Source organism: Segniliparus sp., from assembly GCF_051660745.1.
GTDB lineage: Bacteria > Actinomycetota > Actinomycetes > Mycobacteriales > Mycobacteriaceae > Segniliparus.
The window spans coordinates 168690-224355 of record NZ_JBOFQF010000042.1; the positions used below are offsets into that span (position 1 = coordinate 168690).

The following is a 55666-nucleotide window of genomic DNA, read 5'->3' on the forward strand; positions in this document are numbered from 1 at the left end:
CAGAAGTCATAGCTGACGACTTTAGCGGTCGAGCACGGCGATGCCCGGCAGGGTCTTGCCTTCGAGGAATTCGAGGGACGCGCCGCCGCCGGTGGAGATGTGCGAGAAGTCGTCCTCGCCCAGCTTCAAGGTCCGCACGGCGGCCGCGGAGTCCCCGCCGCCGACCACGCTGAACGCGCCCTCGGCGGTCGCCTCGACGATCGCGCCCGCGATGGTGCGCGTGCCCCAGGCGAACGCCGGGAACTCGAACACCCCGAGCGGGCCGTTCCAGAAGATCGTCTTCGCAGGCCCCGCCCCGCCGGACTCCAGCAGCGCCGCCGCGAAGAGCTTGTGCGTCGCAGTGCCGACGTCCAGGCCCAGCCAGCCGTCCGGGATCGCGTCCGCGGCGACGTTCTGCGTCTGCGCGTCCGCCGCGAACTTGTCCGCGACCACCACGTCGACGGGGAGCTTGATCACCGAGCCGTAGCGCTCCAGGAGGCTCTTGGCGTTCTCGATCTGGTCCTCCTGCAAGAGAGAGGCCCCGACCGAGTGGCCCTGGGCCGCGAGGAATGTGAACGCCATGCCGCCGCCGATCACCAACGTGTCCACCCTTGGGGCGAGGTTCTCGATCACGGCGAGCTTGTCGGAGACCTTGGAGCCGCCCAGCACGACCGCGTACGGGCGCTCCGGGGCCTCGGTGAGCCGCTTGAGCACGTCCACCTCGACGGCGACCAAGTCGCCCGCGTACGCGGGGAGCAGCTTCGCCACGTCGTAGACCGAGGCCTGCTTGCGGTGCACCACGCCGAAGCCGTCGGAGACGAACGCGCCGTCCTCGCCGACCAGCTCGACGAGGTCGCGGGCCAGCGACTCGCGCTGCGCGTCGTCCTTGCTGGTCTCGCGCGGGTCGAAGCGCACGTTCTCGAGGAGCAGCACGTCGCCGTCGGTCAGGCCCTCCGAACGCGCGAGCGCGTCCTGCCCGACCACGTCGCCCGCCAGCTGGACGTGCCGTCCGAGCCGCTCGGCGAGCTCGACGGCCACCGGGGCGAGCGAGTACTTCGGGTCGGGAGAGCCGTCCGGCCTGCCGAGGTGCGCGGCGACCACGACCTTCGCGCCCGCCTCGGCGAGCTTCTTGATGGTCGGGACCGACGCGACGATCCGGCCGGGGTCGGTGATCGCGGAGCCGTCCAGCGGGACGTTCAGGTCGGAGCGCACGAGCACGCCCCGTCCGGCGACGCCTGCGGCGAGCAGGTCTTCAAGCGTGGAGATCGCCATGAGCAACGTCCTTTCTCAGGAGAGGGACTTGCCGACCAGGCCGATCAGGTCCACAAGCCGCGAGGAGTAGCCCCACTCGTTGTCGTACCAGGCCGCGACCTTGATCTGGCCCGCGACGACCTTGGTCAGCGGCGCGTCGAAGATGCTGGAGTGCGGGTCGCCGATGATGTCGCCGGAGACGATCGGGTCGGTCGAGTACTTCAAGATGCCCTTGAGCGGGCCCTCGGCGGCGGCCTGCACGGCGGCGTTCACCGACTCCACCGTCGCTTCCTTCTCGACGTCGAGCGTGAGGTCGGAGATCGAGCCGGTCGGGGTCGGCACGCGCAGCGCGTAGCCGTCGAGCTTGCCGACCAGCTGCGGGAGGACGAGGCCGATGGCCTTCGCGGCCCCGGTCGAGGTCGGGACGATGTTCAGCGCGGCGGCGCGGGCGCGGCGCAGGTCCTTGTGCGGGCCGTCCTGCAGGTTCTGGTCCTGGGTGTAGGCGTGGACCGTGGTGAGGCCGCCGCGCACGATGCCAAAGGCCTCGTCGATCACCTTGAGCACCGGGGCGATGGAGTTCGTGGTGCAGGAGGCGTTCGAGATGATCTTCTGGCTGCCGTCGTACTTGTCCTCGTTCGCGCCGAGCACCACGGTCAGGTCCTCGCCGGTGGCGGGGGCGGAGATGATGACCTTCTTCGCGCCGGCTTCGAGGTGGCCCTTGGCCTTGGCGGCGTCGGTGAAGATGCCGGTGGACTCGACCACGACGTCGACGCCGAGCTCGCCCCACGGCAGGGCCGCCGGGCCCTCTTTGATCGCGAGCGCGCGGATCTTCTGGCCGCCGACGACGATGTCCTGGCCGTCGACCGAGACCTCCTCGGGGAAGCGGCGCAGGATCGAGTCGTACTTGAGGAGGTGGGCCAGGTGCGCCGGGTCGGTGAGGTCGTTCACGGCCACAATTTCGAAGTCCGCGCGACCGGCCGCTTTCGCCGCGTGCGCCGCCCGGAAGAAGTTCCGACCGATCCGTCCGAAACCGTTGACGCCTACTCGAATGGCCACGTGCGAACTCCTTCGTAAGTCAGTTGTGCGGTTGCACGGCCCAGCCTAGTGGTTTTCTCGGAGCGCCACGCAGACGCCCCTATCCCCCCGGCGGGACGGGACGGGTCATGAGGTCCACGTACCAGCTGTAGTAGCGGTCGTTGTCGAAACGAGTGAGCACGGTCACCGGACGGCGGCCGGGAACGGGGGCCGCGCTGTACGAGACGGCGCCGTCGGACGCGCCGGGCTTCGCGACCACGGCAGGCCACACCACGCGCCGCGTGGTGGCGAAACTCGGGTCGACCGCGTACGCCAGCGCCGATTGGTCCCACAGCGGCTGGGTGTAGCCGGGATCGTCTTCGAACCCGCCCTTGCCGTCGAGGCCCGCGCCGACGATCTCGCGGTAGAGGTCGGTGATCGCCGTCGGGCGCGCCGGGCGCGCGATCCGCCGGTAGACCTCGCCGGTCAGCGGCGTGGTGGCCGAGAGGTCGAGCGGGGCGACGACCACCGGCACCGGCAGCTTCAACACCTCGTCCGCCGCGACCGGGTCGAACCACCAGTTCAGCTCGGCCTTCGCCGTCGTGTTCCCCGGCACGTCGAACGCGCCGCCCATGACGACGACCTGCTTGATGAGCCCCACCACGTCGGGGTGCTCGCGGGCGACGAGCGCGAGGTCGGTCAGCGGTCCAATCGCGACGATCGTAATTTCGTGCGGATGCGCGCGCGCCGACTGGACGATGAAGTCCGCCGCGCGCTGCCTGCGGGGCTCGGTGCGCTCGGCGAAGCCGTCCGGCGGGGGGACCAGGTCGGCCTTCGAGCGTGGCTTCTTCGTCCCCCAGGCCCCGATGAAGCCGTCGCCGCCCGCGCCCGCCGCGAAATCGGCGGCCACTGCGGCGCGGTCGTGCGCGAGCGGCAGGTCGGCTCCGGGGTACACGCCGACGGACTCCCCGATCCCGAGCCGCTCGGTCATGCGCACGGCCTCGGCGATCTCTTGGTCCCGCCACTCGTCGCCGCTCACCACGGCGACCCCGAGGAGGTCGATCTTCCCCTCGGCGCGCAATTGCGCCGCCATGGCGACGACCTGCCCGTCGTCCAGCATGGTCGCGAAGTCGGTGTCGATGATGATCTTCGCCGGGCCCGCCTCGTCAGCGCGGGCAGGCGCGAAACACATGGCCAGGACGAGGAACGGACACGCGAGGAGCCGGACCCCGAGCGCCATCAGTCCTCGTCCTCCAACAGGTCCGGAGAAACTGCGGACTCGGTGTCGGGCACGCCGCGGAGCGCGGCGACCTTGTCCGCCATGGACAAGAGCCTGCGGATCCGGCCCGCGATGGCGTCCTTCGTCATCGGCGGCTCGGACAGGGAGCCCAGCTGCTCCAGCGAGACCTCTTTGTGGGCCATGCGCAGCTTGCCCGCGACGAACAAATGGTCGGGCACCTCGGAGCCGAGGATCTCGATGGCGCGCTCGACCCTGGCGGCCGAGGCGAGCGCGGCGCGGGCCGAGCGGCGCAGATTCGCGTCGTCGAAATTGGCGAGGCGCTGCGGGGCCGTGCGGACCTGGCGCTGCTGCCGGTGCTCCTCCCACACTTTCCAGCTGCTCTTCGCGCCCATCCGGGTGAGCAGCTCGCCGATCGCCTCCGCGTCGCGCACCACGACCCGGTCCTGGCCGCGCAGCTCGCGGGACTTCGCCTGGACTCCGAGCCTGCGGGCCGCCCCGACCAGCGCCAGCGCCGCGAGCGGGCTGGGAGCCGCGATCTCCAGCGCCGCCGTGCGGCTGGGCGCCGCGAGCATGCCGCTCGCGAGGAACGCGCCGCGCCAGGCCCCTTCCACGTCCTCGAGGCTTCCGTTCACCACTGCGGCGGGCAGTCCCACCACCGGGCGGCCCTGCCCGTCGATCATCCCGGTCTGACGGGCCAGCATCTCCCCGCCCCTGGTCACCCGCACCACGTAGCGGTGGTACTTGTGGGACCCGCCGGGAGGCAGGATGTGGACCTCGCTCGCCGCCCCGTGGAGCTCGTGCAGGCCGAGCCGAAGCCGTTTCGCGGATCCGGCGTGGTCGAGCTCCGCGCCCACCACGATCCGCCCGGACAGGATCTGCAGGCCGCCGCCGAACCGCAGCACGGCGGCCACCTCGGCCTTACGCGCCGAAAGCGCCCCCGGCGGCACCATGCACAGCTCGTCCTTGATATCTATCGTCATTCCGTTGGTCATAGACCGCCATCCTCTTGCCCTATCAACTCCGCGAGCCCTGTCAATTCCATAAGCACAGCAGCCAGCGCCTTCGGGTCGTGCTGATGCGTCCCCGGGATCGCCACCTGGGCGAACGTCGGGGTCGCGCCGACCCGGGCGGCCGCCCGGGCGAGCTGTTCTCGCTCCACGCCGTCCGGCACCGAGGCCGCATCGACCACAATATGGTCCACTCGCAACCCCGGCGCGTGCTGGGAGAGCACGTGCAGGTGCCGCTCAGTGGAGAAGCCCGCCGTCTCGCCCGGTTCCGGAGCGAGATTCAACACGAGCACTTTTCGCGCAGCGGTCGCGGTCAAAGCGTGCAGCTGATCCGGCACGAGCACGTGCGGAATGACGCTGGAGAACCACGACCCCGGCCCGATCACGACCAAGTCGGCGCGCGTGATCGCGTCGACGGCTTCTGCGCAGGCTGGTGGCTCCATCGGCAGCAGCCTTACCCGCCGAACCTTACCCGGTGTCGTCGCAACTGCAACTTGGCCTCGGATTCTGCGGATGAGCCGAGGGTCCTCCTCGATGCCCGAGACCTCCGCCTCGATGTGCAGCGGCACCGTCGACATCGGCAGCACGCGGCCTTGGACCCCGAAGGTCCGGACCATCACGTCCAGCGCCTGGACCGGGTCGCCGAGCACTTCGGCGAGCCCTGCGAGCAGGAGGTTCCCCACGGGATGGCCCGCGAGCGCCCCGACCCCGCCGAACCGGTGCTGGAGCACCTCCGCCCAGATTCCCGACTCGCCGTCGTCCGGGGCGAGCGCCACGAGCGCCATCCGCAAATCCCCCGGCGGAATCACATCGAGCTCGTGGCGCAGCCTGCCTGAGGAGCCGCCGTCGTCCGCGACGGTCACCACCGCCGTCACGTCCTTGGTGAGGCGCCGAACCGCCGAAAGGGTCGCGTAGAGGCCGTGCCCCCCGCCCAACGCCACCACCGAGAGCTCCTCGGAGCCTTTCTGCGCATGCCGGGCCATCGTCACTCCAGCCCCAGGTCGCGGTGGATCACCCGGACGGTCAGCCGTTCGTCTTGCCCGATGAGCGCCCCCAACGCCACCGCCATGGCCACGCTGCGGTGCTTGCCGCCGGTGCAGCCGACCGCGATCGTCATATAGCGCTTCGCCTCCTTGCGGTAGCTGGTGAGCACGAGGCGCAGCAGCTCGTGGTAGGTCCGCAGGTACTCCTTGGCCCCGGGCGCGCCCAACACGTACTCCGAGACCTCGGCCTCCAGCCCGGTGTGGTCGCGCAGCTGGCGCACCCAATGCGGGTTCGGCAGGAACCGCACGTCGGCGACCATGTTCGCGTCGAGCGGGAGCCCGTATTTGAACCCGAAGGACTGCACGGTCACACTGGTCTTCGCGCGGGCTGCCGAGCCGCCCCACTCCTGCTCCACCATGTCCCTCAGCTCTTTGACCGAGGAGACCGAGGTGTCGAGGATCGAGTCCGCCTCCGCGTAGAGCGGCTCCAAGAGGGCGCGCTCCCGCTCGATCCCCTCGGCCAGGGTGTCGTGGCCCTGCAGGGGATGGCGGCGGCGGACCGACTCGAAGCGGCGGATCAGGACCTCGTCGGAGGCCTGGAGGAACAGCACCTTCGGATCGAGGCCCTGGCCGCGCAGCTCCGCGAGGAGCGAGTGGATGTCGCCAGTGAAATCCCTGGTCCGAGAGTCCACCAGCACCGCGAGCCGGGGAATCCGGGTCTCCGGGTCGAGACCGATCTCCACCATGCGGGTGACCAGCTTCGGCGGAAGGTTGTCGGCCACGTACCACCCGACGTCTTCGAGGATCTTCGCCGCCGTGCCGAGGCCCGCCCCGGACAGGCCGGTGAGGAAGAGGACCTCGATCGCGGGGCTCTCTGGCTTCTTCTCGGGTTCCGTCATGATGCCACTTCCGCCGTGCCGTCCTTTTTGTCGAGCGCCGTCTTTTGCAACGCGGCGACGACCGCCCCGGCGAGCACCGGGCCGAAGCCGGGCAGCGCCGCGATCTCCTCCGCGCTCGCGTCCGCGAGCTTGCGCACCGAGCCGAAATGCTTGACCAGCTGCGCGCGCCGACGCTCGCCGAGGCCTTTCACCTCGTCCAACGCCGAGGCGGTCATCCGCTTCGAGCGCTTCTGCCGATGGTGGGCGATCGCGAAGCGGTGGGCCTCGTCCCGGATCCGCTGCAGCAAGAACAGGCCCGCGCTGCTGCGCGGCAGGATCACCGGGTCCTCCTCGTCCGGCAGCCACAGCTCTTCGAGCCGTTTCGCGAGCCCGACCACCGGGATGTCCGAGGCGCCCAATTCCGTGAGCGCCTCGAAGGCGGCCCGAACCTGCGGCTGCCCTCCGTCGATGACCAGGAGTCCGGGGTCCGGACGGTCGCCGCCCTTCTCGGACTGGCGGTGCGCGAACCGGCGACGGACGACCTCCGCGATATTCCCCGTGTCGTCGTTCCCGACGACGCCGTCCGTCCCCTTGACCGTGTAGTGCCGGTAGTCGGCCTTCTTCGGCAGCCCGTCGTCGAACACGACCAGCGACGCGACCACGTCCGTGCCCTGGACGTGCGAGATGTCGACGCATTCCATCCGGATCGGCGGCGCGGGCAGGTCGAGCGCCTCGTAGATCTCCTGCAACGCGGCCGAGCGCTCGGTGAAGTCGCCGCTGCGGCGCAGCTTGTGCTGCGCGAGGGCCTCGTGCGCGTTGCGCGCGACCGTCTCCATGAGCTTGCGTTTGTCGCCGCGCTGCGGCACGCGCAACGCCACCGGGCCGCCCCGCAGCGTCGAGAGCCACGTGGTGAACCCGTCGACGTCGCCCGGCAGCTCGGGGACCAGGATCTCGCGCGGGGCGGCGGCGAAACGCGCCGAGCGGCCGAACCGGTCCGTCGTCTCGGAATGCTCGACGAGGTCGCCGTAGAACTGCAGGAGGAACTCCTCCACCATGTCGCTCTGCGTCTCCGGCTGGGAGCTGTACACGTTGTCCACCACCCAGCCGCGCTGGCCGCGCACCCTGCCCTCGCGCACCTGGAAGACCTGCACCGCCACCTCAAGGTCGTCGGAGTCGAACGCCACCACGTCCACGTCCGAGCCGTCGGCGAGCACGACGGCCTGGTGCTCCAGCGCCTTGTCCAGCGCCGAGAGCTCGTCGCGCAGCCGCGCGGCCGTCTCGAAGTCGAGCTCCTCGGAGGCCGCCAGCATCCGCTTGCGGGTCTCGCGCACCAGCGTGTCGGCCCCGCCCGCCAGGAAGTCGCAGAAGGACTCCACGATCTCCCTGTGCTCGGCGGCGCTCACCCGGTCGACGCAGGGCGCGGAGCATTTGTCGATATAGCCGAGCAGGCACGGCCTGCCGATCTGGCCGTGCCGCTTGAACACGCCGTTCGAGCACGTCCGGGCGGGGAACACCTTGGTCAAGAGGTCCACCGTGTTGCGGATCGCCCACACGTGGGAGTACGGGCCGAAATACCGGACGCCCTTGCGGCGCGCGCCACGGTAGACGAACAGGCGCGGGTACTCCTCGTTCAGGCTCACCGCCAGCATCGGGTAGCTCTTGTCGTCGCGGTAGCGGACGTTGAACCGGGGGTCGAACTCCTTGATCCAGTTGAACTCCAGCTGCAACGCCTCGACCTCGGTGGCCACCACGGTCCACTCCACCGTGGCGGCCGTCGTCACCATCTGCCTGGTGCGCGGCGCGAGCGCGTAGAGGTCCTGGAAGTAATTGGACAGCCTGGCCCGGAGATTCTTGGCCTTGCCGACATAAATCACCTGGCCAGAAGGATCTCGGAACCGGTAGACGCCAGGCTCGGTCGGGATGGTCCCCGCCGCGGGGCGGGCCAGCCCGCCTGCAAGGCGAGGAACGGTCACCGGGTCTACCACGCCCTCAAGGCTAGCGCGCGGGCCGATCTCCCTCCCTGTGAGTCGATCCACAGGTCCCCGAGCCGGGGCGGTCATCGACGTTCGGCGGTGAAATAACCGCTCGAACGCCACAGCTCGGCGAACCGGTCCGGGAACGGCCTGCCTTGCGAGGCGGCCAGCTCCGCCCGGTTGACCGGGGCGACGTCCCAGCCCCGTTCGGCGAGCCACCGCTCCGGGAGCTCTCTCGGGTCGTCGTACCACAAGGAGGTCACGTCGAACGCGGAATCCTCGGCACCGAGGGACAAGCCCTTCGCGGCCGCTTCGCGGATCCGCCCGACGTCGCCGGGGCGGAACCCGTTCTCCGCGCCGATGTGGCTTCCCGGGGCGGACAGCGCGTTGATCTGCTCGAAGAGCGCGTCCTGCGCCGCGCCCGGCAGGTAGATCAGCAGGCCTTCGGCGAGCCAGGCCGTCGGCTTCGCGGGGTCGAACCCAGCGGCCTTGAGCGCGACGGGCCAGTCGTCCCGGAGGTCGGCCGCGACCTCGTGGCGCTCCACCAGCGGCTGCGCGCCGAGTTTGCCGATGACCTCCCCTTTGAACCGCAGCACCTCGGGCTGGTCCACCTCGAACAGCACGACTCCTTTGGCCCATGGGATCCGGTAGGCCCGCGCGTCAAGGCCCGAGGCGAGGATCACGACCTGCGGCGTGGCCGAGGCGGCGAAATACTCGTCGAAATAGCGCGTCCGGGAGCCGAAGAAGTCCGCCCAGAGCGCTGTCCGCTCGTCCCAATCGGCCTCGTCCCCCGCGTTCGCGAGCTGCGCGTCCGTCTCCGGGTGGCCCGCAGCCTTGACGAAAGCCTCCGCGAACGGGTCAAGCGCGAGCGGCTGGGCCCGACGGCTCTGCAACGCGCGGGCCGACGCGACGCCGAGCGCCGTGTACCCGACGCTCGACACGATGTCCCAGGAGTCGTTCTCGCTGCGCGCGGAGGGATGGTTGATTGCCATGGCACAACAGTAGCCCGGCTTGCCGACATATACTCGGCCTATGAGAATCCGGGCGGGAAAAGAAGCGGCGTTCCTCGAGCTGGCACGGGAGCACCTCGGCGACGGGCTCGCGGAGGAGCTGTGGGCGCTGCGCAAGCCTGCAGCGCAGTTGGCGGTCGGCGCGCCCTCGGGCGACGAGCATCGGGCCTCCCGTTTCGGCGGACTCCCGCTCCTCGATCCCGAGATGCCCTGGCCAGTGCGGAAGGACAGGCCGCTGAGCTTCCTCGCCCTGCTCGACCTCGAGCAGCTCGCCCCGTTCGCGGCCGCCACAGGCCTGCCAACGGAAGGGTTCCTCAACTTCTTCTCCATCCTGGACGATTTCAAGGCGGACGTTCTTCTGCCGTGGGGGGAAGTCGACCAATTCGGCGAGTGGCGGGTCCTCCTCTCGAGCCCCGAGGCCACGGCTCGGACTCCAGATCGCGCGGTCAAAGCGTTCCCGTCGAGATCGTTGGAGCCGAAACCGGTCTGCTCGCTGCCAGATATCGAAGAGCTGAGGACAGAGGCGCTGCTCCAAAAGCACGGCATCACCGACCAATGGGCGTTCTACGACTTCGTGGAGCCATGGGAAGAGTGGTCGTCCGCCCCTCTGTGCAGCACCGGAGACGGGCACTACCACCAGCTCGGCGGGTGGCCCGACCTCGTCCAGAGCTCCGTCTTCGACTACGCCACCGACTACACCATGGGCACCCCGTTCGCGGCCGGACCGGACGATTGGCGGCTCGTGCTCCAAATCGACTCGCACTGGGACATGGACCACGATTGGATGTGGGGCGACGTCGGCGTTCTGTATTTCTTGCTCACCGAGGCGAATCTGCGGGCAGGCGCGTTCGACCAGACTTGGCTTGTCATGCAATGCACCTAGACGCTCGGCTCAGCCCAGCGCCGCGATGACCGCCCTCGCCGCCTGGCCGGTCGTCGCGCCGCCGCCGAGGTCGGGGGTCACGTGCTCGCCTCGGGCCACGACCGTGCGAACGGCGCGGCGGAGCGCGTCCGCCTCGTCCCGCGAGCCGAGATGTTCGGCCAGGCCCGCGATGGACAGGATCGTCCCGAGCGGATTCGCGACACCCTGCCCCGCGATGTCGGGGGCGCTGCCGTGGACCGGCTCGAAGTAGCTCCACCGCTCGCCGACGTTCCCGCTCGGCGCAAGGCCCAGGCCGCCCGAGACGCCAGCCGCGACGTCCGAGAGGACGTCCCCGAGCAGATTCTCCGCGACGACCACTCCGAAGCCGCCCGGATCCGCCACCAGCCGCATCGCCACCGCGTCCGCGTTCTGGACCTCGGCCGCCACCTCCGGGTAGTCCGGCGCGACGAGCGCGAGCCGCTCGCGCAGATGCTGCCCGCTCGCGCGCAGGATGTTCGGCTTGTCGGCCACGACGAGGCTCGTCCGTCCCTCGCGGCGGGCCAGCTCGAAGGCGAAGCGCAGGATCCGGTCCGTCCCGACGTCGGTCTGCAGCCGCAGGGCGACGCGCACCCCCTCCGGACCGGAGCGCGCGGCGTTCGGATGCCGCCGCACCAGCTCCCACAACTCGCCATGGACGTCGGCGACGTCGAAGCCCGCGTAGAGCCCCTCGGTGTTCTCCCGCACGATGGCGTAGTCGAATCGCGGCGGGCTGCCGAGGAAGTCGGCGGCCGGGCGCAGATTCGCGTACAGGTCGAGACGCTGCCGTAGCTGGACCACCGGCGAGACGTATGCGAGCCCCCTGCCGCGCAGCTCGGGGTCGAGCTCGGCCTGCGCCTCGCGCTCCGGCTTGCTCGTCACCGCGCCGAGGAGGCCGCCGTCCGACTCCTCGACCAGCCGCCACGTCGCCTCCGGCACCGGGTCGCCCCCGCGCCGCCAGCACGACCAGCCGATCTCGCCGAACCGCAGCTCCCACGGCAGACCAAGCGCCTCGACGACGGGCAGCGCGGCCTCGACGACTTCGGGGCCGATCCCGTCGCCGGGCAGCACTGCGATCTTCATCGGTGTAGCGTATCCGCACCGTCCACCGGCTGCGGCGAGCGCCGGTTTCCTGGCGTACATTGGTTTTTGGCGATACGTGACGAACATCACTCGACCTGCTCGGGGTCTGAGCCGCCGTCGCTTTCGCCGTCAATCGCGCAAACGACTCCGCGCTGCGCATCATCACAACTGGAGGCGTCATGCAACTCCACCTTCTCCCTATCCTCGCCATCGCCGCCGCAGGCCCGCTGGCGGGGCTCGCCCCGGCGGGGGCCGAATCGGCAGGGGCCGCGTCCTCCTGCGCCGCATTGGAGGAATCGATGCCCGGCCTCGTCTCGTTGCAGGCCCAGTACCACGACCTTGCGGGCACCACGGGCGAAGTCGACGTCATGGCATGGCAAAACGACCCGATGGGCCTCTACGCCAAAGGCCAGACCCTCTCTGCGACATTGCACGAGACGGGCGGCGCGCTCCACGAGGCGGGGCCCGACATCACCGCGCCGAGGCTGAGCGGCGCGACCGCCCAACTCACCGACATGGTGGACGAGGGCACGGGCGTCATCGACAGCTACCTCGCCGATCCGTTCTCCGCGCTGCGCCCGGAGGCGAACGACCAGCTCACCGATCTCGCGCAACGCGGATTGGTCTCGTTCGTGCATTTCCAGGACGCGTACCAGGCTTCCTGCGGAGCGCTTCCCACCGACGGCATACCAGCGCATATGCCCCCGCGCTGACAGCCCGGTCTTTCACCGAGAGCGGCGGCGCGCGTCCGTGTAGCGTGTCGGCATGAAGCCGCTCGTCGTCGCGCTCCTGCTTTATGCCAGCTGCCTGGCCAGTTGCTCGTCCGAGCCTGGTCAGCAGCCGCAGGACTGCGCGGACGCGAGCCCCGGCAGGCCCGTGGCGAAGGTCTCGGACGCCGAGGGCGGCCAGGACTTCGCGAGCCGTCCCGAGCACGCCAGCGGCTACCGGACCGGCATGAAGGCCGTCGAAACCCGAAGCTCCATGGTGGTCACCGCGAACCCGTTGGCGAGCAAGGCCGCCTGCGGCGTCTTGCGCTCCGGCGGCACTGCGGCGGACGCGCTCGTCGCGGCGCAGGCGGTCCTCGGCCTCGCCGAGCCCCAGTCCTCGGGCGTCGGCGGAGGCGCGTTCCTGCTGTACTACGACGCGGCGAAGCGCGTGCTCGAAGCCTACGACGGGCGGGAGACCGCGCCCGCCGCCGCGACGGGCGACTACCTGCGCCAGGTCGACGAGGCCGACCGGACCGAGCCGAAGCCAAGCGCGCGGGCGAGCGGGCGCTCCATCGGGGTCCCCGGCGTGCTGCGGCTCCTTGAGCTCGCCCAGCGCGAGCACGGCGCGAAGCCATGGCGCGAGCTTTTCGACCCCGCGATCTCCCTCGCCGACCACGGCTTCGCGATCAGCCCCCGGATGGCCGGAGTGATCGCGCCCGAGGCCGCGAGCCTGCGCCGGGACCCGCAAGCCGGGGCCTATCTCTTGCATCCGGACGGAAGCCCCAGGGCAGCGGGCGAGATCTTGACGAACCCCGCGTACGCCAAAGTCCTCGGCGCGGTCGCCAGCGAGGGGGCGGACGCGTTCTACACCGGAGCGGTCGCGCGCGACATCGTGGACGCGGTCGGACGCTCCGACAACGGGCGCACCCCCGGCCAGATGGCACTGCGCGATCTCGCGGACTACCGCGTGAAGAAGCGCCAGCCGGTCTGCGTCGACTACCGGGGCCACCAGGTGTGCGAGATGCCGGGGCCCTCCTCGGGCGGGATCGCCGTGGCGCAGACGCTCGGGATCCTCTCGCATTTCGACCTCAAAAAATTCAGCGACCTCGGCAAACTCAGCGACCTCGGCGACGACGGCGGGCGGCCGGACCCGCAGGCCGTGCACCTCGTCGCAGAGGCCGAGCGGCTCGCATACGCCGACCGGGACAAGTACCTCGCGGACCCGGACTTCGTGCCGCCGCCGGGCGGCTCCCCCGCGCAACTGCTCGCCCCGGCGTACCTCGCGGAGCGGGCGAGGCTCGTCGACCCCGGCCACAGCATGGGCGTCGCGGCGGCGGGCGACTTCGGCCCGGTCGATTTCGCCGTCGCCCCCGGACACGAGCATGGCACGAGCCAGATCACCGTCGTGGACTCCCACGGCAACGCCGCGAGCATGACCACGACCGTGGAATCGGCGTTCGGGTCGTACCACCTGGTGGACGGGTTCTTCCTGAACAACCAGCTCACGGATTTCTCCGCGCAGCCTGTCGACGACGCGGGCCGCCCCGTCGCCAACTGCGTCCAGCCGGGCAAACGCCCGCGCAGCTCGATGTCGCCGACCTTGGTGTTCGGGGCGGGCGGACCGCAATCCGGCGACCTCGAATTCGCCCTCGGCTCCCCCGGCGGCAGCACCATCATCCAATACGTGGTGAAGACCCTGGTCGCCCTCTTGGACTGGGGGCTCGACCCGCAGCAGGCGGTCGGCATGGTCGACTTCGGCGCGAGCAATTCGCCGACGACGAACATCGGCGGCGAGCACCCGCTGGTCCAAGCCGCCGACAACGGGGCGGACGACCCCCTCGTCGCGGCGCTGCGAAAACTGGGGCATGTCGTGGACGTGCGCCCGCAGGATTCCGGGCTCTCCGCCATCCGTCGCACCGCGACCGGCTGGGAGGGCGGCGCAGACCCCCGCCGCGAGGGCGTGGTCATGGGCGACGCGGAGCGGGTGAAATAGCCCGACCGGGGGAACTGGTGTCCCAATTGACGCATTCGGGCTCGGGGCATTGCGGCCCCGGTCGCGCGGCGGCAAGGTTGAAGCGCAAGGAAACGAATGCCGAACAGTTCTGGAGGGCAGCTCGATGCCGGTGGACAAACGTCCCGAAAAAGGGTGGGAAAACATAGCCGACGACGACTGGGAGAGCATCTACCAGGGCCGGTCTGGCCTCGTTGCCGAAAAACCGCCGTGGAATATCGGCGAGCCCCAACCAGCAATGGTCGAGCTTGAGCGCCAGGGGAAATTCCGAAGCGAAGTTCTCGACGCAGGGTGCGGCGTCGGCGAGACAGTGCTCTATCTGATCGCCAAGGGATACCGGGCGATCGGCGTCGATTTCTCGGCCTCGGCGATCGCCGAGGCGCGGGGCGCGGCCGAACAACGCGGGCTGTCCGCCGAGTTCTGGGAAGCCGATATCAGCAAACTCTCTGGTTGCGACGGCAGGTTCCAGACCATCCTGGACAGCACGCTCTTCCACGCGCTCTCGCTGGACCTGCGCGAAGGATACATCCGGTCGATCGCCCGAGCGGCAGCGCCGGGCGCGTCCTATTTCCTGCTGACTTTCTCCCATGAGGCGGTCAAGCCCGGATTCGAGTTCTCCGAGCACTCGGTGAGCGAATCAGAACTCGAGCAGCTGGTCGGCGAGCACTTCCAGATAGACGACATCAAGCCTGCCGTCGTGCACACCGGAACACCGCAGACGCTCTCGCCCGTTTTCGAAACGCATCACTTCCCCGTCGACGAGCAGGGCAGAGCGCAATTGCCCGCATGGCTGCTCACCGCGCACGCGCCGAACTAGCCGCAACCACCGGGGAGCGACGGCGCGGGCGACCGCACACGCCTACCCAGTCGCTGCGGCGGCCCGCCTCCGCGCGAGGAACCAGAGCACCAGCCTGAGCCCCGCCAGCACGAGCCAGACCGCCGCCAAAAACAACGCGACTCGAAGCGCGGACCAGCCGAACCCCCGATCCGCGACACGGACGAGATCCGGATTCGACCGCGAGTACTCCACCATCACGCCTTCCCCCGGCTGCGGCACATCCGTCGTGATGAGGCCGAACAGGCCGCCGGGCGAGAGCAAGCTGTTCGTGCGCAGGCTCGGAGTCGCGGCAGCCGCGTACCGGACGACCACTCGGTTCGAGTTCGTGGAGACCACCTCCGCGCGCGCGATCGCCGGGTCCGCGTCGATCTTCCGGTCGTCCCGGCACGTTCCGGCGAGCAGCAGTCCGCACATGACGGTGACCAAGACCCCGACAGCCACGGCGCACCGCCACACCCACGTGGCGGTCCGTCCGCTCACCGGATCCCCTCGGCGTCGAGCTCTTTCATAGCGCGGTGCAGATCGCGGAGCGCGGCGCGGTCCGTCCGGACCTCGACCACCCGCAGGCCCTCCGCCCCGTCCGCGAGCACTGCGGGCAGCTCGTCGAGCCCGGCCCGGACATACGCCGCGCCGAGCCCGGCGCACAGCGCGGCGAAGTCCCTGCCGTGCGGGGTGCCGAAGATCCGCTCGTACGCGTCCCCGAACGCGCCCGTCCCGCCCGAAGACGCAGCCCGGTACTCCGGGGCGCCCTGCTCCAGCAACTCGAAGATGCCGCCGCCGTCGTCGTTCGCCACGACGATGGTGAGCGCGGCAGGCCTCGGCTCGTGCGGCCCGATCATGAGCCCCGAGATGTCGTGGAGGAAGGTGAGATCGCCGAGCAGCGCGAACGTTCGGCCCGCGTGGGAAAGCGCGGCGCCGACCGCCGTTGAGACCACGCCGTCGATGCCGGAAACCCCCCGGTTCGAACGCACCGCGACCCCAGACGGGATCTGGCCGACGATCGCCACGTCCCGGACCGGGTTGGAGGCTCCGAGCACGAGCTGGTCGCCCGGGCGCAAGGCGCCCAGCACCGCACGGGCCACATGCAGGCCGGTCGCGGAGCCGACGCCCGCGAGGGCCCGGCCGACCGATGCGGTGGCCGCCGCCTGCGCGCGGGCGCACCGCTCCAGCCATGCGGGCGAGGGCTCGCCGAGCACAACGGCGCGGGTGCCGGCGCCCGCGACATTGCCCGCGACGTCCGGCCAGCGCGGACCGGTGGTCAGCGCGTAGACCTGGACGCCTGGGTCCGAGAGGAGCGAGGCCACCTGCCGGTGCAGCGTTGGGCGCCCGCAGATGATCGCCTGCTTGGCCCCGACGTGCGGGATCGCGAACGGGTGCAGCGCGTTCTCCGGAACGGGCGCGGTCGGCTCGGCCACGGTCGGGAGCGCGGCGAGCTCGGGGTGCGGCCCCGCGCCATGGCCCGCGACGACCACGGTGTCCACCGACAAGTCGATCTCGGTCGGGATCTCGAAGCCGCCTGCGGGGACCTCTGTCCACGGACCGCCGCCCGGCCTGCCCGCGAACGCCCCGCCCCGGTAGGACTCAAGGTCCTCCTCCGCCGTCTCGGGGACGAGCGGCTCCCGGAACGGGACGTCGAACTGCACCGGCCCGGCGTCCCCGCTGCGCGCGCCCGTCGCCGCCGAAACCGCCCGGACCACCCGCGCCCGCCATTGGCTGCCGGAGCGCGCGGACGGCTCCGCGAGCCCCGCCGAGACCGACTCGCGCACCTGGGCGCCGAAGAGCCCGAGCTGTTCGATCACTTGGTTCACCCCGGAGCCGAGCACCTCGTAGGGCTGGTTGGCGCTGAGCACGATGAGCGGCACCCGCGCGTAGTTGGCCTCGCAGACGGCGGGCCCGAGGTTGGCCACCGCCGTCCCCGAGGTCATCACCACGATGACCGGGGCCCCGGAAGCCGCAGCGAGCCCGACGGCGAGGAAACCGGCGGAGCGCTCGTCGATCCGCACATGCAGCCGCACCCGCCCCGCCCGCTCGGCGGCGTGCAGGGCGAAGGACAGCGGGGCGTTGCGCGAGCCCGGGCAGAGCACCGCGTCGCGGACTCCCCCCCGGAGGAACTCGTCGACCAGCACCCGAGCTTGCAATGTGGACGGATTCATAGTCCATAGAGCCTGCCAGATCAGGCGCGGGCCCGCCGGGTCGGGTCTGGGTCCGGCTGATCAGGCCTGAAGGAAATGCAGTTGGGCCGCTCCGCGTCCGCACAGTAGGCTCTCATCCCATGCACGACCTCGACGTCCTCCTGACCCCGGAAGCCGCCGCGAAGCTGGCCCGACGCGGCTACCAGCTCGACATCGCGGGACTGGGCTCCCTCCGCGACCAGCGGAAAACCCTGCGCAGGCAGGCCGACGAGCTGCGCGCGGAAGTCCGCGCCCTCGGCAAGGCAGGCAAGGACGCGGTCGACAAGCAGGCCCACGCCGAGCATGCGCGGGCGGTGAAAGAGCAGGTCCGGCAGGCCGAGGCCGAGCTCGACGCGCTCGAGGCAACGCTGCGCGAGGAGCTGCTGGTCATCCCGAACCTGCCCTCGGAAGCCGCGCCCGAAGGACTGGACGAATCCGACTACCAGGTCGTGAGGGTGGTCGGCGAGCCCCCGGCGTTCGACCCCGCCGACTACCCGGATGGGCCGAAAGACCACGTCACGCTCGGCGAGAAACTCGGGATCCTCGACCTCGGCCGGGCGACGAAGCTGTCCGGGCCGCGATTCTCGGTGCTCAAAGGGCTCGGCGCGCGCCTCGAACGGGCGCTCGCCGCGTTCTTCCTCGACCTGCACACCAAGGAGCAGGGCTACGAGGAGTTCTCGGTGCCGCTCATCGTCTCCGCCGAGACGCTCACCGGCTCGGGCCAGCTGCCCAAGTTCGAAGGCGACCTGTTCCGCGTCTCCGGGGAAGCAGAGACAGAACACCGCCGGTACTTGATCCCCACGGCGGAAGTGCCGCTGGTGAACTACTACGCGGGCGAGTTCCTCGGAGCCGACCAGCTGCCCATCGCCGTGACCTCGCATTCGAACTGCTTCCGCTCGGAAGCGGGCTCCTACGGCAAGGACACCAAGGGCATCCTGCGCCAGCACCAGTTCAGCAAGGTCGAGCTGGTGCGGATCGTGCCGCCAGAGGAGGCCGCCGCGCAGCAGGAGCTCATGCTCGGCCACGCGGAGCGCTGCCTCAAGGAGCTGGGCCTGCACTACCGGGTGATCGACCTGCCCGCGGGAGACTTGGGCTTCACCGCCGAGCGGACCTTCGACATCGAGGCGTGGATCCCGAGCCAGCAGACGTACCGGGAGATCTCCAGCGTGTCGAGCTGCGCCGACTTCCAAAGCCGTCGGAACGGGCTGCGGGTGAAGGGCAAGGACGGCGAGCGGATCTGGCCCGCGACGCTCAACGGCTCGGCGCTGCCGATCGGGCGCACGGTGATCGCGATCCTCGAGCAGTTCCAGCAGCCGGACGGCAGCGTCCTCGTGCCAGAAGCGCTGCGCGGATTCTTGGGCGTGGACGTGCTCAAGCCCGCTTGAGCGGTCGCGCACAAGCCTGAGCGTTAGGCTGCACGTATGGAGATCTTGGCCAGCAGGTTCATCTTGTACCCCGCCGACTACGCCGCGTCCCTGCGGTTCTACCGGGACGTGCTCGGACTCGCGATCTTCCGGGAGTACCCCGGCGGCACCGTGTTCTTCGCGGGCGGCGGTTTGATCGAGATCGCGGGCCACGGCGCTGTGGACCGCGCCGACGGCGGCGTGGCCGGGCCGAACACGTCTGCGGCGGTCTTCCTCCAGGTCCGCGACGTGTACGCCGCCGAAAGAGACCTGCGCGCGGGCGGAGTCGCGATCGAGCGCGAGGCGAAGCAGGAGCCGTGGGGCCTGCACGAGTTGCGGATCCGGGACCCGCAGGGGACGCTCTTGATCCTGGCGCATGTGCCGGAGGACCATCCGCAACGCAGGGCCGGGCATACGCTGCCGCAGCCGTGATCGCGCACGAGAGACCGTGTTCTCGTCCGAAAGCACCGGGTTCCGCGCAAGAGCTTTCTGAACTTCTCGTGAACACCGTCTGTCTTGCCGGAAGCTTGGGCGCCAACCCTCGACCCCGGACTAGACATCCTTGGACCGGCCCAGCACAATGCAAGTGTGAACACTGAGCTGATCGTCTTAGCGCTGGTCATCGTCACCGCCCTTGGCTTCGATTTCACCAACGGATTCCATGACACCGGCAACGCGATGGCCACCTCCATCGCCACCGGAGCGCTCAAGCCGAAGGTCGCAGTCGCCCTCTCCGCCGTCCTGAACTTGGTCGGAGCCTTCCTCTCGGTCGAGGTCGCGCTGACGGTGGCCACGAAGGTGGTCGGCTTCCAGGACAAGAAGGGGCTGCCGCTTCCCGGCATCGACGGACAGACCGTGCTCATCGTGGTCTTCGCGGGATTGATCGGCGCCATCCTCTGGAACGTCCTCACCTGGCTCCTCGGCCTCCCCTCCAGCTCCTCGCACGCCCTGTTCGGCGGGCTCATCGGAGCCACCATCGCCGGGCTCGGCTTCGAGAAGGTGATCTGGAAGGGCGTGGTGACCTCGGTCGTCATCCCGGCGGTCTGCGCCCCGATCGTCGCCGCGATCGTCGCCGCAGCCGGAACCTGGCTCGTGTACGCCCTCACGTCCCGCGTCGCGGAAGCCGCGAAAGAGCGCGGCTTCCGGTACGGGCAGATCGGCTCCGCCTCCCTGGTCTCCCTCGCCCACGGCACCGGCGACGCGCAAAAGACCATGGGCATCATCACCCTCGCCCTGGTCGCAGCCCACGAGGTCGACGCCCATGGCGGGAAGCCGGAGGTCCCCTTCTGGGTGAAGCTCTCCTGCGCCCTCGCCATTGCCCTCGGCACCTACATCGGCGGGTGGCGGGTGATCCGCACCCTCGGCAAGGGCCTCGTCGAGATCTCGTCCCCGCAGGGCATGGCCGCCGAGTCCTCCTCCGCCGCCATCATCTTGAGCTCCAGCTACGCGGGCATGGCGCTGTCCACCACGCATGTCGCCACCGGGTCCATCCTCGGCACCGGGATCGGCAGGAAAGGAGCCGAGGTCCGCTGGGGCGTCGCCGGGCGGATGGTGCTCGCCTGGATCATCACCCTGCCCGCCGCAGCGGTTGTCGGCGCGGGATGCTTCCTCGTCGCCAGCCTCTTGCCGCCGCTTCCCGGCGCGCTGGCCATCTTCGCGATTCTGCTCGCCGCATGCGGCGCGATGTGGCTGCGCGCCCGCAAGCACAAGGTCGACTCGAACAACGTCAACGCCGACTGGGACGAGGCGACGGATGTCCTCGACACGCCAGAGACCGGCCATTCCGCCACCACGCACTCCCTTGAGGGAGCTGCGGCCGACGACGACAAGGCACCGGTCTCGGCCGGACTGAGAGGAACTGAGCACTGATGTCACTCGCAGAATGGTTGAAAACCGCCAAGGCGCTCGGCACCGTCCTCGTCGTCGGCTTGGTCCTCGGCGCAGGCCTTCCCGCGCTTTTCTCCTTCGGGGTCGCCAGCCTCTACAGCGACCAGCCCGAGAACGGCGGAGCGGTGGCCATCACCCGCAACCCGCTCCGGCAAGCCGCTGGCTGGGCTTCCTTCGCCCTGGTCGCGCTCGCCGTCCTCTTCGGCATCGCGGTGATCATGGAGAAGGTGCTCAAAGCGCACTTCGGCCTCGACGTGACGTTCTGGAACTGATTCTTCTCCTAGAATTAAGTCCCACAAGCCTGTAGGCTCGAAAACGTCCCGCACCAGCGACTGAAAGAGGATCCGTCCATGCCGCTTCCCCCGCCGTGGCAGGCGATTGTGAAGTGGCTGCGCGCCGGGTACCCCACCGGGCCCATCCCGGAGCAGGATTTCGTGCCGCTCTTCGCCCTGTTGCCCCGGAAGCTCTCCGAGGGGGAGATCCGCAAGCTCGCGGAGACACTGGGCGAGAACGGCAGCTTGCCGTCCAGCATCGACATCGGTGTGCTGATCACGAAAATCACCAATGAACTGCCCCGTCGGGAAGATGTGGAGCGGGTGCGCAGCCATCTCGGCGATCTCGCGTGGGAAGACGAGGACAGCGGCAACGCCGGTGCCTGAGCCCGCGTTGCGCGCGCTCGCCGTCCCCGACGGGCAGCGCGTGCTCGATCTCCTCCCGCTGGTCGACGAGGCCGTCTGCGGCACAGGCGCCGAGGCCTGGCTGCCAGTTCCGGAATCCGACCAACGCCAAGCCGCCGCGCTGTGCGCCTCGCTCGGGGAGGGCGAGCCTGTCGAGGCGGGCGCCGCGTTCGTGCTCGCCACGTCCGGCAGCACGTCGGAGCCGAAAGGCGCGCTCCTCTCCGCCGCCGCCCTCGCCGCCAGCGCAGCCGCGACCCATGCCCGCCTCGGCGGCCAGGGCTCCTGGCTCCTCGCCCTGCCCGCCTGGCATATCGCCGGGCTCATGGTGCTCGTCCGTTCCGTGCTCGGCGGCGGCGAGCCGACGGTGCTGGACGTGTCCAACGGCTTCGACCCGGCGCAGCTGCCCGACGCGGTCGCCGCGATGGGCCGTGCCCCCGGCGCGGGCAAGCGCTACACCTCGCTCGTGCCGAACCAACTCGTCAAAGCGCTCGCCGCGCCTTCGGCGCGGGAAGCGCTGGCCGAGCTGGACGCGGTGCTCGTCGGCGGCGGCAGACTGGCCCCCGAAGCCAGGGCCGAGGCGGAGGCGGCCGGGATCCGCGTGATCGCCACCTACGGCATGAGCGAGACCTGCGGCGGATGCGTCTACGACCGCAGGCCCCTCGACGGCGTGCGGGTCGAGACCGACGCGGAGCAGCGTGTCTCCCTCGCCGGGCCGATGCTCGCGAGCGGCTACCGGGGCATGCCGGAGCACCCTGCCTTCGCCCGGCGCGGCTGGTTCGCCACCTCAGACGCCGGCCGGTTCGAGAACGGAGAGCTGAGCGTGCTCGGACGGTTGGACGGCGGCATCTCCACCGGAGGCCTCACCATCGCCCCCGAAGTTGTCGTGGACGCGCTGCTCCAGCATCCTCGGGTTCTGGATTGCGCCGTCGTCGGGGCGCCCGACCGCGCCCTCGGGGAGCAAGTCGCCGCTGTCGTGGTCGCCAACGGCGAACCGCCGACACTGGCGGAGCTCCGCGACCATGTCACACGCCTCGTCGACGCGCACGCCGCGCCTCGGGCGCTGCGGATCGTGGCAGAGCTGCCCCGATCCGGGATCGGCAAGGTGGACCGCCGAGCGCTCCTGCGCCTCTTCCAGTGAGCCAGCTCAGCCAGTGAAGCAGCTCAGGCCTCGCGGGCGCCGAACCACTCCGAGCGGCCGAAGAACGCCTTGTCCAAGCTGAACCGGCCCGGCCCGGAAACCGCCAGCGCGAGCGCCGCGACACCGAAGACAAAGGCCGGGGAGCCGACCCACTTCTCGTCGAACAGGCTGACAATGCCCTGGTCGGAATGAGCGATGCCGCCCTTGAAGAAGTGGCCGGGAGCGGTGAGCACCGCTCCGAACATCGCGACCGCGGCGACCAGGCCCGCGAGCGGGGTCAGCAGGCCGAGGGCGAGCAGGATCGAGCCGCCGAACTCCCCCGCGATCGCCACGCCCGCAGAGACCTCGGGGAAAGGGATGCCGTTCGAGGCGAAATGGTCCGCCACGGCGGAGAAGCCGCTTCCGTGCAGTTTGGACCAGCCGTGCGGGAGCAGCGCGAAAGCGAAGCCGAGTCGCGCCAGCAGTAGTCCAATGTCTCGAATGCTTCGCGTCACTCGCGCCACCTCTCATGGTCGGAAGTTGTCCGGTCATGAGCATAACGGACGCGGACTGTCGCGACGAGCAGCTCGCAGAGCAACGCGAGAGCTCAGTTCTCGGCGGCCTCTTCCGCTTCGGCGCGCTTCGCGCCGGTGGAGCGCCATTGGCCGTAGTCCGCCTTCAAGACGACGCTCACATCGCACTGCACGTCGTCGATGACCCGCAGGTTTCCCTTGGAGTTCGGCAACTGGTGCAGATTCGCCGCCGCGTGCTCCGCGCCCGAGGGGTTCCCCCAGTCGTGCTGCCAGAAGTACTTGCCGAGCCCGGCGGCCACGCACCAGTCGATGGTCTTCGGGTTGCAGTACACGCCGAGGCGGTCGTTGCCGACCGAGTCCCGCCAGCCCGTCAGGTACGGGGTGATGAGCGAGTCGAAGGTGTCCCGGTCCGGGTCGTCGTCGATCGCCGCGTAGATCACGCCGTCCACCGGCCCGCTCGCCGCGAGGTGCAGTTCGACGCCGCGACGGGCCGCGTCGACACCGCCGTCGTAGCCGCCGCGCCAGTCCGCGCTCTGGCTCTTCCCCCACTGGTAGACGGAAGTCACGGTGAGACCGTGCTCCTTCATCCCCGACACTTCGTCGGCGGTCACCGGCTTGGCGAGCATCCACGACTCGGTGGGCCTGCGCTCGCTGACGTACCGGACCGCCCCGAGGTGCCCGGCCTCCTTGATCGCCACCGGGTCCGGCACTCGGGCCGAGAAGTCCACCAGCGTGCCGAGGCCCCAGTAGCCGTTCTCCCCGTTGTCCGACTCTTGGTCGGCGCGGGCAGGGGCCGCGAGCGCGCCAAGGCCCAGCACAGGCGCGGCGCTCATGCCGCGCAGGACGTCTCTTCGGGTGAGCGCCATCGTTGTTCCCCATTCGCCGCCGAGCGACTGTTATCAATTCGAGATCTGACAGAGACATTTCTAGCAGAATCGACCGAATTTGGCTAGAGAGCCAAAACACTCTCCAGCACTGGGGCAATCTTCGTCTCCGGCGCCGGAGACGTCACCAGTGGCCGAAATCCGGCTTCAGAATACTGCTCACGTCGCACTGCACGCCGTCGATGTACTGCACGAACCTCTTGTCGCCGGGGTATTGGTGCAGGTGGGCGGCAGGATGCACGGCCAACGAGTCGTTGCCCCAGTCGTGCTGCCAGAAATACGCGCCGAGCCCCGAGCCGAGACACCAGTCGATGACCGGCGGGCTGCAGAACACGCCGAGGCGCTCGTGGCCGATCACTTCCTCGAAGCCCGCCAGGTAGTCGGCGATGCAGTCGTCCCACACCTCGATCGGCGGGTTGTCGTCGATGCAGGTGTAGATGGCGGCGTGGTCCGGGCCGCCCGCCGCCTGGTGCAGCGCGATCGCGCGCCGGGCCGCTTTGACTCCCGCGTCGCGGCCGCGCCGCCAGTCGGCGGTCTTCTCGCCGCCCCATTGCCACACCGAGGCGATGAGCAGGCCCTGGGCGCGCATGGCGTCGGCGGCGGCCCGGCTCAGCGGCTTCGCTTTCATCCACTCCTCGCCGCGCGCCTGGTCCGAGACGTAGCACATCGCGCCCTTATGCCCAGCCGCGGTGATCGCGGCGGGCGAGGGGACTCCCGCAGAGTAGTCGAGCATGGTGCCAAGGCCGGGGTCGATCCGGCTCGGCGCCCGTTTCTTCGGCGCGGGCGCGTCGTCGTTGTCGTTGTCGTCGTCCGGGTCGGCCCACGCAGTGGCCGTCTGGGCGATCCCGGCCGCCAACGCCGCGCCGCCGATCCCCCGCAACACATTCCTTCTCGACAGGGTCATAGGCTATTCATATCAGACCCTCCTGGGAGTTCCCTAGAGCCCGATACAAGATGGTTATGGACGGAGATGGTGATGGACGGAGCCTGTCTTTCTGAGAAATTCCTCGCTTGGACCGCCCGCGCGGGCTGGGTGACGAGCCGGTTCGACGACGAGGGCGCGTTCGACGACGCGGGCAACTGCGCCATCTGGCAAGAGGACGCGGAGGGGCGGACCGTGACCAGCTACCTGCTCCACGCCAGGGACGACGACTGGTTCGACGTCGCGAGCGGCGACACGCGGCAGGCTATGTTCGAGGCCCGCGACCTCGAAGCCGTTGAGCGCTATTTCTGGGGTTTCCTCGCCGGGGCGATCAGGAAGAAGACGGGCCTTCCCGAGCTGGCCGCGCCCGCGCGGCCCGCAGCCGGGTACCGGATCGAGAACGGGCTCGTCGACCCGTCCGGCGCAGTCGTCGCCCGAGGCGACGAGCAGTGCCTCGTCGCCCTGTCCCACTATCTCGCCCCGACGCTCGAAACGCTCGAGGCGGCGCTGCTCCACCCCGAGGGCAAGCCCCTGTTCACCACGAAGGGGTAGGTCTCACCAGGAGCCGAAGGACGGCTTGATGATGTCGTTCACATCGCACTGGATCCCGTCGACCACGGGCTGCGGCTGCATCGACGCGGCGCGCTGGTGCAGATGCGCTGCCGGGTGCGTGCCGTAGCCGGGGTTGCCGTAGTCGTGCTGCCAGAACCACTTCCCGACCCCGGAGCGCATGCAGAAGTCAATGGTCCGGGGGTTGCAGTACACGCCGAGCGCGTTCGGCCCGACAACCTGCTGCCAGCCGCGCAGGTAGGCGAGGATCGGCCCTTGGAGCTCCGCGTCCGACGGGTTGTCGTCGATGGCCGCGTAGATCGGGGCCCCGGCGGGCCCGCCCGCAGCGAGGTGCAATGTCACCCCTCGTTGCGCGTGCTTGACCCCCGCCGATTGCCCGCCGCGCCAGTCGGCGGTCTCGGTCTTGCCGTACTGGTAGCAGGAGACGACCACGAGGCCCGCCGATTTCGAGGCCTGGACCTGTTCCCTGGTGAGCGGCTTCGCCCGAAGGCCCGGCGTGCGGGGGTCGCTCACGTACCGGATCGTGCCGATCGCGCCTGCGGCCCGGATGGCCTCGGGGCTGGGGACGCCGCCCGCGAAGTCCAGCAGCGTGCCGCCTGCGGCACGAGCCTGCGGGGCGGCGAGCCCGACCGCCGAAACCACGCCCAAGCCCGCAGCGCCGCGCAGCACAGAACGTCGATCAAGGGTCATAGGCAGAGCAGACCACGGGCCGGGCCGCCAGCTCGGCCATGACAAGCCGCCGTGGCCGAGCTGTGACCGAACCGAGCTACGTTCAGCGCGGCAGGCCGGCGACGAAGTAGCGCATCTTCTCGCTGATCTCGCGCAGCTCCTCGGGCAGCTCGGGGATTTCCAGCCCGTACTGGGCCGAGAGCTCGATCGGGCTCGAATCGCGCACGGCCCACCCGCGCTCGCCGAGCCAGTCGATCGGGTCCGCGCGCTCGTCGTTGTAGAAGAGCCCGGAGATGTCGGCCTTGGCGAAGGGGCTGCTGCCCTCCGGGTCGTATTTCTCCTCGATCTGGCGGAAGGCCGACGGGTCGAACGCGCCCCGGAACGCCTCGACCGCGATCTGGCTGCCCGGCGCGGAAAGCTCCACGATCCGCTGGAACAGCAGGTCCTGCGCGGCGCCCGGCAAATACGGCAGCAGGCCTTCCGCCGACCACGCGGTCGGGACGGACGGGTCGAACCCTGCCGCTTTGAGCGCGGCGGGCCAGTCGTCGCGCAGGTCCGCCGCGACCTCGCGGCGGTCGGACTTCGGGACCGCGCCGAGCCCGGCCAGCACCTTGTCTTTGAACGCGAGCACCTGCGGCTGGTCCACCTCGAAGACGACCTCGCCCTGCGGCCAGTCCAGCCGGTGCGCGCGGACGTCGAGCCCGGCCGCGAGGATGACCGCCTGCTTCGCGCCCGCCGACGCGGCGGACAGGAAGAAGTCGTCGAAGAACTTCGACCGGACCCCCATGTGCCGGGGCGGCCCGAACGCCCCCTGCTCGGCGGCCTCCGGATTCTCGACCAGCTGCACGAGGCTCGGCTCGGCGGCTTCGCGGACGAAGTGCTCGGCGAAGTCGTCGCGGACCAGCCGGTCGGCGCGCTTGGTCTCGAGCGCGCGCATCGCCGCGACGCCGAGCGCGGTGAAGCCGACGCTGCTGACAATGTCCCAGCTGTCGCCCTCGGAACGGGTCCATGTGGTGTTCGGTGTCGTCATCGCTGATGCCTTTCGACTTGTCGTGCCGTTGATGGCACCAGCATAGCACTTTTCCGGAACGTGCGTTCATGATAATTGGATCGCCTGGTCAGACCCGATATTTTGAACTGAGCGAGATGGGACCCAAGGCCGCAGGCGGCGACGGGGGCGCCTCCCGCTTGCGGGAGAAAGCGAGGAACGATCCCCGTGCGCGAGAAGCCGAGAACGCCGGAGGCCGCCCGGTCAGATCCGAGAACGGCGGCCGAAGGCCCACTGGAGGGAGTACTGCTTGAAGTCCTGCACGAGCCCGGACGACGCCATGCCGGACTTGAACACCAGGCCGACCTCGCGCTCCGCGCCCGCGTCCTCCAACGGCAGCACCACGACGTTGCCCGCCTGCGGGCCGCTGGCCTCCTCGTCCTCGAGCGGGATGAGCGCCACGCCGAGCCCGGAGGCCACCAAGCCGCGGATCGTCCAGAGCTCCGTGGACTCGAAGGAGATCTTCGGCTGGAACCCTGCGGCGGCCGCCAGCTCCTCGACCAGCCTCCGCATGCCGTGGCCCTGCGTCATCAGCACGAACGGCTCTCGGGACGCGTCGACCAGGCTCACGCTGTCCCGCTCGGCCAATCGGTGGCCAGCGGGGACCGCCAGGCAGAGCTTCTGCCGCAAAAGCGGCTGCCAGGCGAGCCTCGGGTCGTTGGGGCGCGGCGCGACGATGCCGAGGTCCAGCTCTTCGTCCACGATCTGTTTGCACACTTTGTCCGCGGCGTCCTGGGTCAGCTCGAAATTGACCGAAGGATGCTCCTCCCGGTATCCGCTGACCAATTTCGGCACCAGCCACATGCCGAAGGAGTGCAAGAAGCCGAGCCGGACGAGGCTGGGGGCGGCGACCATGTCCTCGATTTTGCGGACTGCGGCGTCCATTTCGGCGACCGCCCGCCGAGCGTGGGTGTAGAGCACTCGGCCCCGTTGGTTCAGCGCCAGCCGTTTGCCGTGCCGGTCGAAAAGCCGCGTGCCGAGCCTGCGCTCAAGCCGGTCCAGCGCGCGGGACAGGGCGGGCTGCGACATATTGTGCAGCCTCGCGGCTTCGGTCATATGCTCGGTCTCGGCGAGCGTGATGAACCAAGCGAGGTCGTCATTCAACATCAATATGCCTTTACAAAAGGGGCTTATACGTCCCAAGCATATCGCGTCGCAAACGATCTCCGCACGTCAGCCCCGCCTTGACGGGCGAAGGCTCGCCGCGCTGCGCTTATCGCGCTATGTTTGCTGTGCTTATCGCGCTGTGCTCATTGCACCGGCGCAGGCGCGGCTGGCGCGGGGGGCAAAGTGGTGACCTGCGGCTCGCCCGAGGCGACGGGTGCGGGTGGCGCGGCGGGAGCCGGGGCCGCTGGAGCGCCGGGAGCCGCTGGCGCGCCAGGAACTCCAGGAGCCGCTGGCGCGGCGGGAGCTCCAGGAACGCCGGAGGGCGCAGGCGCGGCGGGCAAGGTGTCGTCGACGCTCACGCTCACCGAGCAGGTCGCGGTCGCTTTCGGCCCGTGCGCGACATCTTCTTTGACCACGACGCCGTTGACCAGCACTCGGCAGCTGATGCTCGCCTCCGGGGCTATCGGCTGGGCCTCGCCGCTCTCCGGGTCGACGGCTCCGGTCGCGGGGAGCGTCGCGTACACCGTCACGATGGACAGCGGCGGGGCCACTGCCACCGGCCTCGTCCACGGCAGCGCGACCGGGGCGAACCCGGTGATCTTGCCGTCCTCGGTGTAGTTGACGTTCGCCGTGGCCACGCCGGGGAAATCGCTCACCACCTGGTACGAGACTTTCGCCGAGCTCGGCACGGCGGTGTCGACGATCCCGGTGGTCGGCGCGACGTACGTGGACGGCATCGTCCCGCCCCCGCCGGGCGGAGGCGGCGGGATCGAAGGAGTGGTCGGGGCCGCGGCGGCCTCGCGCACCAACGACGAGCCCCCTTGGCCCAAGCCCAAACCGATCGCGCACGCGCTGAAGACAGCGAGCGCGCCCAGCGCTTGAGCACGACGAGCGTTCATAGGCATGCCGGCACCCTATCAGAGAAAACCAGCGATTTCCTGAGTGCTTATTCGAAGCGGCGCTACTCGAAACAGTGCTTATTCGAAGAAGCGGATCGTCACCGCGCAGCGCGCCGTGTGGTTGACCCCGCTGGCGGTGCGCTCCTGGACGAGCTTCCCCGAGACCCAGATCCGGCAGGTGGCCGACCCGCCGACCTGGCTCCTGTCGCCCGGCCTCCGATTCTCGCCGTTCGGGGAGATGAGCCAGTCGTTGGTCTCCGGAATCGTCGCGAACAACGGCATGAACTGCACCGGCGGCCAGGCCACGGCCTTGCGGCGGAACGGGAGCACGAACCCTTGGAGCCTGCGCATCCCGCCTTCGCCGACGAACTGGACGTCCGCCGAGCGGGAGGTGCCGGTGACTTCGTACTCCACCGCGACGGTCGGCTGGTCGGAATAGATGACCACCGGGTCGTCCGAGTCGACGGGGCCCGCGTTGTTCCAATACGGCGGAGTCGCGGGGCCGCCTGCGCCGTTGTCGTCGTCATCGCCGTCGTCCGCCAGGGCGAGCGGGGCCAAGCCCAGCGGCAACAGGGCGCCGAGGGCCAGAGCCCCCAGGCGCATCGGGGCCAGCATCCGGAGGACGGTCTTGCTCATCTTGCTATCTTCGCACACTGCCCCGGCGGGAGAGAGCCGCCTCACACTTGCGCTTCCAGGAGGACCGCCTCGTCGAAACAGGTGCGCGTCCCGGTGTGGCATGCGGGGCCGGTCTGGTCCACCACCAGCAGGATCGTGTCGCCGTCGCAGTCCAAGCGGACCTCGACCACCGCTTGCGTGTGGCCGGAGGTCTCCCCTTTCACCCAAAGCCGCCCCCGCGAGCGGGAGAAGTAGGTGCCCTGCCGGGTGGCGAGCGTGCGGGCGAGGGCCTCGTCGTCCATCCAGGCCATCATGAGCACCTCCCCCGTCCCCTGCTGCTGGACCACGGCCGCGACCAGCCCGTCCGCGTTGCGCTTGAGCCGCGCGGCGATGGCCGGGTCGAGCGTCGGAGCGGGCTCGGTCATCGGACCACGACCCCCTCTGCCGCCATCGCGGCCTTCACCTGGGCGATGGTGAGCTCCCCGAAGTGGAAGACGCTCGCGGCGAGCACCGCGTCCGCGCCCGCCCGGATGGCCGGGGCGAAATGCTCGGGCGCGCCCGCTCCGCCGGAGGCGATCACCGGCACGGTGGCGACCGCCCGGACGGCCCCGATCATCGCGAGGTCGAAGCCGGTCTTCGCGCCGTCGCGGTCCATGGAGGTCAGCAAGATCTCGCCCGCGCCGCGCTCGACGGCCTCTTTCGCCCAGGCCACCGCGTCGATCCCGGTCCTCTTGCGCCCGCCGTGCGTGGTGACTTCGAAGCCGCTCGCGAACCCTTCCGCGTCCTCCGCCCGCCGGGCGTCGATCGCGAGGACCACGCACTGCGCGCCCCACCGCGAGGCAAGCTCGCCCAAGAGCTCCGGCCGCGCCACAGCCGCCGAGTTGACGCTGACTTTGTCCGCCCCCGCGCGAAGGAGCGCGTCCGCGCTCGCGACGTCGCGCACGCCGCCGCCAACGGTCAGGGGGATGAACACCCGCTCAGCGGTGCGCCGGACCATCTCCAGCGTGGTCTGCCTGCCGTCGCTGGACGCGGTGATGTCCAGGAAGCACAGCTCGTCGGCCCCCGCCGCGTCGTAGGCCTCGGCCAGCTCGACCGGGTCGCCCGCGTCGCGAAGGTTGACGAAGTTGACGCCCTTGACCACCCGGCCCTTGTCGACGTCCAGGCAGGGGATGACTCGCGTGGCGAGCGTCATGAGACAGAACCTCCGCGTGAAAACCGCAGCTCATCAAGTCGAGCCACCATCGAACACAGTGCTAAGGCCATGAGACCGCCGCGAGCGCTTCGCGCAGGGTGAAGCTCCCCGCGTAGAGGGCCTTGCCGACGATGGCCCCCTCCACACCGCGCGGGATGAGCCCGGCGATTGCGGCGAGGTCCGCGACGCTCGACACGCCGCCCGAGGCGATGACTTTCGCCTCGGTCGCGTCGGCGACCTCGCCGAGCAGGGCGAGGTTCGGGCCCGCGAGGGTGCCGTCCTTGCTCACGTCGGTGACCACGTACCGGGCGCAGCCCTGCGAGTCGAGGCGCGCGAGGGTCTGCCAGAGGTCGCCCGAGTCGGAGACCCAGCCCCGCCCGCGCAGCCGCCAGCCGGTGTTCTCGTCGTGCAGCACGTCCAGCGCGATGGCGATCTTCTCGCCGTGCTCGGCGATGGCTTTGGCCGTCCACTCCGGGTTCTCCACCGCCGCGGTGCCGAGGTTGACCCTGGCGCAGCCGGTGGCGAGCGCGGCGCGCAGCGACTCGTCGTCGCGCAATCCGCCGGAGAGCTCCACGTTCACGTCCAGCTTCCCGATGATCTCGGCCAGCAGCTCGCGATTGCTGCCCCGTCCGAACGCCGCGTCGAGGTCCACGAGATGGATCCACGAGGCCCCTGCCTCCTGCCAGGCCAGCGCGGCCTCGAAGGGGTCGCCGTAGGAGGTCTCGCTCCCGGCTTCGCCACGGGTCAGGCGCACGGCTTGGCCGTCCACCACGTCGACGGCGGGCAGCAAGATCAAAGGCTCATTGGTCGGCACCGGACCATTGTGCCTCACGCTGCGCCTCTGTCGAATTTCTGGCGCCGGGCGAATCTCGGAGCATGATGTGACCGCAAGCCCATATGGAGCAGGCTGTGCGATCGCGCATACCAAGATTTTGGGTCTAGCGGGAACGAGACCGAGTCGTTATGATTTCGTTATGGCGCATTTCATGAACTCCGGTTTCTACCAAGCAGTCATCCACCAGGACAACGAGGGGTTTTGGATCGCCCTCTACGACACGCGGCGGAGCTTGCGCGAGAACCAGACCGCGCTCGAAGCCGACTTGCTGCTGGAGTCGGACGAGGCAGGCCCCGAAGCGGCGCAGAGCATCCTGCGCGAGCAGCTCGGCCTCGCCCCGATCGAGCCGTGGCAGCCGGTGACCACCCGCTACGGCCAGGGCTGGCGGGCCCTGTTCGGCGCGGACGTCCGCTCCGCCGCCGCGTAACCACCACGACGCCAGAGCGCGGGAAGCCCGCGTGACGAAGCCGAGGGGCTCGTCACGCGGGCTTCCGCGTTTCCAGGTCGCCACACCGCGTCTGGCTACACCTGGAGTCTGGCTACACCTGGATGATCAGCGCGACGCCTTGGCCACCGCCGCCGCAGAGCGCCGCCGCGCCGACGCCGCCGCCGCGACGGGACAGCTCCAGCGCGAGATGCAAGAGGATACGGGCGCCGGAGGCGCCAAGCGGGTGGCCGAGCGCGATAGCCCCGCCGTTGACGTTGATCCGCTCGGAGTCAAGGCCCAACGCGCGGGCCGAGGAGATGCCGACTGCGGCGAACGCCTCGTTGATCTCCACGAGGTCGAGCTCCGTCGGGGCGATCCCTGCCTTCGCGCACGCCTTCGCGATAGCGTCGGAGGGCTGCAGCTGCAGCGTCGAGTCCGGGCCCGCCACCGAGGCGTGGGCGAGGATCTTCGCCAGCGGCTTGAGGCCGAGCGCGGCGGCCTTGGCCTCGCTCGTCACCACCAGCGCGGCGGCGCCGTCGGAGAGCGGCGAAGAGTTGCCCGCCGTGATGGCCCCGCTTTTGTCGAAGGCCGGGCGCAGCGCGCCGAGGCTCTCCGCCGTCGCGTCGGGGCGCACGCCCTCGTCCTCGGCCACGACAACCGGCTCCTTGCGGCCGGGGACCTGGACCGGGACGACCTCGCGCTCGAAGAGCCCGTCCTTCCACGCCTTCGCGGCCCGCTGGTGCGAGGCGGCCGAGAACGCGTCCTGGTCCTCGCGGCTGACCTTCTGCCAACGCCCCGCCGGGGGCTCGGTGTTCACCTGGTCGGTGAACGCGCCCATGGAGAGCTTGCTGAACACGTCGGTGAGCCCGTCGTACTGCATGTGGTCCACCAGCGGCACATCGCCGAACTTGAACCCGGCGCGGCTGCCCGGCAGCAGGTGCGGGGCCTGGGTCATCGACTCCTGGCCGCCCGCGACGACGACCTCGTTCTCGCCCGCGCGGATCAGCACGTCGGCGGTCGCGACCGCGTCCAGGCCGGAGAGGCAGACCTTGTTCGTGGAGATGGCCGGGACCGACCAGGGCAGTCCTGCCGCGATCGCGGCCTGCCTCGCGGGCAGCTGCCCCGAGCCCGCCGTGAGCACCTGGCCCATGATGACGAGCTCCACCGCGTCGGCGGGAGCGCCGCTGCGCTCCAGCGCCCCTGCGATCGCAGCAGCGCCGAGCTGCGGCGCGGAGAGCGCCTTGAGGTTGCCGAGCAGTCGCCCGAACGGGGTGCGAGCCCCGCCGACGATCACTGAGTGAGACATGGCTGTCGCCTTTCTCGCGAGTACGCGGACGTGTCGAAATTCGAGTTCCAGCCTACGCCGCCGCGACGAGGCGCCCGCAGACGGTCACAGACTGCGGCGGAACGCCGCGACGATCTCCTCGAGCGTCTCCCGCCCGCCCGGGCCCGCGCCGCCGCGCACCCATTGCTCGACGGCCAGCCCGCACAGCCTGCCCGCGACGGCGACGGCGACTTTGGCCTGGAGGCGGTCGTCCACCCGGCGCAGCACGACTTCGACGATCTGGCCCTCGAACCGCTCTCCTGCTTTTGCGATCCGCTGGACGAGCTTGGCGTTCTTCTCCAGCAGCTCGCCAAGCTCGGCGGCGGCGGAGGCGGTTTCCGTGAAGCCGCCCCAGTTCTCCCGCAACGAGTCGAAAGCCAGCGCCACCACGTCGTCGAGCAGCGGGCCCGGCGCGGCGAGGAACCGCGCCACCGAGACAGGGGGCGGCGGGAGGTCGCGGACGCCGAGCACGGCGTCCTCTTTGGACGGGAAGTAGTTGAACACCGTCCGCACGGAGACGTCTGCCCGCTCGGCGATCTCCTGGACCGAGATGTCGTCCACCGAGCGCTCCAAGGCGAGCCGCCTGGCCGCGCGGTTGATCGCCGTCCAGGTTTGCCGCGCTTTCCGCTGCCGCAGCCCCTCCGCGGCGGGCCCGGCGGCAGTCATGCCGCGACGATCGCCCGGCTCCTGGCCCATGGCGCGAGATGACGGAACGGGTCGCGCCGCCGCACGGCCAGCAAGTCCTCGAAGCTGGACTCGATGGCCGCCCTCGTCGCGTCACGGACCGAGTCCACCCACTTCTCGACCGAGACCTTGGCGGGCTTCGCCGTCTCGATCGGCGGCGAGAACCGCAGGTACATCCGTTGCGGATAGCGGAAGGACGTGCCCGCGACGCCGCGTTTGACCGGCGGGAGCTCGGGCTCCTCGCCGGAGAAGGACTTGATCGCGGCTTTGACCGCCTTGCCCAACACGCCATCTGCCCTGTCCAGGACTTGATATTCGAAATCGGCTCCGACCAGCGTCGTCGGGATGATGGGATAGTTGTGCTGGACCGCGATCCTGGCGAACCCCTTGCGGTCGCCCCATCGGAGCTGGTGCAGCTCGTCCTTGCCCCGGCCCACCTCCGGCGCGCCGCCGGGGAACACGAGGATGGGCTCGTTCGCCGCCATGAGCGCGGCGGCGTTCTCCGGGCTGCCCACCACGCCGCCCATCGCCTGGAACAGGTCGCCGAAGAACCCGGGCATCTGGCCGAAGAAGCGGTGGGCGAGCCCTCGGACCTGCTTCCCGATCCGCCGGGACACCTCGTACTGGATCAACGGGACGTCCGAGCCGGAGATCACGTGATTGGCGACCAGCAAGAACCGCCCGTCCTCGGGGAGGTTCTCCAGCCCTTCCACATACGGCTTCTTCAGCGCCTGGGCGAAGTCCGCCACGAATTGGTACTCCGCGAACTGCTCCTTGATCCACTCGACCCGGTCGCCCGCAGCTTTTTCTTCACTGTTGAAACTTTGCATGAGTGCAACAATAGCAAGGGGCGGCTCCGACCGCAGCCCTGTTCACCAACGGCGAACAGGGCCCCTCCGGCCCCTTGCCTGCCAGCAGCTGCGATGCCAATGCCTGCGCTCCCCCGCCGACGCGTCGAACGCGGGCCACGCGACCACATGCGGCTCGCCCACCCGGATCTCGTGGTCGCACCCGGGGCAGCGGTACGGCTTCGTCGCCTTCATCCCGGGGACCGAGACCACGGTGTACTCCTCGTCCCCGTCCGGGCCCGCCTCGGTGGCAAAGGTTCGGAAGCTCGGCAACGGCGCGTCCGATCGCGGATCCGCGGAACGGCCTTTCTTGCCGCCCGGCGCTGCGTTCGGCTTCCGTCGTGGCACCAGTCAAGAGTACGGGCAAGACGACGGGTTCGGCGAGAGCGTTCCCAATCAACAGCGGCCTACGATTGGGCCAAAATTGTGGTACAGTTCACACCGGAGGGGTTGTGCGCGGGTACATCGGCGAAGTTCCGGCTAGTTGTTGCTATCTGAGGTGGTACGGATGAACGTGCGAGAGTTGCCGCGGATCACCACATTCGGCGTTCCGCCGAGCGGTTTCGACCCCGCTGCCGCGTCGGACCAGGAATTGATGCGGTACGGGTTCCCGCGTCGCCCCGCGCAGCCACAGCAGCGGGAACGCTACGAGCAGCTGCTCGCAGGGCTGGGGAGAGATCTGACGGTTGTGACCGCCAGAGTTGCTTGCCATGCGGAGGGATTCGCGGGCCGGGATTCGACGCTGAGGTTCACGGACAACGCCGCATGGTGCGGCGCGATCGTGGAGCCGCCGCGCGGCGATTCGTTCGACTGGGTGTTCGGCGAGTGGGTGGTGCCGCATGTGGGCGTGCCGACCGACGACCAGACCTATCACTGCGCCAGCTGGGTGGGCATCGGCGGCTTTCACCCGAACTCCGACTTGTGCCAGTCGGGGATCGCATCAACGAGCTGGACCGGATCAGTCGACAGCGGCGACGGCAGCCCCATCGAGCTGTTCGCGTGGGTGGAATGGATTCCCGCACAGCCGGTCACCATCTCCAACCTGACCATCAACGAGGGCGACGCGATCACCGTGATCGTCAATCCCGGCGGCGCGGCTTCGACATCGGCTTCGGTGCTGTTCGTCAATCGCACAAGCTCCACGGCCACGTCGTTGACCATTGGCAAGCCCGGCGGGGCGAGGTGGCTCGCCGACTCGGCGGAGTGGATCGTCGAGCGGCCTCTGTCCGGCCCGGTCGTCAACCCGAGCCTGACACAACTTGCCGACTTCGGGACCTTGGTGTTCGACATGGCGGACTCGGGCACCCACGCCGGACAGTCGATCGGCGCCGGAGCAGGCAAGACGACCAACATGTTCGACGACAACCACCGCATCATTGCGAAGGCTTCGCTGCCGGGGCCGACGAGCGCGCGATGCGACTTCGTCAATCCCTGGGCCGGCTGGGCCCGGATCCGCTCCGGCGTGTTCGCCCCGCAGACTCCCGTCGGCGTCGCGGTCGACGATTCAGATCTCGATCTGTACGCGGTCGGCTTAGACGGAGGCGTCTACACGAGTTGGTGGCGAGGCGGCCCGGCCTGGGGGAACTGGGCGAACACCGGATCGGGCGCGTTCGCGCAACTGACGCCGATCTCGGCGGTAGCCCGCGGCTCCGATCGCGATCTGTACGCGGTGGCCCCCGATGGGCGCGTGCACTCGGCGTGGTGGCGCGGCGGGCCGGACTGGGGCGGCTGGGCCCCCATCGGCCACCGGCACTTCCCGCCCGCAGCGCCGGTGAGCGCCGTGGCGCGCGACGATGATCTGGATCTCTTCGCGGTGGCGACTGATTCGCACGTGCAGTCGGCGTGGTGGCGCGGCGGCCCGAACTGGGGCGGCTGGGCCCCCATCGGCAGCGGGACATTCCCCGCAGGCACACCGATCACAGCGGTCGTTCGAGAAGCCGAACTCCACCTGTACGCCGTGGGGATGGACGGCGGGGTCTACTCTGCCTGGTGGAACGGGAATTGGCATGACTGGGGCCAGATCGGCTCCGGCGTGTTCGCGCAGCTGACGCCGGTTGCTGCTGCGGTGCGCGGCGCCGCCGTCGACCTGTTCGCCGTCGGAATGGACAGCGCCGACTCGGCCGTGTACTCCGCCGGGTGGCGCACAGGGTCGGGCTGGCAGGACTGGCAGCCCGTCGGCTCAGGCCTCTTCGCGCAGTTGACCCCGATCGCCGCAGTGGCACGCGGCACCAACCTGGACCTGTTCGGCGTGGGAACCGACGGCGGCCTCTACTCGGCGTGGTGGCGCAACGGCGCCGCAGGCTGGGAGGGATGGAATGAGATCGGCGGAGTCCACTTTCCCGACCGGGCCCCGGTCAGCGCTGTCACGCACGACGACACCGACATCGACCTGTTCGCCGTCGACCCCGGCGGCCACGCGCTCACCGCATGGCTCAACGTGCCTTGAACGGCGGAGCGTCCGACAAAACACCAGTTTTCGCTGGCCGGAGGACCGCTTGTCTTGCCAATGTTTCCGGCGGCAAGGAGACAGCTTGTCTGCGTCTTGACGAGGATCGCGAGTTTCCAGGGGCCCGCCGCCGTGTTCTCGGTCTCCTGCGCTGCGGAACGGAACACAGCGCGCCCACAGCAGATGGCAACGGGACCTGCGAGGACTCCACCTCGACATCCCACTGTCTTGATGGACACCACGAAAAGCCCGCCTGCTGCGCAGCTGCTGAGCGCTGCGAGGCACGGGCTCGGGCCGGCGCTAGGATCAGACCACCAGCCCCCGTAGCCCAATGGCAGAGGCAGCGGACTTAAAATCCGCCAAGTGTCGGTTCGACCCCGACCGGGGGTACCGAGGCACCCTGGCTCAGGAGTAGCAGCGCTCCAGCTCGCTCAACGCGTAGAAGAAGCCGGTCGCGGGGACGCAGGACGGCCCGTATCTCGTCGGCTTGCCGTCGAGGAGCATCCGCACCTGCGCGCCGCCCGCGCCGTCGCGGAACACCTGCCACTCCACGCTCGCGCCGAGCGGCGACTGCTCGAACCCGTACCATCCCGTCGCCGCGTAGCTGAACTGCTGCCCGAGAGGCAGTTGCCGGTCGGAGCCGGGAACGCGCAAGAGCGCGAGGAAGGGAATAACCTCCTCGGCGTGGCTGAACCGGAACAAGGAGCCCGTGCCCTCCCGTGCCTGCCGGAGGAAGTCCACGAGCAGCGGACGCGCCATCGCGAAGGTCGCGTCGCGGCCTGCCAAGGACGGCCCCTTCTGGATGAAGTCTTCGCCGTCCGAGACGAAGCCGAAGGCCCCCGCGTCCGGCGGCCGCACGACGGACGAAAGGTCGAAGGGGCCCTCGACGGCCATCGCCGGGGAGATCGCGTAGAGGTTGTAGATCATGTTCGCGGCGTCGACCACGCCGCGCACCGTCGTCTTCCCGTCCGAGGAGACGAAGGTCGACGACCCGTCCGCGAGGGCGTCCACGAAAGGCTCCGCGAATGCTCGGAGGAGGATCGAGCGCGCCGCCGCCTGGGCCGCAGGGGCTTCGTCGACTTGCTTCACGGCGGCAGCGACATCGGGGTCCGTTTTGACGTAGCTCTTGTACGCGGCGTCTGTGTTGTGGAAGTACAGGAGGTCTGTCCGGACCTCGGGCTCGCCGACGGAGGCCTCGGGGACCGCCGCCGCGAGAGCCGCTCCGAACGCCTGCGCGCTTGCGGTGGCGCGCGGCTCGCCGGAGCTCTGGAGCGCGACCGGGCCGCGCAGCGCCTCGCGGTCCCGGGCCGCCGTGCGCGAAGCCAAGTCACGCATCTGCCGACGGCCCGCTTCGGTGAGATTGCCGTACCCGTTCGCCACGTTCGCCGCCGCGATCCGCTGGGCGGTCACGCCGAGCTGCTCCCCCGCAGGCGTGAGCTGGCCCCGGCTGCGGGCGGACTCGACCATCTTGATGGTGAGGTCGTCGTACTTGGCCGAGGAGAGCCCCCGCGCGCCGTGCCTGGTGAGCGTCTCCACGAAGACCAGCCGATAGCCGCCGGGCGCGGGCGGGAGCCCGCCGGGGAAGTAGTCGGCGATGGCTTTGGTCCCGTAGGACTGACCCGACCCGTCCGCCCCGGCTGGCGCGGCGCACACCGTGCCGAGGATCAGCGCGGCGAGCATGGCGAGCGAGCGACGTCCCATACCTGGAAACGTATCCGAGCAGCCCGAACAGCATGCCGCGCCGCGATGAACACTTCGTGCCCGCCGTGGGGCGGGACGACTACTCCACCGGCGGCAGGCCGCAGCGCTGCAGCTCGTACTTCGGCACCCGGTCGATCCGGTAGCCGGTGAGCCGGAGGGAGTGCTTGAGGTTCTGTTTGAACCGGGCCCAGGTGAGCGGCGCGCGGTACGAGTCGAGCAGCTCCGCCGTCTCGGGGCAGGAGAGCGCCTCGCGGGCCTGGCGCACCCAGACGCTGTCGAATTGGGCGGGCAGGTAGGGGTGGTCGTCCGCGCCGCCCGCGTCCGCGATCACCCAGTCGCCGAACAGGAGCTTGTCGTGCCCGAGCCTGCCGTTCGGGATGCGCTCGGTGTGCGAGGCGAGCGGATAGGCGAGGCCCATCTGGTCGAGCACCCGCACGTCGAGCGGCAGGTTCATGCTCGACATGCCGAGGTTCAGGAAGTACACGGTGGTCCGGTACGGCTGGCCGCGCAGCGGGGGGTCCGGGAGCGGGTCGAGCACCCAGTCCGCGTCCCAGCCGGGGAAGAGCACCCCGCCGGTCGGATTGGCCGCGACCGCCTGGACCAGGCCGTGCATCCTCGGGTAGTCGAGGTAGTCCTCGGCGAGGACCGGGTGCGCGTGGCCGGTGTTCGCCGAATAAAAGCGGCGCTCGTCCACGATCCCGTACTCGTTGACGGCGGTCGGGTCGCCCCGGTGGGCTCCGAAGGCGGCGAAGAGCGCCCACACCGCGATCCCCGCCCACAAGCCCCAGGGAAGCACTGCTGCCAATGACTCCCGGCGAAGCAGCTGGATGAGATGCGAGGCGGCAGGCGACGACTGGGGGCGCCTCCCGCTTGCGGGGGAGTACCGAGATAGCGAGGAACGAGCGCGTACACGAGGAGCCGACAACGACGCAGATCGCCCGCTGAACGCCGGGAGCGGGACCACCATGATGGGGAGCAGCATGCAGAACAACGGGGCGAGGAGCACCCTGCCGTGCATGAAGTCGCCGCCCTCGTGCACCCAGTACAGCGCCTCGATGAGGCCGAACGCCGACAACGTCCCCGCGACGACCCCCGGCCGCGTCGCCCAATGCGCCGCGTCCGCGCGCTCCCTGTCCACGGCTTGTGCCCCGGCCCGGTCCTCGGAGCGCCGCCGTCCGGCCAGCACCAGCACGAGCAGCGCCAGGACGAGCAGCGCGGGCAGCCACAGCCAGTACGGCCCGGCGAAGTCGGCGAGATAGTGCCACCCTTGCGACCATTTCGAGCCGCTCGCGTCCTTCGCGACCGCCGGAGTCGGCACGAGCACCCCGTAGTAGCCCATCCGGAAGATCTGGTAGCCCACCGGCACGGCGCCCGCCGCAACCGTGATCAGGAGCCGGTTCGGCCACCCGACCGGCGCGAGCACCATGAGCAGGAGCATCGCTCCGCCCACCAAGGCGAGCTCTGGGCGCACCAGCGGCGCGAGCCCGGCGAGGAAGGCGGCCGAGCCGAGGACGAGCCTGCCGGGCGCCCTGGCCTCCTCCGTGCCACCGCGCTCCCACGCCTCGCACAGCCGGACGAGCGACCACCACAGGAGTCCGAGCCAGAAGAGCGACAGGGAGTTCTCCAGGCCCGAAGTCGCGAAGTCCCGCGCCGGATCGGTGGCGATGTAGACGAGGGCGCCTGCGGGCAGCAGCGCCCCGGCGCTTCCCGCAGCGGATCCGCGCCGCCAGAACCGCCGGGCCCCCGCCATCGCGAGCAGCAGCCCCGTCGCCGAGAGGACCAGCGCGAGGCCGAGCACCAAGTACTCCAGCCGCAACCCCGTGGCCCATGCCAGCGCGAAGACGAGGTACGTCCACGCGGTCGAGGTGTTCGCCTCCACCCGCTCCCCCGCGTTGAAGACCGGGCCGTTGCCCGCCAGCAGGTTGCGGACCGTGCGCAGCACGATCAGCCCGTCGTCCGCGATCCACCGGTGCTCCCACGCCCCGAACATGAACAGCCCGGTCGTGAGCACGGCCCCGATCCAGAACGCCTGGCCTTTCGCGAGACGTCCGGCGGCCTTCGCCCGATCCCCGGCCCAGCGGGCGCTAGCTCGCAAAGACGGCTGCTCCCATGATTAAGAGCCATGCGAGCGCCGCCAGCTGCAGCACTCGGTCGGAGAAGGCGATGTCTTCCGGCTCGCCCGCGTCGGCGCTGTCGATATGCACCGCGTACCGCAGGATCGCGAGCAGGACGGGCACGATGGACACGGCGTACCACAGGCCCGCCTTGGCCGGGTGGACGCCGTCGAGCGCCCAGAGGCCGTAGCACAGGACCATGCTCGTCGCCGCCATCGTCCACACGAACCGCACATAGGGGCTCGTGTAGCCCTCCAGGGACTTGCGGATCTTCGCGCCGCTGCGCTCGGCGACCGCGAGCTCCGCGTAACGCTTGCCCGCCGCCATGAAGAGCGACCCGAAACCGATGACCAGGAGGAACCACCGCGACAGGTCGATGTTCGCCGCCGAGCCGCCGCCGACGGCCCGGAGCAAGAAGCCGGAGGAGACCACGCAGATCTCCAGCACCGGCTGATGCTTCAAACCGAAACAGTAGGCGAGCTGCAGCCCCAGGTACACCGCCATCACGACGGCCAAATGCCAGTTCGCGAGGAAGGACACGCCGAGCGCGACGGCCATGAGGACCACGGCGGCCCCTGCCGCGAGCGGGACCGGGACGATCCCCGCGGCGATGGGCCGGTTGCGTTTGGTCGGGTGCGCCCGGTCGGCCTCGACATCGCGGATGTCGTTGACGAGGTAGATGCTGGACGCGGCCGCGCAGAACGCCACGAACGCGACGAGGATCGGCGGCAGGATCTCTTTGAGGTCCACGTGCGCATTACTGCTCAGGGCCGCGAGCGGCGCGGCGAGCACAAGGACGTTCTTGACCCACTGCTTGGGGCGCATGCCCCGGATGAGGCCCAGGGCCGCGTTCTGGCGGCGGGGGGCGGTGCTCGGAGCCTGCTCGGTATCTGTCATGTCTCGTCCTTCACGCCAAAGGTTTTCAGCCACGTCTTTTCACTTGTGAGCTCTGGGGCAGCTGCCCGGTAGCGCTTCGCGAGCGAGCCGTATTCCCTGGCCAGGCCGACAAACTCGCCTGCGAACTCCTTGGCGAGGCGCACGGCCTCGGCGCGGGAGCGCTTGCGGTACACCACGCCCGCGCCGCCGGACACGGTGACGGTCACGCCGTCCACCTTCGACAGGAGCCACCACCAGGAGTCTTGCGCCGCGACATTGGCCTGCGGGCGCTCGTGGTGCTCGGGGTTCTCCCTGCGGAGCTGATGGGCGACGGCGGTGGCCATCCTGACCACCTTGCCGACCTTGCCGAGCGGTTTGCGGGTGCCCGCCATGTCCCGCCCGGACGGCAGCGGCAGCTCCGTGGCAGAGGTGATGAGCTGCGCGTCCGGGTAGCCTTTGCGCACCGTCTGCGCGTCGCCGAGCGCCTTTGGCAAGAGGGCGTGCAGCCCCTCCGGGCCCGCTTTGAAGTCCCGCACCGCTTTGAGCTGCAGCGCGAGGGTCGAGTACTCCATGGTGAGGGCGTGGAACAACGTCGCCTTCGCGAGGTGGACGTACAGGCCGAGCCGGGAGCCGTCGTGGTGCAGCGCCGCGACGATGAGCCGGTTGCGCAGGTGGAAGTACGACTGCCAGTCGATCCGGTCGTCTTTGTCCGCCCAGGCCATATGCCAGATGGCGGCGCCGGGCAGGCCGACCGTCGGGTAGCCCGAGCGCCGAGCGCGCAGCGCGAGCTCGACGTCGTCCCATTTGATGAAGAACGGCATCGGCAGGCCGACCTCTTCGAGCACCTTGCGCGGGATCAGGCAGAGCCACCAGCCGTTGAACTCCACGTCCACCCTGCGGTGCAGCTCCTTGGTCGCCAGGAGCGGCTTTTTCGCGAAATCGTGGTCGTAGCTGGTGTTCGGCGCTTTCTCCCAGATGAGCCGGACCCGGTCGAGCACCTCGCCCATCGAGTGCAGGTGCGAGCGCTCCTGCAGGTTGAGCATCTGCCCGCCGACGATGGTCGGGGTCTGCGCCCAGCGGCCGAACGAGACGAGCCGGAGGATCGACTCCGGCTCGACGTCGACGTCGTCGTCCATGACGACGAACCGCTGCGCCTCGGTCGTGGTGAGCGCCTCGTGCATCACCCGGGCATAGCCGCCGGACCCGCCGAGGTTCCCCTGGTGATGGACGACGAGCCGGTCCCCGAGCCGCGCTGCGGCCTCCGCGAAGCCGGGCTCGTCCTTGGCGTTCTTCGTGCCCTGGTCCACCATGATCACCGCGCCGACCCGCGCGTCGAGCTCCGGGTCGGCGGTGAGGGCCGCGAGCGCGTTGACCGCGTCCGAGGGGCGGTTGAAGGTGGGGATGCCGATCGTCACCTTGGCCTCGGGGCCGGTGCTGCCGCCCGGCGGCGCGGTCGGCGAATGCCAGCCCGCCCGCTCCAGGACCACGGGCTCCTCCTCGGCCGTCACGTCGAACCACATCCAGCCCCCGTCCTCGAACGCGGTGAGCGGCAGGTCGAAACGCAGGGTCTGCGTCTGGCCGGGGACTCCGACCTCGGTGACGGCGGAGTCGAGGAGCACCGGGGCCGCGTCGGCCTTGGACCGGTACACCTGGACGCCCGCGCGCCCGGTGAGCTCGATGTGCAGCGTCACCGACTGCAGGGTCGTCCAACGCCGCCAGTACGCGGCGGGGAAGGCGTTGAAGTACGTCGCGAAGGAGACCTCGGTGTCCGGGCGCATGCGCAGCCGGAACCGGTCGATCGCGTGCGCCCTCGGCGTCGCGGGGTTCGGGTGCTCGACGTACAGCCGCCGCACCCCCGCGGACTCTCCGGCCCTGGGCAGGACGAGGCGCTGCAGCAGTGTCTCGTCGACCTGGTGGGCCGTATCGGTCTGGCTCATACGGAAGCCTCCTCCTTCTCCTCCCCCGTCCACGCTCCAGTGGCGAAATACGGGCGCAGCTCGTTCTCGAACATCCGCATGGCGCTCGCGATGGCCATGTGCATGTCCAGGTATTGGTAGGTGCCGAGGCGGCCGCCGAACAGCACCCGGCGCTCGGCGGCCTCGCGCTTGGCCAGCTCGCGGTACGCCGCGAGCCGCGCGCGGTCCGCCGGGGAGTTCACCGGGTAGTACGGCTCGTCCTCCCGGTTCGCGAACCGGGAGAACTCGCGCATGACCACAGTCTTGTCCTTGGGGTAGTCCCGCTCCGGGTGGAAGTGGCGGAACTCGTGGATCCGGGTGTAGGGCGCGTCGAGGTCGGCGTAGTTCATCACGGCGGTGCCCTGGAAGTCGCCGACGCCGAGCACTTCGGTCTCGAAGTCGAGGGTCCGCCACGCGAGCTCCCCCTCCGACCAGTCGAAGTACCGGTCGATCGGGCCGGTGTACACCACCGGGGCCTCGGGGTTCTCCTCGCGCAGGCGCTCGGCGAGGTCGAAGTAGTCGACCCCGGTGCGCACCTCGATCAGCGGGTGGTCGGCCATCTTCGTCAGCCACGCGGCGTAGCCGTCCTTCGGCAGGCCCTCGAAACGGTCGTTGAAGTACCTGGTGTCGAAGGTGAGCCGCACCGGCAACCGGGTGATGATCCCGGCGGGGAGCTCGCGCGGGTCGGTCTGCCACTGCTTGGCGGTGTAGTCCCGCACGAACGCCTCGTAGAGCGGGCGGCCGATGAGCGAGACCGCCTTGTTCTCCAGGTTCAGGTCCGGGTCGCCAGTCGCCTCGGCGGCCTGCGCCGCGATGAACTCCCGCGCCTCTTCGGGGGTGAAGGAGCGGCCGAAGAACTGGGACATGTTCGCGAGGCCGAACGGCAGCGGGTAGACCTGCCCGGCATGCTTCGTGAAGACCCGGTGCTGGTAGTCGGTGAATTCGGCGAACCGCCGCACGTAGTCCCAGACCGCGACGTTCGAGGTGTGGAAGAGGTGCGCGCCGTACTTGTGCACCTCGATCCCCGTCTCGGGCTCCGCCTCCGACCAGGCGTTGCCGCCGAGATGGGCGCGGCGGTCGAGGACCAACGCCCGCTTGCCCAGCTCCCTCGCGGCGCGCTCTGCGACGGTGAGGCCGAAGAAACCGGAGCCGACCACCACGAGGTCGTATGAGGAAAGCAGGGGCACGGGGTCTCAGGGTATCAGTATCATCGACCGCATGGGCCTCGTCATTGAACGGTTCGACCACATCGTCCTCAACTGTCGCGACGTGCAGGCCACGGCCTCGTGGTACGAGTCGGTGCTCGGTATGGCCGTGGAGCAGTTCGGGCCGCAAAAACGGACCGCGCTGAAGTTCGGGAACCAGAAGATCAACCTGCGCCCCACCGGTCCGAACGAGGGCTGGGCCACAGGGGCCTCCGACGCGCCCGGCTCCGCCGACGTCTGCTTCATCACCGCGTCGCGCCCGGACGAAGTCCTCGCCTCGTTCGCTCGCCTCGGCGTGGACGTGGTCGAAGGCCCGACGCCGAAGACCGGCGCGCTCGGGCCGATGACCTCGGTCTACTGCCGAGACCCGGACGGCAACCTGGTCGAAGTCGCCTCCTACGACCATTGATGGCCCCCGCGACGATGCCCGGCACGACGGCTGCGCTGCCAACGGGACGAGCCTTCCCGCTGGGGAAGATCCTCCTCCTCTCGCTGTGCATGGTGGTGGTCATCACCGTCGAAGTCGGCCCGGTCGGCGTCCTGCCGCAGATCGCGGCGGATCTGGGGGTCCCACAATCCCGAGCCGCGCTTCTGGTGAGCTGTTACGCGCTCACCGTGGTCGTCGCCTCCGTTCCTGCGATCCGGCTGCTCGACCGGTTCGACCGCAGACAGGTGCTCATGCTCTCGATGGGCTCCTTCGCCGTGTCGACCGCAGCCCTCGCCGTCGCCCAGAGCCTGCCGTTCGCGATCCTCGCCCGCGTGGTCGGCGGCTTCGGCCATGCGATCTTCTTCGGCGTCGGCATGGACATCACCCACCGGCTCAGCCCGCCGAGGCGCATGGTCGCAGCCGTGGCGATCTTCTTCGCGGGCAACGTCGTCGCGCTCGCGCTCGCGGTCCCCGCTGTCGCGGCGGTCGGCGGCCACGGCTCGGGCTGGCGGGGCGTCTTCCTCGTCCTCGCCGCCTGCGCGGCCGTCGCCGTCGCCATGGCAAGGCTGCTCCTGCCCCCGCTGCCGTCGGGAAAAATGCCATCGGGGCAGCCGCTGCTGCGGTCGCTGTTCCCCCGGCCCGACCGCAGCGCCACGGTCGTCTGCGTCTTGGGCCTGCTCTGGCTCACCGGGCATTTCCTCGCGTTCACCCTGCTGCGCGCCGAGCTGACGGGCTCGGGCTTCCCCGACCGGCTGGCCCCCGCGCTCCTCATGGCGTACGGGATCGACACCATCGCGGGCACCGCGCTCGCGGGGACTGTGGACCGGCGCCGGTTGCGCGGCGCCGTCGCCGCAGGCTTCCTCGTGCTCTGCGCCGCGCAGCTCTGCCTGTGGTCGCTGCTCCCCGCCGTGTGGCCGTCCTTCGCCGCCGCCGCGCTGTGGGGGGTCGGCTTCGGGGCCATCCCCACGCTCAACTCGGCGGCCCTGCTCCATTACTCGCGGGTCTCGGCCGACCTGACCGCGAGCATGCTGAACTCGGCCTGCAACATCGGGATCAGCGTCGGATCGTTCGCGGCAGGCCTGGCGTACCAGAGCCTCGGCCGCACATCGGCCTTCTTGCTCGCGGCGGCGGTCTTCGCCGCAGGCGCGCTGGGCACGCGGGCCCTGCGGGAGCGGACTGGCTAGGCGGCCTCGGTGATGGACAGGCCGACCGTGCGGTCCTTCCCGCGCAGGTTCGATCCTGTCACGATGAGCCAGCCGACGACCCCGTATTTCTTGACAATCGCCGCCCGGGCGCGTTCGGTCCCCGCCGCGTCCAGGACCGCCGCCGTCCCCTCGACGACCGGGCCGAACGGCTTCTTGCCCCGCGCGTCGCAGGCCTGCACCGTGACCCGAGGGGTGTTGCGGATGCGCTTCACCTTCCAGGAGTCGCCGACGGTCCAGATCAGCAGCTCGCCGCCGTCGCGCGCCGCCCAGATCGGGAGTGGTTTCGGAGTGCCGTCCTTGCGGAACGTGGTGAGCAGGACGTACTTCCCAGCGGCGATCTGGTCGAAGAGTGCGGTCATGAGCTCCATCGTAGCGAGTCACTCGGCGATGGACAGACCGATCATCGCGCCTTTGCCGCGCAGCTCGCTCGTCGCGATCGCGACCCTGGCGAGCAGCCCGAACTTCTGGACGACCGCCTTGACCGCGCGCTTGGTCTCTGCCGTGTCCAAGATGGCCGCGCGCGCGTCCAACGCCGGGCCGAAGGGCTTCTTCCCCGTGCGGTCGCAGGCCTGCAGCGTCACCCTCGGCGTGTTCCGGATCCGCTTCACCTTCCAGGACGTGGCGGGGGTGAGCAGAAGCAGCTCGTGGCCTGCTCGGACCGCGTTCACCGCAGTGGGCTTCGGCGTGCCGTCCTTGCGGTATGTCGTGAGCAGAATGTACTTCTCGGCGCTGATCTGATCGAAGAGTGCGGTCACTCGGCAATGCTACGCGCGCCGCGTCCGGACGATGTCGGCTAGGCTCGCAGGGTGAGCACTTCCGACGCACTGGAACTGGCCGATCTCTTGCCCGAGCCGGTTGCCGATTTCATCGAGCCGATCCTGCCCCGCAAACGCGGTTTGCGCGCCAAGACCGGGTCCGCCAAGACCGGGCTCGGCGAGATCCTGTCGCGCTCGCGGACGTTCGCGGAAAAGACGTTCGCGCTGCCCTCCCGGACCCGCAAGGGCGACGTCGGGACCGCGCTCGCCGAGATCGGGGACTCGTTCGAGGGCCTCGCCCAGGTCGTCGTCGACCGCCTGCCCGCCCCGCTCGCGGAGCTCACCCCGCTGCGCGCGCCATCGGGAGCCCGCGAGCAGGCCGGCTCCTGGAACCTCGCCTCGATCACTGCCGCGCTGCTGGGCCTCGGGCCGCTGCACTTCCTCGCGCCGCAACCGTTCGACAAGATCATCCCCCCGAGCCTGCCCGGCCCGCCCCGGCTCTGGACCTACCTGTCCGGAGTCGCGGAGATCGGCGTCGGGACGCTCCTCGTCATCCCGCGCACCCGCAGGCTCGGCGGCCTCGCGGCGGCCTCGCTGTTCGCCGCTGTCTACCCCGCGAACGTCCAAATGGCCAAAGACCTCGACGGCAAGAACGCCGTCCTCGAAGCGGTCGCCTATTGGCGGCTCCCGCTGCAGTTCCCCTTGATCTACGGCGCGCTGAAGATCGCCATCACCGGCCGCTGAGGGCAGTCAGGGGTTCAGCGCAGGAGCGCGGCGAGTTCTTCGGCGGTGTACAGGTCGTCGAAGACGATCGTCTTCCCCGACGCGACCTCGTGGACCGCGCCCGAGACCTTGGCGGCGCCGGTGAGCCGCTGCCACGCGAGCCGGTAGAGCGACAGCTGCGCCCGGGCCTTGCGCGGGTCGGTCCGTCCGGTCTTCCAATCCACCACCACGAATCCGCCGCCCGGCTGGGCGAACACCGCGTCGATCCGCCCGCGCACCAGCACGCCGTCGAGGTTGAGCTCGAACGGCGCCTCCACCGCGACCGGGCTGCGCGCGGCCCACGGCGAATCGAGGAACCTCTGCCGCAGCTTTTCGTACGCGACTTCGTCGTCGTCCGCCGCGCCAGGCAGCTCGTCGAGGCCCAAAAGCTCCTCCGAGAGGTACCAGCCCCGCACCCACTCGTGGAACCCGACGCCTGTCTGCGCCTCGGGGGCGGGGGGCCGGGGACCGCGCCGGGCCCGTTCCTGCTCGAAACCGACCGGGTCCGTGACGAGGCCGACGACATCGCTGACCGTCAGCCCGGCGCGCTCAGCAGCCGAGCCCGCCACAGTGCGTTCGGCGATCAACGCCGCAACGGCCTCGAACAGCTCGCTGTCGTCGTCGGGCCCTGTCTCCGCAAGCCCTGTCTCCGCAAGCCCTGTCTCATCGGCAAGCACTGTCTCGTCGGCAAGGCCCTTGGCCAGGGCCGACCGCACGAGGTCGGCGCCCCGCTGGACCGCCGCCCGCCGCCCGAGGAGCGGGTCGGCGGGCCACACCGCGCCCTCGGCTTCGCCGATCAAAGGATTGACCGCGTCCAGCGCGGGCGACTCCGCCCACGCGTCGGGCGCTCCGCGCACCGCCATCCCAGCGGCGGCCAGCGCGTCGTGCCACTCGACTAGGAACGCGGAAGGCCCAAGCGGGCGCTCGACGCCTTCGGCCCACCAGTGCCCGGAGAGCAGCAGGGTCCGCTTGGCGCGCGTCACCGCCACGTAGCCGAGCCTGCGCTCCTCCTCGCCGGACAGCTCTTTCGCGGCCTCTCGCTCCGCGCGGAGCATCTCCTGCAGCTCCGCCCGGTCCTGCGAGGACGTGAGCGGGCCGAGGTCGTCCGGCGGCAGCTCGGCGAGGTCGCCGATCCACGTGGAACGCGGCCTGCCGCTCGGGAACACGCCTTTGACGAGGTGCGCGACCGCGACGACGTCCCATTCCAAGCCTTTGGCCGCGTGCACGGTCAGCACCTGCACCTTTCGCGGGTCCGGCGCGGTCTCGCCGACCGGCAGCCCCCGCTCGACCGTCTCCGCGACGCGGAGGTAGCCGACCAGGCCGGAAAGGCTCGCCCGCCCGCCGATCAGCGCGACGCCCTTGGCATGCTCCGCCACCACCGACGCGAACGACGAAAGCCGCTCCTTCGTGTGCGGCCCCGCCTCGACGGCGAGCCCTGTCGTCCGCTCCGCCAACGTCACGAACTCCGGCAAGGGCCGGTCCAGCTGCCCCCGGAGGCGTTCGAGCTCCCCCGCGAGCACGAGGAGCCTCGCGTGGCCTGCGGAGGAGTACCGCGCCGGGTCGCCCAAGTCCGCGAGCGCGTCGCCGAGGCCCGCGTGCTCGGCCCCGTCCTCGGCGAGGACCGCTGCGAGCTGGGCGACCAGCTCGTCCCAGCCGGTCGGCGACTGAGACACAGCACTGCCGGTCGGCGACTGAGACACAGCACTGCCGGTCGGCGACTGCTGCCGCTGACGACTCGGACCGAGCTCCCCGACCCGCGCCGCCAGCGCGGCCAGGTCCGCCGCGCCGATCCGCCATCGGGGGCTCGTGAGCACCTGCAAGGCGGCAGCGGACGAGCTCGGGTCCGCCACCAGCTCCAACATCGCGACCAGGTCCGAGACTTCCGGCGTGGCGAGCAGGCCGCCCAGCCCCACCACTTGCGCCTCGAGCCCCGCCGCCGCCAGCGCCTCCGCGATGGGGAGCGCATCGGCGTTCCGGCGGACCAGCACGGCCGCGGTCGCTCTCTCCTGCGCGCCCCGATCCCGCGTGTCGAGGGCCTCGCGCAACCGCTCGGCGATCCATGCCCGCTCCAGCGCCACGTCTTCGAAGAGGGCGGCACGCACCTCGCCGTCCGGGGCCTCGGGGCGCGCCGTCAGCTCCGGAACCGCCTGGCCGGAGCCGCGCAACGGCGCGGCGGTCAGGTTCGCCAGCCGCAGCACCGAGGACGGATTGCGCCAGCTGGTCATCAGGGTGAGCGCGTCAGGCGCGTCGAAGTCCGTCCGGAACGCCGCGAGGTTGCCTGCCGAAGCGCCGCGCCACGCGTAAATGGCCTGGTGCGGGTCGCCGACCGCAGTGACCGCCACCCCGCTCCCCGACCCGAACAAGGCGCGGAGCAAGATCCGCTGGGCGTAGCCGGTGTCCTGGTACTCGTCGAGCAGCACCACGCGGCGCGCCCCTGACTCCTCGGCTCGGACCTGCGGGAACTTCTCGGCGAGCTCCGCCGCGCGAGCGGTCTGCGTCGCGAAGTCGGTCGCGCCGCTGGACCGCAGCCGCTCCTGGATCCGTTCCACCACGCCGAGCAGCTCCACTCTCGCCTGCTGCACCGCGACCGCGTCTCGCAATTCGAGCGAGGGCTCGGCCCGCTGCCTCGGCCCTTTCGGCAACGTCGCCACCAACCGCGCGAGCGCTTCGGCCGCGTCCGTCACCCGCTCCGGCCCCGCCAGTTGCTCCGCCATTCTCCGGCCCAATGCGGTGACCGCCTCCGCCGCGCCGACCAGGCCCCTGTCCACCGCGAGCAACGACTCCCAGCCCGCGACCGTCTCGTACGCGAGCTGCCACATCCCCGCGTCGGACAACACGACGCGCCCGCCCGCCGCCGCGTCCGCCGAGGGGGCAGCGCTGCCGCCCAGCAGCAGCCCCCACTGGGAAGCCAGCTCGCCCGTGTACGCGTCGTATGTCATCACCTGCGGCTCGGAGTTCTCCAGCAGGTCGCCGAGCCGCCCGGTCGGGTCTGCCCGTTCGATGAGCGGCGAAGCCGCGAAACCCGCCAGCCGCAGGCGAATGCGGCTCAGCATCCCCCGCGCGGCCGACCTGGTGAACGTGAGGCCGAGCACCTGCTCCGGCTCCACCAGCCCATTGGCGACCAACCAGACCACGCGGGCCGCGACGGTCTCCGTCTTCCCCGACCCCGCCCCGGCGAGCACCACCGACGACGTGAGCGGCGCGCCGATCACCCGTTCTTGCTCCTCGCTCGGCAGTGGCGCGCCGATCGCTTGGGCGAGGAGCCGTGGACTGATCGTCATGCCGGGCCTCGCAGGCCTGTTTCCCGAGACCCCTCTTCCCGAGACTCTTCTTCTCGAAACACCTCTTCTCGAAACACCGGGCAGCAGCGCCTGCCCGGGCAGCTGCCGCAGCCGGAGTTCGGCCGGGCGCGGAACGCCGGCCCGGTGGCCGCCCCGGCGGCCTCGCGGATCAAGCCGGTCCACTCGGCCGCCGAGTCCTCGGCGAGGGCTGGCTGCTCGCGCTCGGCGGCTCCCACCTCTTTGCGCGGGGCTCCGAGGAAGACCAGCCTGGCCCCCGCAACCGGTTCGTCCCGTGCGGCCCGCACGATGAGCTGGTAGCAGGCCAGTTGCGCGTCCTCGCGGACGTCCGCCGCGCTCCTCGGCGTCTTCGCGGTCTTCAGATCCACGATCACAAGCTCGCCGTCCGCGTTCTTCTCCAGCCGGTCGATCCGGCCCTTGAGCTTGACTTCCGGAGCCGTCCCTGCCAGCCCCGGTGCATCAGCGGGATGAGCTGCAAGGCGGAAGGAGTCGACTGGGGGCGCCTCCCGCTTGCGGGGGAGCGCCGGGGAGGCGGAGCGTGCACGAGACTCCGACAACGCCGCAGGTCGGCCGCTGAGCGCCGGGAGGGTCATCTCCACGGGGATCTCCACCCCTACCTCGGCCAGCTCGCCGCGCGACGCGCCCAACCATGTCGAGAACGTGGCAAGAAGCCGTTCGAGCTGGTCCCGCCGCCGCCCGGCTGCCCAAGGCGGCCTGGCGGAGCGGGCGTCCGCTTGGCGTATCGCCTCGTCCAGCGCCGAGGACAGCTCCTCCTCGGCGAACCGCCCCGAGACGGCGGCCAGCAGGTGCACCGCCGTTCCGGCGGCGGCCGCCTCGCTTGGCGCGGACGTCGCCGCCCGCTCGTACAGCCAGCGCAGCGGGCAGACGAGCAGCTGCTCCACACGGGAGGGGCTCAGCGTCACGGCGCCGCCATCGCCGAGCGGCTCGTCCGTCGAGACCTCGGCGAGCCCGTGCCAGCTCTTCGGATGCGCGCCGATCACCCCGACCCGCGCCAAATCGGCGAGCGCCGAGGCCGCGCGGCGCGCCCCGTCCTCGTCCGCCCCACAGGCCCGGCTGCGCAACTCGGCCACCACGCCGGCCGCGCTCCACGGCGTCGCCCGCCTCGCCTGCCGAGGAGCCACGTCGGATTCCTCCTGCGCGAAACGGGCCAACGGGGCCAAGAAACGCGACGGCACGAGATCGCCCTCCCCTTCCACCGCAGTGACCAGCAGCTGCTCCCGAGCTCGGGAGCAGGCGAGATACAGCAGCCTGCGCTCCTGCGCCAACACTTGTTTGCGCATGTCGAGCCTCGCCTCTGCCTCGATTCCCGACAAGGCGGCCGCCAGATCGTCCACGCCGAGCAGCGAGCTCGACTCCGAAAGCCCCGGCCAGAGGCCTTCCTGCACGCCGCAGACCACGACAACATCCCATTCCTGGCCCGCCGCGGCGTGCGCGGAGGACAGCGCCACCGCCTCGGACAGGCCCTCGCCGCCGAGCCTCCCCGACACGGGCAGCCGCTCGCCCTCGATCCGGTCCGCGAACCGGGCCAGCGCTTGGCCTGTGTCTCGAGGGCCAGCGGCCCACGAGTCGGGCGAGGCATGCGCCCGCGCGGCGGCGAAGAGCGCGTTCACCGCCGCGAAATCTGGCTCCGCGAGCGCCTCGTCGCCCCAGCGCTCTTCCAGCTCGCTCGCCGACCACGCCGCCCACAACACGTCCTCCACGCCCCGCGCTTCCCGCGCCGCCGCCCTGGCCGACCGCCACACGGCGCGCAGCCGCAGGACGGACTCGGGCGCCTCTTCCCCGTCTTCCTCGTCGCCAAGACGGTCCTCGTCAAAGACGAGCGCGGCGAGGGATTCGAGCGACGGGCGGTCCGGCTCCTGGGCGCGCAGCCGTCGGCGCAGCGCGCGCGCCTCGGCGATAGTGGCTCCGGCCAATGGCGAGAGCAAGAGGGCCAACGCCGTTGAGGGTTCGAGCGTTGTCCCCGCGAGCGCCTTGAGCAACACCAACAACGCCGATACGGTCGTATTCGCGGCGAGCGGCCCGCTGGCGCCCGCCGTTCGCAAGGGCACGCCCGCGAGCGCCGCCGCCCGCGCCAAGGACGGGGCGAACGCCGGGACAGAGCGGACCAGCACCGCCATCTTCGACCACGGGACATGGTCGCGGGCATGCGCCCTGCACAACGCCTCGACCACCCCCTCGGCCTGCGCGGCCGTCGTCGGGTACAGCCGCACCCGCGCCTCGCCCGTGCCGGACTCGCGCGAAGTCGCGACCTTGCCCGCCGCCCGAGGCGCGACTGCCTCGACCAGCTCCGCCACGGGGGCGGACAGGCGCCAGCTCGGCCCGAGGCGCAGCCGCTCGGCGCGCCGCCACAGGTCGAGGCTCGTCTGCGCGCCTTGGAACCAGAACACCGACTGGTCCGGATCGGCGGCGAGGACCGCGAGATCGGCCCGGCGGACGAGCAGGTTGACCAGCCGGGCCGCTTGCGGGTCGAAATGCTGCGCGTCGTCGACCAGCACAACGAGCGACGTCGGGGCGGGCCCGATCGGCCCTGCCTTTGGCACGGTCAGCAGGTCGGGGTCCTCCGCCGCCGCGTCCAGCGCGGCGGTCAGCAGCTCGGCCGCGTCCAGCGACCCCGGGCTCCCCGCCGGGTCCGCCATGCCGACCGCGTTGCGCAGCGTCATCACCTGCTCGTACTCCTGCCACGTCCGCCCGGCCGCGACCCACTCCGGGCGGCCGCGCTCTTTGCCGAGCGCGATCAGCCCCTCGGGGCCGTGGCCGTGCTGGGCCGCGCGCTGGAAGACCGACCGCAGTTGCGCGGTGAACTCCGCCGAGCCGAGCGCGCCGCGCAACGACGCAGGCCAACGCCCGGCCTGCTCGGCGGCCAGCTCGCGCAACGTCGCGTCCTGCTCCGCCGCAGGGATCAACCGGGGCGGCGGATTGCCGAACGTCCGCGCTTTCGCTTCAAGCAGCGCGAACGCATAGGAATGCGTGGTCCGCACCAGCGGCTTGGCGAGCACCAGCTCCGGGCTCGCGCGCAACAGCCTTCGATGGATCTCGCCGCGCAGCAGATCGGCGGCGGCTCGGTTCGAGGCGAGGACGACCACCGCCGTCTCGGGCCGCAGCGCCCAATGGCACGCCAGCTCGACCACCAGCCGCGTCTTGCCCGTCCCAGGGCCGCCGACAACCATGACCGGCTCCCGCCGGGCGAGCGCCGACTCCTGGAACAGCCGGGCAGGCTCGTCGAATGGCTGGGACGCGGTCATCGCCTCCATCTCACCACTTCGATCCGACAATTCGAGCAGGCGCCGCCTCCGAGGCGTGATGTAAAATTCGGGGGACCCGAGGTTCCGCCACGTGAGAGCGCTGAGACAATCCGCACAATCTTTTCACCCTGCGTGTGAAGATCGCCGGCCATAGAATAAGGCGAGCCTTGCCCGCGCCATCCAACAGAAAGGAACTGGCCGATGGAATTTGTCGAACTCTTCGACTATCCGATCACTCCTGGCCGGGTCACGCATTGGATGGCGCACTCCGAGGCCCCGCTGCAGGAATGGCAGCTGGACACGCGCGCGGTCTCCTTCGTCCACGAGACGCACCTGCGCGACTACACGCTCGCCAGCACCGGGTCCAGGGAATCGTGGATCGGCACCGCCCTTGAGTTCGAAGGCGAGCTCGACCACGAGGCGCTGCGCCGCACGCTCAAGATTTGGGCCGACCGCCACGAGGTGCTGCGCTCCCAGGTCGAGCTCATCGACCTGGTCAAGCCGAAAACCTCCTCGCTGATCCGCCGCACCCTCCCCCCCGGCGCGGTGGACTTCGTCCAAGTCGACGCGGGCGACCTCGGCTCGGCGACCGCCGTGCACCGCGAGCTCAGCCACCAGTTCGACACCATCGCCTCGCCGTCGCGCTGGCCCGGCTACGTGTTCTCCACCATCGAGCGCGACGACGGCACCTTCACCGTCCTGTTCGTCGCCGACCACAGCCTCCTCGACGGCTACTCGATCTACCTGCTCGGCAACGAGCTGGTGCAGCTGTACCGCCAAATCCTGGTCGAAGCGCCCGATTTCGTCCCGCCGCCTGCGACGGACAAGGACTCCTACGTGGACTTCTCCACCGAAGAGCGAGTGACGGCCCAGGCCGTGGAGGCCGAGCATCCCGCCGTGCGCGCGTGGGAGGCGGTCTTCAAGGACGGCGGCTCGGTGACGTTCCCGCTCTCCCTCAACGACATCAGGCCGCA

General features: G+C 70.3%; 53 protein-coding genes and 1 tRNA gene (2 of these 54 only partly in view). 18 read left to right on the forward strand and 36 right to left on the reverse strand.

Translation table 11 applies throughout. The annotated features are described in order from the left end of the window. The 9 genes from tpiA to ACRC20_RS15120 form a co-directional block, all read right to left on the reverse strand. Window positions 1-10, reverse strand: the beginning of a protein-coding gene (tpiA, locus tag ACRC20_RS15080) for a triose-phosphate isomerase (protein ID WP_438687200.1). 788 nt of this gene lie to the left of the window's left edge; 10 of the gene's 798 nt are visible here — the first part of the coding sequence; its start codon is at window positions 8-10; the stop codon falls past the left edge of the window. An 11-nt stretch (window positions 11-21) separates the two neighbouring features. Next, entirely contained in the window at window positions 22-1251 is a 1230-nt protein-coding gene (locus tag ACRC20_RS15085; RefSeq protein WP_438687201.1) for a phosphoglycerate kinase, read from the reverse strand. Between the two features lie 15 nt (window positions 1252-1266). Further along, entirely contained in the window at window positions 1267-2286 is a 1020-nt protein-coding gene (gene gap / locus ACRC20_RS15090; protein WP_438687202.1) for a type I glyceraldehyde-3-phosphate dehydrogenase, read from the reverse strand. 79 nt (window positions 2287-2365) lie between these two features. Then, on the reverse strand, window positions 2366-3484 hold the full coding sequence (locus tag ACRC20_RS15095; RefSeq protein WP_438687203.1) for a nucleoside hydrolase: 1119 nt from the start codon (window positions 3482-3484) through the stop codon (window positions 2366-2368). Beyond that, complete coding sequence (whiA, locus tag ACRC20_RS15100; protein WP_438687430.1) at window positions 3484-4464, reverse strand: DNA-binding protein WhiA; 981 nt, start codon at window positions 4462-4464, stop codon at window positions 3484-3486. Before whiA ends, ACRC20_RS15095 begins: the two co-directional genes overlap by 1 nt. An 8-nt stretch (window positions 4465-4472) precedes the next feature. Continuing rightward, entirely contained in the window at window positions 4473-5474 is a 1002-nt protein-coding gene (locus tag ACRC20_RS15105; RefSeq protein ID WP_438687204.1) for a gluconeogenesis factor YvcK family protein, read from the reverse strand. A 2-nt stretch (window positions 5475-5476) separates the two neighbouring features. Continuing rightward, on the reverse strand, window positions 5477-6373 hold the full coding sequence (gene rapZ / locus ACRC20_RS15110; protein ID WP_438687205.1) for an RNase adapter RapZ: 897 nt from the start codon (window positions 6371-6373) through the stop codon (window positions 5477-5479). Further along, window positions 6370-8337: an excinuclease ABC subunit UvrC gene (uvrC, locus tag ACRC20_RS15115; protein WP_438687206.1), complete on the reverse strand. Its 1968-nt coding sequence runs from the start codon at window positions 8335-8337 to the stop codon at window positions 6370-6372. The genes rapZ and uvrC overlap by 4 nt, the downstream gene beginning before the upstream one ends. A 71-nt stretch (window positions 8338-8408) precedes the next feature. Continuing rightward, complete coding sequence (locus tag ACRC20_RS15120) at window positions 8409-9317, reverse strand: SAM-dependent methyltransferase (RefSeq protein ID WP_438687207.1); 909 nt, start codon at window positions 9315-9317, stop codon at window positions 8409-8411. 40 nt (window positions 9318-9357) lie between these two features. Here ACRC20_RS15120 and ACRC20_RS15125 point away from each other — a divergent pair, with 40 nt between their 5' ends. After that, window positions 9358-10218 carry a YwqG family protein gene (locus ACRC20_RS15125; protein ID WP_438687208.1) on the forward strand — a complete coding sequence of 287 codons (861 nt, stop codon included), beginning with the start codon at window positions 9358-9360 and terminating at the stop codon, window positions 10216-10218. 9 nt (window positions 10219-10227) lie between these two features. On the opposite strand, the gene ACRC20_RS15130 is transcribed toward ACRC20_RS15125, so the two are convergent. Then, on the reverse strand, window positions 10228-11316 hold the full coding sequence (locus tag ACRC20_RS15130; RefSeq protein WP_438687209.1) for an isocitrate/isopropylmalate dehydrogenase family protein: 1089 nt from the start codon (window positions 11314-11316) through the stop codon (window positions 10228-10230). Window positions 11317-11495: 179 nt separating this feature from the next. On the opposite strand from ACRC20_RS15130, the gene ACRC20_RS15135 reads away from it, so the two are divergent. From ACRC20_RS15135 to ACRC20_RS15145, 3 genes are all read left to right on the forward strand, one after another. Next, a complete protein-coding gene (locus ACRC20_RS15135) occupies window positions 11496-12029 on the forward strand; it encodes a hypothetical protein (protein WP_438687210.1) in 534 nt (177 codons plus the stop codon). A 52-nt stretch (window positions 12030-12081) separates the two neighbouring features. Continuing rightward, window positions 12082-14016, forward strand: coding sequence for a gamma-glutamyltransferase family protein (locus tag ACRC20_RS15140; RefSeq protein ID WP_438687211.1), 1935 nt, complete (start codon window positions 12082-12084; stop codon window positions 14014-14016). 124 nt (window positions 14017-14140) lie between these two features. After that, entirely contained in the window at window positions 14141-14851 is a 711-nt protein-coding gene (locus ACRC20_RS15145) for a class I SAM-dependent methyltransferase (protein WP_438687212.1), read from the forward strand. A 42-nt stretch (window positions 14852-14893) separates the two neighbouring features. Here ACRC20_RS15145 and ACRC20_RS15150 read toward each other — a convergent pair whose 3' ends face one another. Together ACRC20_RS15150 and menD are read right to left on the reverse strand one after the other, a co-directional pair. Further along, a complete protein-coding gene (locus ACRC20_RS15150; RefSeq protein WP_438687213.1) occupies window positions 14894-15352 on the reverse strand; it encodes a 5'-nucleotidase in 459 nt (152 codons plus the stop codon). Next, complete coding sequence (menD, locus tag ACRC20_RS15155) at window positions 15349-17025, reverse strand: 2-succinyl-5-enolpyruvyl-6-hydroxy-3-cyclohexene-1-carboxylic-acid synthase (RefSeq protein ID WP_438687214.1); 1677 nt, start codon at window positions 17023-17025, stop codon at window positions 15349-15351. The genes ACRC20_RS15150 and menD overlap by 4 nt, the downstream gene beginning before the upstream one ends. A gap of 119 nt (window positions 17026-17144) precedes the next feature. Here menD and serS point away from each other — a divergent pair, with 119 nt between their 5' ends. From serS to menE, 6 genes are all read left to right on the forward strand, one after another. Next, window positions 17145-18428 carry a serine--tRNA ligase gene (gene serS, locus ACRC20_RS15160; protein WP_438687215.1) on the forward strand — a complete coding sequence of 428 codons (1284 nt, stop codon included), beginning with the start codon at window positions 17145-17147 and terminating at the stop codon, window positions 18426-18428. A 36-nt stretch (window positions 18429-18464) separates the two neighbouring features. Continuing rightward, window positions 18465-18878: a VOC family protein gene (locus ACRC20_RS15165; RefSeq protein WP_438687216.1), complete on the forward strand. Its 414-nt coding sequence runs from the start codon at window positions 18465-18467 to the stop codon at window positions 18876-18878. A 156-nt stretch (window positions 18879-19034) separates the two neighbouring features. Next, the gene (locus ACRC20_RS15170) at window positions 19035-20315 is read left to right on the forward strand and encodes an inorganic phosphate transporter (protein ID WP_438687217.1); all 1281 of its coding nucleotides are present in this window, start codon (window positions 19035-19037) and stop codon (window positions 20313-20315) included. Further along, window positions 20315-20605 carry a hypothetical protein gene (locus tag ACRC20_RS15175; RefSeq protein WP_438687218.1) on the forward strand — a complete coding sequence of 97 codons (291 nt, stop codon included), beginning with the start codon at window positions 20315-20317 and terminating at the stop codon, window positions 20603-20605. Before ACRC20_RS15170 ends, ACRC20_RS15175 begins: the two co-directional genes overlap by 1 nt. Window positions 20606-20683: 78 nt before the next feature. Continuing rightward, the gene (locus tag ACRC20_RS15180; RefSeq protein ID WP_438687219.1) at window positions 20684-20992 is read left to right on the forward strand and encodes a DUF3349 domain-containing protein; all 309 of its coding nucleotides are present in this window, start codon (window positions 20684-20686) and stop codon (window positions 20990-20992) included. Then, entirely contained in the window at window positions 20985-22148 is a 1164-nt protein-coding gene (menE, locus tag ACRC20_RS15185) for an o-succinylbenzoate--CoA ligase (RefSeq protein WP_438687220.1), read from the forward strand. The genes ACRC20_RS15180 and menE overlap by 8 nt, the downstream gene beginning before the upstream one ends. Window positions 22149-22171: 23 nt before the next feature. Here menE and ACRC20_RS15190 read toward each other — a convergent pair whose 3' ends face one another. The 3 genes from ACRC20_RS15190 to ACRC20_RS15200 all read right to left on the reverse strand — a co-directional run bounded on the left by ACRC20_RS15190 (window position 22172) and on the right by ACRC20_RS15200 (window position 24448). Next, window positions 22172-22642: a DoxX family protein gene (locus ACRC20_RS15190; protein WP_438687221.1), complete on the reverse strand. Its 471-nt coding sequence runs from the start codon at window positions 22640-22642 to the stop codon at window positions 22172-22174. A gap of 92 nt (window positions 22643-22734) precedes the next feature. Then, window positions 22735-23526, reverse strand: a complete 792-nt coding sequence (locus ACRC20_RS15195) for a DUF1906 domain-containing protein (RefSeq protein ID WP_438687222.1) — start codon at window positions 23524-23526, stop codon at window positions 22735-22737. Window positions 23527-23668: 142 nt separating this feature from the next. Next, a complete protein-coding gene (locus tag ACRC20_RS15200) occupies window positions 23669-24448 on the reverse strand; it encodes a DUF1906 domain-containing protein (RefSeq protein ID WP_438687223.1) in 780 nt (259 codons plus the stop codon). Window positions 24449-24520: 72 nt separating this feature from the next. On the opposite strand from ACRC20_RS15200, the gene ACRC20_RS15205 reads away from it, so the two are divergent. Beyond that, on the forward strand, window positions 24521-25018 hold the full coding sequence (locus tag ACRC20_RS15205) for an Imm61 family immunity protein (protein WP_438687224.1): 498 nt from the start codon (window positions 24521-24523) through the stop codon (window positions 25016-25018). A 3-nt stretch (window positions 25019-25021) separates the two neighbouring features. Here the strand turns inward: ACRC20_RS15205 and ACRC20_RS15210 are convergent, their stop codons facing one another. From ACRC20_RS15210 to priA, 8 genes are all read right to left on the reverse strand, one after another. After that, on the reverse strand, window positions 25022-25726 hold the full coding sequence (locus ACRC20_RS15210) for a DUF1906 domain-containing protein (protein WP_438687225.1): 705 nt from the start codon (window positions 25724-25726) through the stop codon (window positions 25022-25024). An 82-nt stretch (window positions 25727-25808) separates the two neighbouring features. After that, window positions 25809-26735, reverse strand: coding sequence for a class I SAM-dependent methyltransferase (locus ACRC20_RS15215; RefSeq protein ID WP_438687226.1), 927 nt, complete (start codon window positions 26733-26735; stop codon window positions 25809-25811). 222 nt (window positions 26736-26957) lie between these two features. Further along, complete coding sequence (locus ACRC20_RS15220) at window positions 26958-27860, reverse strand: LysR family transcriptional regulator (RefSeq protein ID WP_438687227.1); 903 nt, start codon at window positions 27858-27860, stop codon at window positions 26958-26960. Window positions 27861-28003: 143 nt separating this feature from the next. After that, on the reverse strand, window positions 28004-28765 hold the full coding sequence (locus ACRC20_RS15225) for a hypothetical protein (protein WP_438687228.1): 762 nt from the start codon (window positions 28763-28765) through the stop codon (window positions 28004-28006). A 72-nt stretch (window positions 28766-28837) separates the two neighbouring features. Beyond that, a complete protein-coding gene (locus ACRC20_RS15230; RefSeq protein WP_438687229.1) occupies window positions 28838-29395 on the reverse strand; it encodes a hypothetical protein in 558 nt (185 codons plus the stop codon). 41 nt (window positions 29396-29436) lie between these two features. Next, entirely contained in the window at window positions 29437-29799 is a 363-nt protein-coding gene (gene hisI, locus ACRC20_RS15235) for a phosphoribosyl-AMP cyclohydrolase (RefSeq protein ID WP_438687230.1), read from the reverse strand. Next, complete coding sequence (hisF, locus tag ACRC20_RS15240) at window positions 29796-30566, reverse strand: imidazole glycerol phosphate synthase subunit HisF (protein WP_438687231.1); 771 nt, start codon at window positions 30564-30566, stop codon at window positions 29796-29798. Before hisF ends, hisI begins: the two co-directional genes overlap by 4 nt. A gap of 61 nt (window positions 30567-30627) precedes the next feature. Next, on the reverse strand, window positions 30628-31362 hold the full coding sequence (gene priA, locus ACRC20_RS15245; RefSeq protein WP_438687431.1) for a bifunctional 1-(5-phosphoribosyl)-5-((5-phosphoribosylamino)methylideneamino)imidazole-4-carboxamide isomerase/phosphoribosylanthranilate isomerase PriA: 735 nt from the start codon (window positions 31360-31362) through the stop codon (window positions 30628-30630). A gap of 178 nt (window positions 31363-31540) precedes the next feature. Between priA and ACRC20_RS15250 the strand changes: the two genes are divergently transcribed. Further along, window positions 31541-31828, forward strand: coding sequence for a hypothetical protein (locus ACRC20_RS15250; protein ID WP_438687232.1), 288 nt, complete (start codon window positions 31541-31543; stop codon window positions 31826-31828). Window positions 31829-31940: 112 nt separating this feature from the next. Here ACRC20_RS15250 and ACRC20_RS15255 read toward each other — a convergent pair whose 3' ends face one another. The 4 genes from ACRC20_RS15255 to ACRC20_RS15270 form a co-directional block, all read right to left on the reverse strand. Next, window positions 31941-33134 (reverse strand): acetyl-CoA C-acetyltransferase, encoded by a 1194-nt coding sequence (locus ACRC20_RS15255; protein WP_438687233.1) that lies wholly within the window; start codon window positions 33132-33134, stop codon window positions 31941-31943. Between the two features lie 84 nt (window positions 33135-33218). Beyond that, window positions 33219-33818 (reverse strand): TetR/AcrR family transcriptional regulator, encoded by a 600-nt coding sequence (locus ACRC20_RS15260; protein ID WP_438687234.1) that lies wholly within the window; start codon window positions 33816-33818, stop codon window positions 33219-33221. After that, window positions 33815-34666 carry a lysophospholipid acyltransferase family protein gene (locus ACRC20_RS15265; RefSeq protein ID WP_438687235.1) on the reverse strand — a complete coding sequence of 284 codons (852 nt, stop codon included), beginning with the start codon at window positions 34664-34666 and terminating at the stop codon, window positions 33815-33817. The genes ACRC20_RS15260 and ACRC20_RS15265 overlap by 4 nt, the downstream gene beginning before the upstream one ends. Window positions 34667-34708: 42 nt before the next feature. Next, window positions 34709-35032 (reverse strand): ATP/GTP-binding protein, encoded by a 324-nt coding sequence (locus tag ACRC20_RS15270; RefSeq protein ID WP_438687236.1) that lies wholly within the window; start codon window positions 35030-35032, stop codon window positions 34709-34711. A 160-nt stretch (window positions 35033-35192) separates the two neighbouring features. On the opposite strand from ACRC20_RS15270, the gene ACRC20_RS15275 reads away from it, so the two are divergent. Both ACRC20_RS15275 and ACRC20_RS15280 read left to right on the forward strand, forming a co-directional pair. Next, entirely contained in the window at window positions 35193-37130 is a 1938-nt protein-coding gene (locus ACRC20_RS15275) for a G1 family glutamic endopeptidase (protein ID WP_438687237.1), read from the forward strand. Between the two features lie 317 nt (window positions 37131-37447). Beyond that, window positions 37448-37520: transfer RNA gene (locus ACRC20_RS15280), tRNA-Leu, on the forward strand. Between the two features lie 15 nt (window positions 37521-37535). Here ACRC20_RS15280 and ACRC20_RS15285 read toward each other — a convergent pair. The 5 genes from ACRC20_RS15285 to glf form a co-directional block, all read right to left on the reverse strand. Continuing rightward, window positions 37536-38831 carry a histidine-type phosphatase gene (locus tag ACRC20_RS15285; RefSeq protein ID WP_438687238.1) on the reverse strand — a complete coding sequence of 432 codons (1296 nt, stop codon included), beginning with the start codon at window positions 38829-38831 and terminating at the stop codon, window positions 37536-37538. 79 nt (window positions 38832-38910) lie between these two features. After that, window positions 38911-40926, reverse strand: coding sequence for a flagellar motor control protein ZomB (zomB, locus tag ACRC20_RS15290; RefSeq protein WP_438687239.1), 2016 nt, complete (start codon window positions 40924-40926; stop codon window positions 38911-38913). Beyond that, window positions 40916-41842, reverse strand: coding sequence for a decaprenyl-phosphate phosphoribosyltransferase (locus ACRC20_RS15295; RefSeq protein WP_438687240.1), 927 nt, complete (start codon window positions 41840-41842; stop codon window positions 40916-40918). Before ACRC20_RS15295 ends, zomB begins: the two co-directional genes overlap by 11 nt. After that, complete coding sequence (locus ACRC20_RS15300) at window positions 41839-43758, reverse strand: glycosyltransferase (protein WP_438687241.1); 1920 nt, start codon at window positions 43756-43758, stop codon at window positions 41839-41841. Before ACRC20_RS15300 ends, ACRC20_RS15295 begins: the two co-directional genes overlap by 4 nt. Then, the gene (glf, locus tag ACRC20_RS15305) at window positions 43755-44963 is read right to left on the reverse strand and encodes a UDP-galactopyranose mutase (RefSeq protein ID WP_438687242.1); all 1209 of its coding nucleotides are present in this window, start codon (window positions 44961-44963) and stop codon (window positions 43755-43757) included. Before glf ends, ACRC20_RS15300 begins: the two co-directional genes overlap by 4 nt. Window positions 44964-44994: 31 nt before the next feature. On the opposite strand from glf, the gene ACRC20_RS15310 reads away from it, so the two are divergent. Both ACRC20_RS15310 and ACRC20_RS15315 read left to right on the forward strand, forming a co-directional pair. Then, window positions 44995-45390: a VOC family protein gene (locus ACRC20_RS15310; RefSeq protein ID WP_438687243.1), complete on the forward strand. Its 396-nt coding sequence runs from the start codon at window positions 44995-44997 to the stop codon at window positions 45388-45390. Then, a complete protein-coding gene (locus ACRC20_RS15315) occupies window positions 45390-46592 on the forward strand; it encodes an MFS transporter (protein ID WP_438687244.1) in 1203 nt (400 codons plus the stop codon). Before ACRC20_RS15310 ends, ACRC20_RS15315 begins: the two co-directional genes overlap by 1 nt. On the opposite strand, the gene ACRC20_RS15320 is transcribed toward ACRC20_RS15315, so the two are convergent. Beyond that, window positions 46589-46972, reverse strand: coding sequence for a PPOX class F420-dependent oxidoreductase (locus ACRC20_RS15320; protein WP_438687245.1), 384 nt, complete (start codon window positions 46970-46972; stop codon window positions 46589-46591). The two genes, ACRC20_RS15315 and ACRC20_RS15320, sit on opposite strands and share 4 nt — an antisense overlap. Window positions 46973-46990: 18 nt before the next feature. Further along, on the reverse strand, window positions 46991-47368 hold the full coding sequence (locus ACRC20_RS15325; RefSeq protein ID WP_438687246.1) for a PPOX class F420-dependent oxidoreductase: 378 nt from the start codon (window positions 47366-47368) through the stop codon (window positions 46991-46993). A gap of 51 nt (window positions 47369-47419) precedes the next feature. Here ACRC20_RS15325 and ACRC20_RS15330 point away from each other — a divergent pair, with 51 nt between their 5' ends. After that, window positions 47420-48112: a DoxX family protein gene (locus ACRC20_RS15330; protein ID WP_438687247.1), complete on the forward strand. Its 693-nt coding sequence runs from the start codon at window positions 47420-47422 to the stop codon at window positions 48110-48112. A 14-nt stretch (window positions 48113-48126) separates the two neighbouring features. Here the strand turns inward: ACRC20_RS15330 and ACRC20_RS15335 are convergent, their stop codons facing one another. Together ACRC20_RS15335 and ACRC20_RS15340 are read right to left on the reverse strand one after the other, a co-directional pair. After that, entirely contained in the window at window positions 48127-51411 is a 3285-nt protein-coding gene (locus ACRC20_RS15335) for a UvrD-helicase domain-containing protein (protein WP_438687248.1), read from the reverse strand. Next, window positions 51408-54692: a PD-(D/E)XK nuclease family protein gene (locus tag ACRC20_RS15340; protein WP_438687249.1), complete on the reverse strand. Its 3285-nt coding sequence runs from the start codon at window positions 54690-54692 to the stop codon at window positions 51408-51410. Before ACRC20_RS15340 ends, ACRC20_RS15335 begins: the two co-directional genes overlap by 4 nt. A 201-nt stretch (window positions 54693-54893) precedes the next feature. On the opposite strand from ACRC20_RS15340, the gene ACRC20_RS15345 reads away from it, so the two are divergent. Beyond that, window positions 54894-55666, forward strand: partial view of a condensation domain-containing protein gene (locus tag ACRC20_RS15345; protein WP_438687250.1) — the 5' portion only. 685 nt of this gene lie beyond the right edge of the window; the window shows 773 of its 1458 coding nt (coding positions 1-773); the start codon lies at window positions 54894-54896; its stop codon lies off the right edge, out of view.

Excerpts from the sequence above, each read along its gene's own strand:
- ACRC20_RS15085 (WP_438687201.1), bottom strand. The coding sequence starts at position 1,251 with ATGGCGATCTCCACGCTTGAAGACCTGCTCGCCGCAGGCGTCGCCGGA.
- ACRC20_RS15095 (WP_438687203.1), bottom strand. The coding sequence starts at position 3,484 with ATGGCGCTCGGGGTCCGGCTCCTCGCGTGTCCGTTCCTCGTCCTGGCC.
- whiA (WP_438687430.1), bottom strand. The coding sequence starts at position 4,464 with ATGACGATAGATATCAAGGACGAGCTGTGCATGGTGCCGCCGGGGGCG.
- ACRC20_RS15105 (WP_438687204.1), bottom strand. The coding sequence starts at position 5,474 with ATGGCCCGGCATGCGCAGAAAGGCTCCGAGGAGCTCTCGGTGGTGGCG.
- rapZ (WP_438687205.1), bottom strand. The coding sequence starts at position 6,373 with ATGACGGAACCCGAGAAGAAGCCAGAGAGCCCCGCGATCGAGGTCCTC.
- ACRC20_RS15120 (WP_438687207.1), bottom strand. The coding sequence starts at position 9,317 with ATGGCAATCAACCATCCCTCCGCGCGCAGCGAGAACGACTCCTGGGAC.
- ACRC20_RS15125 (WP_438687208.1), top strand. The coding sequence starts at position 9,358 with ATGAGAATCCGGGCGGGAAAAGAAGCGGCGTTCCTCGAGCTGGCACGG.
- ACRC20_RS15130 (WP_438687209.1), bottom strand. The coding sequence starts at position 11,316 with ATGAAGATCGCAGTGCTGCCCGGCGACGGGATCGGCCCCGAAGTCGTC.
- ACRC20_RS15135 (WP_438687210.1), top strand. The coding sequence starts at position 11,496 with ATGCAACTCCACCTTCTCCCTATCCTCGCCATCGCCGCCGCAGGCCCG.
- ACRC20_RS15140 (WP_438687211.1), top strand. The coding sequence starts at position 12,082 with ATGAAGCCGCTCGTCGTCGCGCTCCTGCTTTATGCCAGCTGCCTGGCC.
- ACRC20_RS15145 (WP_438687212.1), top strand. The coding sequence starts at position 14,141 with ATGCCGGTGGACAAACGTCCCGAAAAAGGGTGGGAAAACATAGCCGAC.
- menD (WP_438687214.1), bottom strand. The coding sequence starts at position 17,025 with ATGAATCCGTCCACATTGCAAGCTCGGGTGCTGGTCGACGAGTTCCTC.
- serS (WP_438687215.1), top strand. The coding sequence starts at position 17,145 with ATGCACGACCTCGACGTCCTCCTGACCCCGGAAGCCGCCGCGAAGCTG.
- ACRC20_RS15165 (WP_438687216.1), top strand. The coding sequence starts at position 18,465 with ATGGAGATCTTGGCCAGCAGGTTCATCTTGTACCCCGCCGACTACGCC.
- ACRC20_RS15175 (WP_438687218.1), top strand. The coding sequence starts at position 20,315 with ATGTCACTCGCAGAATGGTTGAAAACCGCCAAGGCGCTCGGCACCGTC.
- ACRC20_RS15180 (WP_438687219.1), top strand. The coding sequence starts at position 20,684 with ATGCCGCTTCCCCCGCCGTGGCAGGCGATTGTGAAGTGGCTGCGCGCC.
- ACRC20_RS15195 (WP_438687222.1), bottom strand. The coding sequence starts at position 23,526 with ATGGCGCTCACCCGAAGAGACGTCCTGCGCGGCATGAGCGCCGCGCCT.
- ACRC20_RS15200 (WP_438687223.1), bottom strand. The coding sequence starts at position 24,448 with ATGACCCTGTCGAGAAGGAATGTGTTGCGGGGGATCGGCGGCGCGGCG.
- ACRC20_RS15205 (WP_438687224.1), top strand. The coding sequence starts at position 24,521 with ATGGACGGAGCCTGTCTTTCTGAGAAATTCCTCGCTTGGACCGCCCGC.
- ACRC20_RS15210 (WP_438687225.1), bottom strand. The coding sequence starts at position 25,726 with ATGACCCTTGATCGACGTTCTGTGCTGCGCGGCGCTGCGGGCTTGGGC.
- ACRC20_RS15215 (WP_438687226.1), bottom strand. The coding sequence starts at position 26,735 with ATGACGACACCGAACACCACATGGACCCGTTCCGAGGGCGACAGCTGG.
- ACRC20_RS15220 (WP_438687227.1), bottom strand. The coding sequence starts at position 27,860 with ATGTTGAATGACGACCTCGCTTGGTTCATCACGCTCGCCGAGACCGAG.
- ACRC20_RS15225 (WP_438687228.1), bottom strand. The coding sequence starts at position 28,765 with ATGCCTATGAACGCTCGTCGTGCTCAAGCGCTGGGCGCGCTCGCTGTC.
- ACRC20_RS15230 (WP_438687229.1), bottom strand. The coding sequence starts at position 29,395 with ATGAGCAAGACCGTCCTCCGGATGCTGGCCCCGATGCGCCTGGGGGCT.
- hisI (WP_438687230.1), bottom strand. The coding sequence starts at position 29,799 with ATGACCGAGCCCGCTCCGACGCTCGACCCGGCCATCGCCGCGCGGCTC.
- hisF (WP_438687231.1), bottom strand. The coding sequence starts at position 30,566 with ATGACGCTCGCCACGCGAGTCATCCCCTGCCTGGACGTCGACAAGGGC.
- ACRC20_RS15250 (WP_438687232.1), top strand. The coding sequence starts at position 31,541 with ATGGCGCATTTCATGAACTCCGGTTTCTACCAAGCAGTCATCCACCAG.
- ACRC20_RS15255 (WP_438687233.1), bottom strand. The coding sequence starts at position 33,134 with ATGTCTCACTCAGTGATCGTCGGCGGGGCTCGCACCCCGTTCGGGCGA.
- ACRC20_RS15260 (WP_438687234.1), bottom strand. The coding sequence starts at position 33,818 with ATGACTGCCGCCGGGCCCGCCGCGGAGGGGCTGCGGCAGCGGAAAGCG.
- ACRC20_RS15265 (WP_438687235.1), bottom strand. The coding sequence starts at position 34,666 with ATGCAAAGTTTCAACAGTGAAGAAAAAGCTGCGGGCGACCGGGTCGAG.
- ACRC20_RS15275 (WP_438687237.1), top strand. The coding sequence starts at position 35,193 with ATGAACGTGCGAGAGTTGCCGCGGATCACCACATTCGGCGTTCCGCCG.
- ACRC20_RS15285 (WP_438687238.1), bottom strand. The coding sequence starts at position 38,831 with ATGGGACGTCGCTCGCTCGCCATGCTCGCCGCGCTGATCCTCGGCACG.
- ACRC20_RS15295 (WP_438687240.1), bottom strand. The coding sequence starts at position 41,842 with ATGACAGATACCGAGCAGGCTCCGAGCACCGCCCCCCGCCGCCAGAAC.
- ACRC20_RS15300 (WP_438687241.1), bottom strand. The coding sequence starts at position 43,758 with ATGAGCCAGACCGATACGGCCCACCAGGTCGACGAGACACTGCTGCAG.
- ACRC20_RS15310 (WP_438687243.1), top strand. The coding sequence starts at position 44,995 with ATGGGCCTCGTCATTGAACGGTTCGACCACATCGTCCTCAACTGTCGC.
- ACRC20_RS15315 (WP_438687244.1), top strand. The coding sequence starts at position 45,390 with ATGGCCCCCGCGACGATGCCCGGCACGACGGCTGCGCTGCCAACGGGA.
- ACRC20_RS15320 (WP_438687245.1), bottom strand. The coding sequence starts at position 46,972 with ATGACCGCACTCTTCGACCAGATCGCCGCTGGGAAGTACGTCCTGCTC.
- ACRC20_RS15335 (WP_438687248.1), bottom strand. The coding sequence starts at position 51,411 with ATGACGATCAGTCCACGGCTCCTCGCCCAAGCGATCGGCGCGCCACTG.
- ACRC20_RS15340 (WP_438687249.1), bottom strand. The coding sequence starts at position 54,692 with ATGACCGCGTCCCAGCCATTCGACGAGCCTGCCCGGCTGTTCCAGGAG.